Below are 57,671 nucleotides of genomic sequence, written 5' to 3'. Positions count from 1 at the left end.
ACTGTCCATTCAAATTAGTTTGAGTGGACTTTCTTTTTGTATATTAAATAAGTCCACCAATACCATTGGACATCTGCAGCATGTTCCTTTCAACAAAAAGCTGACACCTTTTGATATTTTGGAACGGATCATGGCAACCTTAGATGACGGTGCGGTTTATGACCAAACCTTTAGCGAGGTACTTCTTATATATCAAAATGAACTGTCTTGCTTAGTGCCAAAGCCATTGTTTGATGAAGCCCACCTTGCCGATTACCTAAAATTCAATGCTAAAATTTTAACCACCGATTATATTTCATTTGATGAAATACAGTTTAACGATTCGGTGAACGTTTACGTGCCCTTGGTAAATGTCAACAATTTTATGTTTGACAGGTTTGGGTCTTTTGAATACAAACATGCCTCTACTGTTTTAATAGAGCACATTTTAAAGCACCAACCGCTTTCCAATGTTCCCAATATTTATGTAAATGTAAATGAACATCATTTTGAACTAGTAGTAGTGAAAGATTATAACTTGGTACTCTACAACACTTTTGAATACACCACCAAGGAAGATTTTATTTACTACATTCTATTCAGCATAGAACAATTAAAAATGGATCCCGAAACCTTAAAGTTAAAGCTGATGGGAGCCATTGCCGAAGGAGATGACCTGTATCAAATTGTATATACCTTTATACGAAATGTAGAGTTTGTCACGCCGCATCATAAATTTAATTTTATTGAAGAACCTAGCGTTGTCCACAACGATTATGTTCTTTTAAACAGTTTCAAGTAATGCGAATTATTTCCGGACAATTTAAAGGAAGACGAATCACGCCTCCTAAAAAATTACCTGTACGCCCTACCACCGATATGGCCAAGGAGGCACTGTTCAACATTCTCAACAACCTGTATTACTTTGATGAAATTTCAGTAATCGATCTGTTTTCAGGAACTGGGAGTATTAGTTATGAATTTGCGTCACGCGGAACCGAACAAATTACGGCTGTGGATGAAAATTTTGGCTGCATTAAGTTTATCAATGAAACTTCGGAAACTTTCAACATGCCCATTTCTACTATAAAAAGTGACGTTTTCAAGTTTTTGGAAAGCACCAAATCCAAGGCTACCGTTATTTTTGCAGATCCGCCTTATGGGTTTTCCCAAGACCAGTTTGAAACCATTCCCAATTTGGTGTTCCAAAATAATATGCTGGAGGAAGATGGTGTTTTAATTGTAGAGCATTCCAAAGAAACTGACTTATCCAATATGGAACACTATGCCTATTCCAAAAATTACGGAGGATGCGTTTTCAGTTTTTTTGAAATAGAAGCGGAAGATCATTCCGTAGCGGAATAAACTTAAACACATCTCAATTATTGAGAAAAACAAAGCCCATTAAAAATGGGCCTGTTTTAAGCAAGTAAATCTATAAGCCGAATTCTGTACTCCGAATGGAGCCCTTATCATTTATCTGAGTGTACTGTTACCAGCACACTTTAGCTGCCTACCCTCCAACATCGAACGTGCCGCCCTCAAGCGTTGGTATACATGACATTGCACCGTATAGAGTTTACATGATTTCACTACAGCATTACCTGTACATCCTTTCTGTTGCACTATTCCTAGCCTCTCGACTGGTGGCCATTAACCACTATACTGCACTACGGTGTTCGGACTTTCCTAACCAATAGATTGGTTCGATAAGGCGATTTACTTGGGTGCAAAGTTAGACAAAAAACACGGCTTTTTTAATTGGTCAACCCAACAAAATTTGTATATATTAGCTTACAATTAACCTTCAAACCAACTAAAATGAACAAAAAAATTTTCCTATTTTTATTTACTATTTGTACTTTACTGCAAGCCAACGCACAATTTGGTTTTGGCAAACTAGAAGATATCAAAGAGGTTCAAAATAAAACTCTTCTGGTTGTCTTAGATGAAGTAGATGATAACCTAAAAAAGAAAGCACAAAAGAAACCTGAAAAGTACAATGAAATTATTGAAATTATAGAAGTCTACAACAAAGCACTTAAGGCAGCTTTTACTGCCAATTGGTCCTATTCTCAAAATATACGATTTGTTACGGAAAAGGAATTTCAACAAATCCTAAATGACAAAAACCAAAAGAACCAATATGCTTATTTTAGAAATAAGTTGGAAGGTCACTTTAAGGGGCAAGTAAGAATGCAGGCAGGTAACTACTCTTTTGAATTACGTCTACCAAATAAAAATAAATCTGTTTATGAAATGATCTACACTTCACAACATCCCAATGAAGCAGATTTAACTTTAATCATCCAACAATTTCAAAACTATCTAAATTCAAGAGTAAAAAGAAAGGAACAAAACTACTCAAGAAAAAATTTTCAAAATGAAATAGCTGAAAATTCTAAACTATTAAAAGAAAAAACACTGTTATTGGATGAGGCTAGTGTTAGTAGTAAATTAAAAAAAGAGATTAGCAAAGTTTACAAATACAATTATAAATTCACCTCGAAAGAAGAAATTGATGAAGCCATAATTTCAAAAAATCCAAACTTTGCATACGTACGCGCTATGCCATTGTATCAACAAATGAATGACAACCAACAATGGGACCAAAATAAGTTCATTTTTATTCAATATGCCATCAATGCAGAGGATGGGAAAATACTAGGGTATTCTACTCCTTCTAGTGTATCTTTTGGGAGTATAACTCCAAGTAACCATGACACGACTCCAAAAGACCTTAAAGAAATAAGTGAAAATATATAAATTTAAAAGAATTTAAACATAAACAAAGACAAGGGCCATGGCCCTTGTCTTTGTTTATGTTAATAACTAAATAGATTTTTGACAGACATAATTCCCTATTTACAATTGAATTTTTAATTTTGTTGTTCTAAGTTTTTTCAATGGAACATTTCATCGTATCAGCTCGAAAATACAGACCTCAAATCTTCAAAGATGTTGTAGGTCAGCAAGCTATTACCAATACTTTGCTCAATGCCATTGAAAATAACCATTTAGCTCAAGCATTACTTTTTACGGGACCTAGAGGGGTTGGAAAGACCACTTGCGCCCGTATTTTGGCAAAAATGATCAATAGTGACGGCAACGAAAGTGACGATGAAGATTTTGCTTTCAACATTTTTGAGCTGGATGCCGCTTCCAACAACTCGGTAGACGACATTAGGAACCTTACCGATCAGGTTAGAATACCCCCTCAGGTTGGAAAATACAAAGTCTATATCATTGACGAGGTGCACATGCTCTCTCAGGCTGCCTTCAATGCGTTTTTGAAAACCTTGGAAGAGCCGCCTAAGCATTGTATTTTTATTTTGGCAACTACCGAAAAACATAAAATCATCCCAACGATTTTATCCCGTTGTCAAATTTTCGACTTTAAACGAATTACGGTAAAAGATGCCAAAGAGCACTTAAAATATATTGCCGAAGAACAAGGCGTAACTGCAGAGGACGATGCCCTGCACATCATTGCCCAAAAGGCAGATGGCGCCATGCGTGATGCACTTTCCATTTTTGACAGAGTAGTTAGTTTTTCAGGAAAAAACTTAACGCGTCAAGCCGTAACTGAGAACTTGAATGTTCTGGATTACGAAACCTACTTAACCAGTACCGATTTGATTCTGGAAAACAAAATTCCAGATTTACTAATCCAGTTCAATATCATTTTAGGTAAAGGTTTTGACGGGCATCATTACATTGCTGGATTGGCATCGCATTTTAGAAACTTACTGGTTTGTAAAAATCCAAAAACAGTTGAACTTTTAGAAGTTGGTGAAGATGCTTCACAAAAATATTTGGAACAGGCCCAAAAGGCTCCACAGGATTTCCTTTTAAAGGGCATTGAACTTGCCAACGACTGTGATCTGAAATACAAGAGCAGTAAAAATCAACGCTTACTCGTTGAATTATGCCTTATGCAGCTTGCCTCTATCACTTTTGATGGAGAAAAAAAAAATAGTAGACGTTACATAATTCCGCCTTCCTATTTTAAAAATAAAGGCATTACCCCCATTCCTGTTTCAGTCCCAAAACCTGCGGCTGTTCAAAAATCTACTTCACCTCAGGCTAAAACAACTAGTGCAGAGGTCAAACAACCAGCAACCAAAGAGGCACTTACTACAGAAGCGATCATTGCCAAAAGGGAAGCCAAACAAGGTAGAACCTCTGGTCTGTCCCTAAAAAGCATCCGAGCCAAACGCGAGCATTCCATAAAACAGCAAGATGTTGTACTCGATACTACCGATTTGCCTACAGAAGCATTTACACCTGAAGAATTCACACAAGCCTGGAATGCCTATATTGAAAAGCTTCAATTAAAGGGTGAAAAAATTATGGCTTCCATCCTCGAGATGAATACGCCTAAATTGAACGGTACTAATATTGGACTCGAATTTCCAAATTCAACCTTAAAAGTTGAATTGGAACGCGCTCAAAACCCATTGATGGAATTTCTTAAAAATAGGCTCAAAAACTTCGACCTTAGATTAGATATCACCGTTAATGAAGAAATTGTGAAGCAATATGCCTTTACTCCTGAAGATCAATACGAAAAGCTAAAGGAAAAGAATCCTAATATTGAAAAATTAAGGAGTATCTTTGGATTAGATTTATAAGCACCGTTATGAAACATATTTTGATATTATTCACCATATTAGGATTAATCCTGACAAGTTGTGACGGACGCCAAAGCTCTAGGGAATCCCTGCAACAATCTATTTCAGAATTCAACCAAAAACAAACGCCATTAGAGCTTATTAGTTTTTATCCAGAAACCTATACCGAAGTTGAAACAGACACCATCTTGTCTAATAACCTAAGGGTAAACATCAAAAATTACAGTTTGATGAATCAAGAGGTCCTGCAACACAAAAAGACATTGGGCAACAACAAGGACATCCAATTTCACAGAGCATTTGAATCCGAAATTGTAGTCTATAATGCCAATCAAAAAATATTCGCCACCACCATTAATGCTGATGTGTTTTTAAAGAAAGACAACTCTTTATTTTGGAACAATGCCACCTTGGAGCATGTTTGGGTGAATCAAGAAAGTTCGGGAGCAGATTGGGTCAATTTGGAAATTACCTTTATCGATCCCCAAACACTATCTTATAGAATTTATGAAATGACCATTGACAACAATGGTCAGCAGAATACGGCTTTAAAAGAACAAAATAGTTAAAACAAATGTTAGGCTTAAAACTCCCTACAGACCCGCGCTGGGTAAATATCGTTGAAAAGAATATTGAAGACATCCTTACAGACCATGCCTTCTGTGAGCAAAAAGCAACTAGTACCGCCATTTCACTTATAGTTGGATTTCCGGAATACACTGAATTGGTTAAAGAAATGGTAGCCTTGGTTAAGGAAGAAATCAGCCATTTTAAAATGGTACATGATAAAATTTTGGAACGAGGTTGGACCTTAGGCCGTGATCGAAAGGACGACTACGTGATTGAATTGATGAAGTTCTTTCCAAAAGGCGGTAGTAGGACCACCCAATTGGTTCACCGCTTATTATATGCAGCCTTAATTGAAGCTAGAAGTTGTGAGCGTTTTAGATTACTTTCCGAAGAACTGGAAGATAAGGAACTAGCGGAGTTCTACAGAAAACTTATGGTAAGCGAAGCCAACCACTACACCATGTTTTTAGGCTTTGCAAGACAATATGGCGATCGCCAGGAAGTAGACAAAAAATGGCAAGACCTATTGGATTTTGAAGCTCAAATTATGAAGGATCTTGGCAAAAAGGAAACCATACACGGTTAACAAGTAAACATAAAAAAATCCCAATTACAAAAGTAACTTTTGCTAATTGGGATTTATCATTTTATAAAAAAAACGATTAATAGCCCTACCTAAAACACTCTAAAGTTTACTCCAATCTGGATGACATTGTTTGTTGCTTCGGGGCCTAAATCGTCATCAAAAACATTTGAAAATCCGTAATTATATCTGGCATCTACATACCAGTCTTCGCACACTTTAAATTCAATAATTCCAACACCAGCAAACACAAAGTTTTTAAAACCATCATTTTCTTTGTGAATTTTCAATCCTACCTGTGGCCCTACACCAAGCGCCACTCTACCGTCAAGCATAGCGTACTTAAAAAGTACTGGTAAATTAAGGTAATCGTTGGCAAAATCTTCCACATTAGCACCTTCAGGTGAAAATTGTAGTTCTGGCATTATAGAAAACTGCTCGGTTACACCGATATCAGCATGAACTCCAAATAAAAATCCGTTTCTATGCGGGTTTCTTACAATTGGGGCGTCTTTATAATCTAAATTTGAAATGGTTAAACCAGCTCTTACACCGTATTTAACTTCTTGAGAATATCCAAGTGTCACGAACAACACTACCAATAAACTAGTAAAAATTGTCTTCATAGTTTGAATGATTTGAGTGCTCGAATATAAATGGAATTAACAAATAACAGTTAAATTTTAGATATGTAACAAAAAAAATAAGATAAAGTGTTCATTCTTATTCCAAAAGAGAACTTGAAACCGTTTTATAGTACATACTTTTAATAATTCCATCAGAAAGTCCGATTTTTGGTACATATATATCCTTAGCGCCACTCCATTTCATGGCCGATAGATAAATTCGGGTTGCCGGAATAATTACGTCTGCCCTATCCTGATTCAAGTCCAATTCGGTTATTCTCTCTTCATAGGAATAGGTCTGAAGTTTTTCATAATACGAAGACAAATAGAAATAAGTTAAAGGTTTCCCCATGGCCTTTCCTGAGATTTTGAAGATTTTATTAATATTTCCCCCTGACCCTATCAAATCCAACTTGTCATAGCCCCTTGTATGCTCTTTGATCCATGACTCCAACTCTTCCCAAGTCTCTTTATTGACAATATCGTTGAGTAATCTTACGGTTCCTATTTTGAAGGACTTTGATTCTACTTTTTCACCAAGATGAATCACCGAAAATTCGGTACTCCCCCCTCCTACATCCACATACAAATAGGTTTTGCTTTCATCGATATAACTATGCAAATCGGTGGCGGCAATAATCGCGGCTTCTTCCTCCCCACCAATAATATCAATATCTATCTGCGCCTGTTCTGAAATTAACTTAGCAACCTTGGGTCCGTTTTCTGCCTCACGCATGGCCGATGTAGCACAAGCTTTATAGGCCACTACTTTGTGAGACTTCATCAACAATCTAAACGCCGTCATGGTATCCAACATACGCCGTTCGTTTTCCTTGGATATTTTCTGCTTAAGGAACACATCGGCACCTAAACGAATGGGGACCCTTACCAGTGAATTCTTTTTAAAACGTGTAGGTTTTCCTTTTTGCTCTATAATGTTAGAAATTAGCAACCTCACTGCATTGGAACCAATATCAATGGCCGCATATTTTTTAATTGAAAGCATTTATTCTTGTAATTTTTTTAAATAATAGTCGTAGGTCGCAAACTGTGCCCTTACCTTAGGATTGTCGTTACGCTTGTATTTATTATCCTGAAATTCATCCAAAATCCTTGCCTTTACATTGTCATTCCAACAAATATCGAAGACATCCAAAAGCTCTTCTTTGATGGCCTCATCATAGATAGGACAAGTTACTTCCACTCTATTCTCAATATTTCGAGTCATCCAATCAGCAGACGAAATGAACACTTTTGTATCACCTTCATTACAAAACACATATAAACGGGTATGCTCCAAAAATTTATCAACAATACTGATTACCTCAATATTTTCACTCATACCCGGTATTCCAGGTACCAAGCAGCAAAGTCCACGAACAATCATTTGAATTTTCACGCCGGCCCTGCTCGCTTCATAAAGCTTATCGACCATGGCATAACTTGAAATGCTATTCATTTTCAGTTTGATGTAGGCCGGTTTACCTTCCTTGACATTATCAATTTCCTTGTCTATAAGCTTGAAGAATTTTGACTTGGTATAATGCGGGGATGTAATGATGTGTTTATACCTGAAAATTTTGTAGTTGATTTCGAAGAAGTTGAACACTTTGTTAAGGTCCTTCAATATCTTTTGGTCGGCCGTAAACAAAGTGAAATCTGTATATATTTTTGCGGTGGACTCATTGAAATTTCCGGTGCTTATAAAACCATAGCGTTTAAGCTTATGATCCTCTTCTCGCTCAATCACACACATTTTACTATGCACTTTCAAACCTGCCACACCAAATAGCAAATTAACACCTTCGTCCTGCATTTGTTCGGCATAAGCAATATTGGCTGCTTCATCAAAACGCGCCTGAATTTCGATGGAAACCGTTACCTTTTTCCCATTCTTAGCTGCATTTATCAAGGAACTGGCCACATGTGAAATTTGCGCCAATCTATAAATGGTAATGTTAATGGTTCTTACCGTAGGATCTAAAGCGGCTTCCCTTAAAAACTTAACTACATACGAAAATGTATGATAAGGTGTATATAGTAAATAATCTCTTTTGGAGATATTCTCAAAAATGCTACTTTCCAGGCTCAAACCTTTAATTGGCAAGGCTTTGATTTTGTCGTAAAGTAAATCGGTTCTGCCCAAACTAGGGAAACTCATATAATCCCTTCTGTTGTGATATCGGCCACCAGGTATGACACTATCCTTGGCATCTATACCCATTTTGTTTAACAGATAATTTAAAGTTTCCTTATCAATCGTTTTGTCATAAACGAATCTAACAGGGTCACCAATTTGGCGATGTTTGACACTTTCAGAAATTTTGTCGATAAAACTTTTACTCAAGTCACTGTCAAAATCAAGTTCACCATCTCTGGTAATCTTAATCATGTGAGTTGAAATACTCTTATAATCAAAAATATTAAAAATGTCATCCAGGCAATAACGCAATAAATCATCCAAAATGATGATATAATCCTTATCATCTTGTTTAGGCAAAACCACAAATCGTTTTATGGATTTTGGAATTTCAATAAGCGCATACTGTTTTTCATCGTTGGCCAAAATCATCTTAACGGCCAAATAGGCTGCACTGTCCTTTAACATCGGTAAATCAACCAAATCGTTTAAAATGATGGTTACCAAAGCTGGACTAACATGCTGAAAGTAATAGTTTTTTATAAAATCATGCTGCTTGGCATTAATTTTGTTCTCGTCAATAATAAATATGTCGTAATCCTCAAGCTTCTTATGGATATTGTGTAAAATGTCCAAACTTTCACTCTGCTGCCTGATGACCACCTGGGTGATTTTCTCCAATAATTCACTGGCCTTTATACCTCCTAGCTCACTCTTCCCAGCCTTTCCTGCTTCATCAATGCGTTTTACCGTAGCATATCGTACTTTAAAAAATTCATCTAGGTTATTTGAAAAAATTCCCAAAAACCGCAATCGTTCTATCATTGGAACAGATTCATCGGCAGCTTCCTGCAATACTCTCGCATTAAATTGAAGCCAGCTTAACTCCCTATTTACATAAATATTCTTGTCCTTTACAGTAATATCCGTCATTGTTGATTGTTTACACAAATATATTCTATTTAAGTTTGAAAAAGCCTTAGCCTATAGATGATATTTCCGTTATATTTTTTTTTAAAACCGATAACTTAAAATATTTAGAAAGACTATTAAAACATTTTTTATGGAATTAAAATACCAAATACTTAAACACAGAATGCCATTATAGGCAAATCAAGGCTTTAAATCTCGAGGGAAAATCATGACATCTGTATGCCCTTTGGCAATGAATTTCCATTCTTCCGCATAAAAGTCAATTTTTACAAGGCCACAGGTAGGCAAATTACCTATGAATTGATCTCCCAAATCGTTCACAATAGAGGTCAGTGCGTGGTTGTGCCCAAATATCATAATTTTATCAATGGACTTACCGTTTATCGAACGGATGAAGCTCATCACTTTTTCACCCCCAAAATCGTACAAATCATCAACAATTTTAAGCTTATTTTCTGGTAAATTTAAATACGCCATCACCCCTTTACAAGTGGTAAATGCCCTATTTGCTGGACTAGAAAACACCATGTCCGGCATATAATTATATGGTTTATAATGATTTGACACCAATTTTATATCATTAATTCCCCTGGTGCTCAAGGGGCGGTCTAAATCGCTAAAACCCCCATCCCATGAGGATTTCGCGTGTCTTACAAATACTATTTCTTTCATTTTATACTCGATTAAATGCATTTTTTACCGATAAAGTGTTGTTTATCTTCGTTTTAACGATTATTTTAGTGCCTTTAACATTTATTTTTGTTCAAGATTTGATTAATGAGTTGCTTTGTTCTGTAAAATTAATGTAAATGGCCCCAAATCAACAACATATTAATTTATCCATCTATAATGCATTGAGTTCCAATGCGCTTCCCTCAACAAATTTTAACAGTATTACTTTTAGGCGTTTAACACTAAAAAATGCCGTGTTCATTTTGTAAAACAATTGCCCTTTGGGCCTTAACTATATTAATTAACATATCAACTTAAATGGGATTAAAAATTTCATCAATCGACCAAAACATGGCCTTACATAAAAGTGATAGGCAAACAAAATCTGAACAATTAAATAAACGAAATATAATTAGTTCTTACTAATTAATCCTATAACTAAAAATTAGGGCTTATGAAAACAAATACACATAGACTTATGTATAGAAATTCCCTAGTTCTATTGATACTACTTTTTCAAACCTTTGCAATTGCACAGATGAGACCACAAAGAAGGACTATTAATAGAATTAGTTTGGATACTCCCCTAACAACATTCAGCACTTCCAGCACTACTTTGGACGATACCAATAGAGCCTTGGATGGATGTAATGCCAATGACTTTACCCTAACCAATTTCTACCTAGCCGATGCCAGTGGAAACCCATTAGACAACGACTGTATTCCAGGGACGCCTCAAACAGCATATATCTACGCCTATTTTGATGCAAACACAAATGCTGATAGATACAGCTTATTTATGAACTTTGATGTTGTTATTAATGGCGTAACTTCATCTACAGTAACACAATGTTTATATGACTCTACCCCTATTCCTGTTGAACAAAACCTTCCCGTATATCAATTGAACTGGAATTGTGGAGATCAAGTGGAATTGGTAAATTTTTATATGGCTTGGCAATCCAATGCCAATCAAGAGTGTGGTGAAAACCCTTCCAAATGTTACTCAAACCCTCCAGGGTTTATCGTAAATGCGCCATTGATCACCAACTTTACTTATACTCAAAATTGTGACGCTTATACAGTTGCATTTACAAGTATTACCACCGGTGGAAATCTTCAAGGTGGATATACTTATTCTTGGAACTTTGGAGATGGAGGTACTTCTACAGAAGCCAATCCATCACACACCTATACAAATGGACCTGGTAACTACAACGTTACATTAACTGTATTTGATGTTGATGGAGATTCTGACGTTCATACAGATACTGTAACTGTATCACCACTATTAACAGGATTGACCCTAAGTACTACTAACATTGAATGTACTGGTGGAAACACAGGAACCATCACTCCTTCTGGAGTTTCAGGTGGAACTGCTCCTTACACCTATAGTATTAGCCCTCAAGAAGGAAGTTTCCAATCTGGAATATTTGTTAATCTACCTTCAGGAACCTATACGGTTACTGTGACGGATGCAAATTCATGTTCCATTAGTGAGGATATTACAATTTCAGTTGATGATAATACACCTCCCGTAACCAATGCCCCTTCAGATTTACAAGTTGAAGGTTGTGTTGCTGCAGATGTTACCAATGACAGCTTAACATCATTAGCTTATAGTGAAACACCTCAAACTATTTCTCAGTTAATTTTCTTAGCAGAAGGAGGAACTTTCACGGAAAATAATGTAAATGAAATCACTTATCAAGACAGTGCTTCTGGTACTTGTCCTGTGGTGGTTACTAGAACTTTTACTATCACAGATGATTGTGGGCTTTCTAGTTCTGATACACAAACAATAACGATTGAAGATACTACAGATCCTACAATTTCAGTGGCAGCTGTCGATGCGTCTGCTGAATGTGGTAGTGATACTACAACTGCCTTAAATGCTTGGTTAGATGCCAACGGTGGTGCTGTAGCTTCAGATAATTGTTCTGCTATCACCTGGACCAATGATTACGGAACTTTAAGTGATGACTGTGGAAACACAGGGTCTGTAACAGTTACTTTTACGGCCACTGATGCTTGTGGAAATTTTGCTACAACTGATGCTACGTTCACTATTGAAGACACCACGGCTCCTAGCATTGACACTGTGGCTACAAACCTTACCGTGGAATGTGATGGAGGCGGAAACGCAACAGATTTATCAACTTGGTTAAGCTCTTTTGGTGGTGCTGCAGCCTCTGATACTTGTGGTGGCGTTACTTGGACTAACGATTATTCCTCCTTAAGTGATGATTGTGGTGCTACAGGTTCTGCTACAGTGACTTTTACAGCAACTGATGATTGTGGTAACACAGCAACAACATCCGCTACATTTACTATTGAAGACACTACAGATCCAACTATTGATACAGCTGCCGCAGACCTTACTGTTGAATGTGATGGTTCTGGAAATACTGCTGAATTGAACAACTGGTTGATTACTGTTGGTGGCGCTGCAGCCTCTGATACTTGTGGTGGCGTTACTTGGACTAACGATTATTCCTCCTTAAGTGATGATTGTGGTGCTACAGGTTCTGCATTAGTAACTTTTACTGCTACCGATGATTGTGGCAATATTTCAACTACATCTGCAACCTTTACTATCGAAGACACAACCATTCCAACAATGAACATTGTAGCTGCCGATCAAACCGTACAATGTAATGGTGCAGGAAATACAGACGAACTTGAAGCTTGGTTGGATACACATGCCGGAGCTATGGCTTCAGACAATTGCTCTGATATTACTTGGACTGACAACTTCACAGGACTAACTGATGGTTGTGGAGAAACAGGATTGGCTCTAGTTACATTCACGGCAACTGACGAATGTGGAAATTCAACTAGCACTACAGCCCTGTTTACAATATTGGACTTGATAGCACCTACTATTGATACTCCTGCTTCTGATTTTACAGTTGAATGCGATGGAACTGGAAACCTTGCCGAATACACAGCTTGGTTAGATTCCAATGGAGGTGCATCTGCTTCCGATTCTTGTGGAACTGTGTCTTGGTCTTATGAAGAAGGTGCTTTCAATGATGACTGTGGTTTAACAGGAACACGAACAGTTAGCTTTACCGCAGAAGACGGTTGTGGTAACTCTGTAACTACCAGTGCTTCCTTTATTATTCAAGATACAACGGATCCAACATTTACTGTACCTGCTTCAGTGACTTTGGAATGTGATCAAGATCCTACTGACCTTGCTTTGACAGGAGACGTAACCGATGAAACTGATGGATGTTCTTCAACTCTTGAAGCTACTTTTACTGATACAACTGCTCAAGGAGCATGTGCCAGTGAGTCTATCATTACACGTACTTGGACATTGACCGATGACTGTGGAAACACAACTACACAAACTCAAACCATCTCTATTGAAGATACTACAGCGCCTACATTTACTGTGCCTGCTGCCGTAACCATTGAATGTGATCAAGATGAAAACGACTTGGCATTGACTGGAGATGTAACCGATGAAGCTGACAACTGTTCAACTGGTTTGGAAGCTACTTTCGCCGATGCCACTGCTCAAGGAGCATGTGCCAATGAGATAATCATCACAAGAACTTGGACTTTAACTGACGAGTGTGGGAACACTGCTACGGAAGTTCAAACCATCACCATTCAAGATACAACTGCTCCTACATTTACTGTACCTGCCAGTGTAACCCTTGAATGTGACCAAGATGCTACAGATTTGGCATTGACTGGCGATGTAACCGATGAGGCTGACAACTGTTCTACTAGTTTAGAAGCAACTTTTACGGATGCTACTGCTCAAGGAGCTTGTGCAAACGAGTCCACAATCACCCGTACCTGGACTTTGGTTGATGCTTGTGGAAACACTACAACTCAAACTCAAACAATCTCTATCCAAGATACGACTGCTCCAGTTATTCAAACCACTCCTTCCGATATCGTTGCCGAATGTGACGGTTCTGGAAATAGTGGAGCTATCGAAAACTGGTTGGCTAACAATGGTGGAGCAACTGCTTCAGACAATTGTGGCGAAGTTACTTGGACCAACGATTATAGTGGAGCGAATTCTGATTGTTCTGCACCAGTAACCGTAACATTTACGGCTACTGACGAATGTGGAAACTCGGTTTCTACGTCTGCTTCCTATGCAATTCAAGATACCAATGCACCTGTAATCACTCAAGCTTCAGATATGACCTTGGAATGTGACGGTAGCGATATTGATGCCGCAATCCAAGATTGGTTGGATACTTTTGGTGGCGCCACTGCTACAGATGACTGTTCTGCAATAGCCTGGTCTAACAATTATAATGGATTAAGTGACGGATGTGGAACTACCGGTTCTGCCGAAGTGACCTTTACAGCTACTGACGGATGTGGAAACTCTAGCTCGACTACGGCCACTTTCACAGTTCAAGATACAACTGCTCCAACATTTACAGTACCTGCTTCAGTGACTTTGGAATGTGATCAAGATCCAACAGACCTTGCTTTAACAGGAGACGTAACAGATGAAACCGACGGATGTTCTACTGATATTGAAGCTACCTATACAGATGCAACTGCTCAAGGAGCATGTGCCAATGAGTCTATCATTACACGTACTTGGACATTGACCGATGACTGTGGAAATACAACTACGCAAGTTCAAACCATCTCAATTCAGGATACGACTGCGCCTACATTTACTGTACCTGCTGCTGTAACCATTGAATGTGATCAAAATGAAAACGACTTGGTATTGACTGGTGATGTTACCGATGAAGCTGACAACTGTTCTACTGATTTGGAAGCTACTTTTGCCGATGCCACTGCTCAAGGAGCTTGTGCCAATGAGACTATCATCACGCGCACTTGGACTTTGACCGATGACTGTGGAAACACTACAACTCAAGACCAAACCATCACCATCCAGGATACTACGGCACCTACATTTACTGTGCCAGCTAGTGTAACCCTTGAATGTGACCAAGATGCTACAGATTTGGCATTGACTGGTGATGTAACTGATGAAGCGGATAACTGTTCTGCTGATTTGGAAGCTACTTATACGGATGCCACAACTGAAGGTGAATGTGCCAATGAGTCTACAATCACTCGTACCTGGACATTGGTTGATGCTTGTGGCAACACAACAACACAAACACAAACAATCTCTATCCAAGATACTACTGCGCCAGTTATTGAAACGACTCCTTCTAATATCGTTGCCGAGTGTGACGGTTCTGGAAACAACGGAGCCATCGAAAACTGGTTAGCCAACAATGGTGGAGCAACTGCTTCAGACAATTGTGGTGAAGTAACTTGGACCAACGATTACGATGGAGCCAACTCTGATTGTTCTGCACCGGTGACTGTAACCTTTACGGCAACTGACGAATGTGGAAATGCTGTGTCTACCTCCGCTTCTTATGCAATTCAAGATACTACTGCTCCTACCATCACTACTGAAGCTGGTGATGTTACTTTGGAATGTGACGGTAGCGATATTGCTACAGCCATCCAGGACTGGTTGGATACTTTTGGAGGTGCAGCGGCTACCGACGATTGTTCTGCAATTGCATGGTCTAACAATTATAATGGCTTAAGCGACGAATGTGGAACTACTGGTTCTGCCGAAGTAACCTTTACAGCTACCGACGGATGTGGTAACTCTAGCTCGACTACGGCCACTTTCACAGTTCAAGATACAACAGCACCAACATTTACGGTTCCTGCTTCAGTTTCTTTGGAATGTGATCAAGATCCAACAGACCTTGCTTTAACAGGAGACGTTACCGATGAAACTGACGGATGTTCTTCTGATCTTGAAGCTACTTATACAGATGCTACCGCCCAAGGAGCATGTGCCAATGAGTCTATCATTACACGTACTTGGACCTTGACAGATGACTGTGGAAACACAACTACACAAGCTCAAACCATCACTATTCAGGATACTACAGCACCTACATTTACTGTACCTGCTGCTGTAACCATTGAATGTGATCAAAATGAAAACGACTTGGCATTGACCGGTGATGTAACCGATGAAGCTGACAACTGTTCTACTGGTTTACAAGCTTCCTTCGCCGATGCTACTGCTGAAGGCGAATGTGCTAATGAGTCTATCATCACACGTACCTGGACCTTGACTGACGAGTGTGGAAACACTACTACTCAAGTGCAAACTATCACCATTCAAGATACTACGGCGCCTACCTTTACAGTACCTGCCAGTATAACTCTTGAATGTGACCAAGATGCTACAGATTTGGCATTGACCGGTGATGTAACCGATGAAGCGGACAACTGTTCTGCTGATTTGGAAGCTACTTATACGGATGCCACAACTGAAGGTGAATGTGCCAATGAGTCCACAATCACCCGTACTTGGACCTTGACTGATGCTTGTGGCAACACAACAACACAAACTCAAACAATCTCTATCCAAGATACGACTGCGCCAACCATAGAAACAGAAGCTATTGACTTATCTGTAGAATGTGATGGTACAGGAAACCAATTAGATTTAACCGATTGGTTAGCCTCCAACGGAGGTGCTTCCGCAACTGATAATTGTAGCGAAGTAACTTGGACTAATGACTTTACTGAATTAAGTGATGCCTGTGGAAATACAGGAGCTGCTACGGTTATATTTACAGCTACAGATGCTTGTGGAAACACGACTACTACCACTGCTACATTCAGTATAGAAGACACTATTGCTCCTAACATTACAACTGAAGCTTCAGATATTGTTGCTGAGTGTGATGGAAATGGTAACAACGATGCCATCCAAAACTGGTTAGACAGTAATGGTGGTGCTGTTGCTGAAGAACTATGTGGAGAAGTTACTTGGACTAACAATTATAATGGAGCAACCTCAGATTGTTCTGCTCCTGTAAGTGTTGTTTTCACTGCCACTGACAGCTGTGGAAACACAAGTACTACATCAGCCTCCTACGCTATTCAAGATTCTACACCTCCAGTGATTTCTGGTGGAGAAAGTTTAACAGTAGAATGTGACGGAACAGGAAATGACGCTGAACTTCAAGCTTGGTTATCTTCCAATGGAGGCGCCACTGCTACCGATGACTGTTCTTCTATCACATGGTCTAATAACTTTGAAGGCTTAACTGAAGCTTGCGGTGCTACAGGTACTGCGGAGGTAACATTTACCGCAATAGACGGATGTGGAAATGAAAGTACAACAACGGTATCCTTTACTATTGTTGACACTACTGCTCCAACATTCACAGTGCCTGCTTCAATTGCTTTGGAATGTGATCAGGAAGTTTCAGATCTTACGCTTACAGGAGATGTAACCGACGAAGCTGACAACTGTTCTTCTGAATTGGAAGCAACATTTACAGACGCAACAGCTGAAGGTGAATGTGCCAACGCTTCTATCATCACACGTACTTGGACTTTAACAGATGATTGTGGAAACACCACAGTGCAAATACAAACTATCACAATCCAGGATACTACAGCTCCTACTTTCACAGTACCTGCTTCGGTATCTATTGAATGTGATCAAGATGTAAATGACTTGACTTTAACAGGTGATGTAACTGATGAAGCTGACAATTGCGCTTCTGAATTGGAAGCTACCTTTACCGATGCCACTGCCGAAGGTGAATGTGCCAACGCCTCTATTGTTACTAGAACTTGGACTTTGACTGATGACTGTGGAAACACCACTACTCAAGTTCAAACCATCACAATCCAGGATACAACAGCGCCTACCTTTACAGTACCTGCTTCGGTATCTATTGAATGTGATCAAGATGCTACAGATATGGCATTGACTGGTGATGTAACCGATGAAGCAGATAACTGTTCTTCTGAATTGGAAGCAACCTTTACCGACGCTACTGCTGAAGGTGAATGTGCAAACGCTTCTATCATCACTCGTACTTGGACTTTAACAGATGATTGTGGAAACACAACAACGCAAGTGCAAACTATCACAATCCAAGATACTACAGCACCAACATTCACTGTACCAGCTGCGGTAACTATTGAATGTGATCAAGATGAAAATGACTTGGCGTTGACTGGTGATGTAACTGATGAAGCCGATAACTGTTCTTCTGAACTGGAAGCTACCTTTACCGACGCTACTGCTGAAGGTGAATGTGCAAACGCATCCATTATAACAAGAACTTGGACTTTGACTGACGATTGTGGAAACACAACGACTCAAGTACAAACTATCACAATTCAAGATACTACAGCTCCTACATTTACTGTGCCAGCAGCTGTAACCATTGAATGTGATCAAGATGAAAATGACCTGGTATTAGTTGGAGATGTTTCTGATGAAGCGGATAACTGCTCTACTGAATTGGAAGCTACCTATTCAGATGAAACAGCTGAAGGAGAATGTGCTAATGCCTCTATCATAACAAGAACTTGGACTTTGACTGACGATTGTGGGAACACTACTTCGCAAGTGCAAACTATCACCATTCAAGATACAACAGCACCTACATTTACTGTACCTGCTGCAGTAACTATCGAGTGTGATCAAGATGCTTCAAACTTGGCATTAACAGGGGATGTAACTGACGAAGCGGATAACTGTTCTACAGAATTGGAAGCAACCTATACTGATGAAACAACTGAAGGAGAATGTGCCAATTCTTATATAATCACCCGTACTTGGACATTAACTGACGACTGTGGGAATGCTACAACAGAAGTTCAAACCATCAATGTTGAAGATTCTACAGCACCAACCTTTACGGTTCCAGAAAACCTAACTGTTGAGTGTGATATGGATACTACAGATTTAACTTTGACTGGTGATGTAACTGACGAAGCTGACAACTGCTCTACTGAATTGGAAGCAACCTTTACCGATGATGTTACAGAAGGGTCTTGTGTTGGAGAAAGTACCATAGAAAGAACTTGGACCTTAATCGATGAGTGTGGAAACACAACAACGCAAGTACAAACTATCAGTGTTGTGGATACTACAGCTCCTGAATTGATTGTTGAATTAGATCCATCCATCGATGTGAATTGTTCCGAAGTTCCTGATGCTCCTGAACTGAGCTTTGAGGATGCTTGTTCTACTGATATTTCTGTTGTATTTAACGAGACAATCAATCCAGAAGAAGGCTCGGAAAATTACAGCATCACCCGTAATTGGACGGTAAGTGATGATTGTGGAAACGAAGCTACTTACTCTCAAATAGTAAATGTAAATGTGGAAAATATTATAGCCGGATCCAACACCACTATCTGTACAGAGGAAGGACCTTTAGATCTATTCGGCCTACTGAGTGGTGATGTGGACGAAAGTGGTACTTGGGAAGTGGTTTCTGGAAATACAACTTTAGATGGAAGTTGGTTTGATACTACAATTGTTACTGAAGAAGACTTAGGAGATTTCATCTTCACCTATACTATCACAGAAGGCGACTGCCCAAGTGTAACCGAAGTGACCGTAACTGTTCATGACGATTGTGTGGTTTTACCATGTGGAGAAGAAGATGTGGTGATATCTAAAGCGGTAACGCCTAATGGAGATAGCTATAACGAATTCTTTACAGTAACAGGTGTTGAAGAATGTGGATTCACCATTGAATTACAAGTATTCAACCGTTGGGGTGCTAAAATTTATGAAAACTTCAACTATCAAAACGATTGGAATGGCGCTTCATCAGGATCCTCTGTAGGAGGCGCAAGCAAAGTCCCATCAGGAACATATTACTATATCATTAATTTAAAGAATAGTGGATTAAAACCTTTCTCAGGTCCAATCTACGTAGGAACTAAATAAATTTTGACCTATGAAGTTATTAAAGTTTAACATAATCGCTTTTATACTGTTCAATTGCTGGACCGGTGTTGCACAACAATTGCCTCAGTTTACGCAGTATATGTACAATACGATCTCTATCAACCCTGCCTATGCAGGGAGTAGAGAGACGTTAAGCATCGTAGGATTGCACAGAAGCCAATGGGTAGGTTTGGAAGGTGCTCCAACCACACAAACTCTATCCATCCACTCCCCTCTTAGAAATGACAAGATTGGATTGGGACTTTCCTATATAAATGACGAATTGGGCTATGAAAATTTCTCTTATCTATATGGGGACTTCTCATACAGCATCCATACAGGAGAAAACACCAAATTGTCCTTTGGGGTAAAGGCTGGTTTCACCCACTATAATATTGATATGGCCTTGCTGAATGATCCTAGCATTTCTGAAGATCCATTCTTCAACGATGTATCCAATAGATGGAGCCCAAACTTTGGTGCCGGAGTCCTTTGGCATTCCAACAGATGGTATATTGGACTTTCTGCTCCAAGGCTTTTAAACACCGATTATAACAAAGGAACAGTTGGTGGAACTGATTATGTAGCTGTAGAGCGCAACAACTATTACCTTACGGGAGGTTATGTATTCGATCTTGGTGACAACACCAAATTCAAACCAGCAATATTGTTAAAAGCTACCAACGGTGCCCCAATGTCATTCGATTTTACGGCCAATTTCCTTTTCTATGAAAAGCTTTGGTTGGGAGCTGGTTACCGAATTGACGAAAGGGCTGGAGAAATTAGTGGTATTGCCGATTTCCAAATCTCCAAGCAAATACGGATTGGATATGCCTATGGGTATCCCATCTCAGACCTAAGACCTTACACAAGTGGAACTCACGAAGTTCTACTGATGTTTGAATTGTTTAAAACGCAACGTGTTAAATCCCCTAGATACTTCTAAAATAGCCTGTTATGAAATCAAGATTACTTATAATATTAATAGCATTCAGTAGTACTTTTATGGTTGCCCAAAAGCAACAGGTAAGAGTTGCCGATAAGTTCTATAAAAATTACGCTTATACCAAGGCTGAAGAATTTTACAAAGAAGCTGTAAAAAAAGGAGATAGTAGCGCCCATGTATTGACCAGGCTTGGTGATTGTTACTACAACAATTCCAAATCTGCCGAATCTGCCGAATGGTATGGAGAAGCTTTAAGACTTCATGAAAGTGAATTAGACTCCAAATACATGTACAGATATTCACAGGCATTAAGAGGACAAGGAAACTATGAAGAAGCCATTGTATGGTTGGAAAAATATAAAGCTGCCAACCCTGACGATGATCGTATTGCCAACTTAAATTTTGATGATCTTGCCATTTATGAGCAATTGTCATCAACAGATGGTATTTATGTAAGAGTGGAACCACTTCCTATCAATACCAAGTATGCCGAATTTGGTGCCTATAAAAGAGATAGCATTTTATACTTTTCATCTGCTAGAGACGGTAAGGACAAAATTTATGACTGGAATGGTGAACCATTTTTGGATCTTTATGAAGTAGTTGCTACCGAACAAGATGGTGTTGAGAATTTCAAAAAAGTAAACAGCATCAACGGCAAAGGCATCAATTCAGAATTCCACGAAGCTAATATTGCTATTACCAAAGATGGAAAAACGATGTACTTTACCAGAGATAATGTTAATAAAAACAACCGTCTAAAGACGGACAAGGAAGGTACTTCTCACCTAAAAATTTACAAAGCGTCTTACAAAGACAGTATTTGGCAGGACATTAAGGAGCTGCCTTTTAATGACAAAGTGTATTCTTCAGGACATCCTGCATTGAGTCCTGACGACAGAGCCTTATTCTTCGTGTCCGATCGTGAAGGTGGCTATGGAGAAACAGATATCTATAAAGTAGCCATTCTTGGGGATGATAGTTATGGAGACGCGGTTAACCTTGGACCATCCATAAACAGTGATGGTAAGGAAATGTTTCCTTACGTAGCAGAGGACAATACACTTTACTTTTCTTCTGACAGTAATATCAACTTAGGATTCTTGGATATTTTCAAATCGGATATTCTAAATGATTCCGGTGCTGAACTTGAAAATTTAGGAGCGCCATTCAATACAGGATATGATGATTTTGCTTTCACCATCGATTCTGAAACTGAAAACGGATATTTTTCATCTAACCGTCCAGGTGTTGGTAGTGACGACATCTATGCCTTTACAGCCTGTTCGCAAATGGTAAGAGGCGTTGTTAAGGACAGCCTTACAAAATTGCCTTTACCTTTGGCTACCGTTAAACTTATTGACTCTGAAGGAAAAATTCTAGAGGAAAAAACAACTGATTCTACAGGAGTATATGAGTTTAAATTGAAGTGTAAAACCGCCTATACTATCATGGGAACCAAATTGGATTATAAGGACGAACTTAAACAAATCCTATCCGAAACTAACAATGACGGAGATTTAATTGTTGATTTGGAATTGGTACCATTGATTATCGAAGACCAAATTGTCATCAACCCTATTTTCTTTGACTTCGACAAGTGGAACATCAGAACCGATGCCCAAGTGGAATTAGAGCATATTGTAGACGTTATGCGCACACATCCTAACATGGTTATTAAAATTGAATCGCATACGGATAGTAGAGGAAGTGACAAATACAACATGAAGCTATCAGACCGTAGGGCAAAATCTACCCAAGAGTATCTGTTATCTCGTGGCATTGCTCCAGAACGTATAGAAAGTGCTATCGGTTATGGAGAAACACAATTGTTGAACCAATGTTCCAACGGTGTAAAATGTACAGAGGAAGAACATCAGCTTAATAGAAGATCTTACTTCTATATCCTTTCGGAATAAGTTTAAAATATTTCTCAACGAAAAAAGGCAGACTGTTTAGTCTGCCTTTTTTGTTTTCAATACTAGTTTCGCTTATACCTATATCTATTAATACCTTATCATTAATCAGTTCAAAATAGATATATTCAATCTCCTGAAATTAAATACTACCTCTATTAAAACAAAAAAGATCGTCATTTGCACATAACGATCTTTTAAGGAATTTAAAGTTAACAGCGGATTTTATCTCTTTATAAATATATTGGTGTAATACCATTTACCTTCACTATTTTGTTCAGCAGAAATATCGAAATCTGTAAAGTCGCCTTCTATATTGGCTTTATGTCCTTCACTATTCAACCATGCGTTTACAACACCTTGAGCTGTGCTATAGGCATAAGCCACGTTTTCAGTTACCTTTGTTGCAGATGCATTCTGGATCAAACTTTCTTTTCTTTGGAAGAAATTGTTATGGTTAACTACATTCTCAGTCACCATATAATCGGTGTGAGTATAGGCTACAGATTTTATGACATCCAAATTATTTAAAGGGTTCAGTCCCTTTTCGATTCTATGGGCATTGATCAGTTCCAGGATTTCTATTTCAATGGTTTTGGCTACTGGAGCATTTTCTAAAGTAATGGTATTAATATCTCCATCAGAAAAACTGTCGGTGGTGCACGAAAACGACAGCAAAGCCAGTAAAGCCAGTAACGGCCATAGAGTTTTGGTAGTCATAAGTAGGTTAAATTTGATTTGGTTTAGTAAAATTAGGAGACTATCAGAAACTCACTGTTAAAGAAATGTTAAAATCGATAAAAAACATGTATTTCATCGATTTTTTGTGTCAATAATCGATAAACAGTACTTTTTGAAGTAAAAAATAAGCCTTACAGCGGTAATAATTGCATTTCACCGACACAAGACTTAGTGCGTATTTATACCTGTAAGAAGAAGTGAACTATGGCGCCAATCGCTGTTTGATCCAATTATAATCGGAATCCAAAACACAACGGATTCTATCATGCAATCTGTTGGGTCTTCCCTGCCAAAATTCCATTTCAACCGGTTTTACAATATAACCTCCCCAATAATTGGGCCTCGGAATTTCCTTCCCTTCATATTCTGCTTCAAGAGCTTTCAACTTTGCCTCTAACTCTTCCCGATCCTTAATAACCTCACTCTGGTTAGATACCATAGCACCCAATTGGCTACCTCTGGGGCGAGATTCAAAATAGCCGTCACTTAAGTTTTCTGCTATCTTTTCTGCTTTCCCCTTTATGATAATTTGACGCTCTGCCCCGTGCCAAAAAAAAGAGAGACATACATTAGGATTGGCGGCAATAGCCCTCCCCTTTTCGCTTAAATAATTGGTATAAAAAATAAAACCTTCGTAGGTAAATTTCTTAAGCAATACCACCCTACTCTTAGGGAAACCATCCAAACCAACGGTAGATAAAGTCATGGCATTTGCCTCTGCATCCGGAAAAAAACGATCTACTTCATGAAACCATTTTTGGAACAATTCCAACGGATTATCGGACACATCTTTTAGAAGCAGCTCTCCCTTTTCATACGATTTTCTGTAATCACCTAAGTCTGTATTCATTAGAATTTATTCTGAAAGTTTTGACAAATTTTAGTTTTTCAGGTGAAAAAATTCCTATAATTTTACCTCATATTTTACCTAAATGAGATTTGAAGACAGTAAATATTTCCACGAATTTGAACATGTAAAAGTAGAGTTTTCCTTTGGAAATGTATACTTTTTCGACAAAATTATCCTTTCTGAAATTAACGAAGGGGTTCATTTTGATTGGGAAAAAATTGAAGAGGTTATTGCTTATGCCCAAGACCATTACGGTCCTGATTTTAAAATCGCTTATATCTCAAACAGGGTAAACTCCTACTCTCTAGACCCACATTCATGGAGTAGATTTCAAGATGATTTGGATCATATTTTTGCCAGTGCCATTGTATACTACTCCTATATCAATTTTATGAATGCCTCCATTGAAAAGTTATTCTCTCCTTCAAGCATGAAACGCTGTGAAACTTTGGAAGAAGCAATGGAATGGGTTCAAAATCTAAGGGAATTTCAGCGTATCAATCAAAATTAAAACGCTTTCCATCCTCGGCCAAAAGCACCTTTTTAAACGCCGTTTGTGCTTCTTCTTTAAATTCGTTTAAGTTGTCATAACGGGTGGAGTAATGCCCTAAAATTAAGGTTCCTGCATTACATTTTTTTGCAATTGTCGCCGCTTCAATAGCCGTAGAGTGCTTTGTTTTTGGTGCCAAATGACCATGTTTTTCCAAAAATGTGCTTTCGTGATACAAAACAGTAACATCTTCAATAATGGGAATTATTTTTTCATTATAGGCCGTATCACTGCAAAAGGCATAACTTTTTGAAGGAGCAGGCGGTTTGGTAACACTACTGTTTTTAACCAAATTCCCTTTGTTGTCCAATATATCATGGCCTTGTTTTAACTTTCTGTAATACGCCACATCTATATCTTCGTTTAGCACAGCATTCATATCCAATTTCCTCTCTCCTTCCTTTTCCTTAAACAAAAAGCCATTGGTGTAAACCCTATGTTCTAAAGGAATCGTGTACACCTCTACCACATCATCTTCATAAATCAATTCAGACCCAGTGGAAGTCAATTCATGAAAAATAAGTCGGTAATTGGTCCAAGAATCTGCCAATTTCATCTGTAAAGTAATCACTTCTTTAATTCCTTTTGGCCCATAAATATGAAGGTCCGTCTCCCTTGTTAACAATCTAAAGGTTGAAATCAAGCCTACCAGACCAAAAAAATGATCTCCATGCAAATGCGAAATAAAAATATGCTTTATTCGGGCAAACTTCACTCTGTTTTTACGTAATTGCACTTGTGTACCTTCTCCGCAATCGATTAAAAACATGTGATTTCTAATTTCCAAAACCTGAGCTGTAGGATTGGTATTGGCCCTTGGAGTTGCACTGAAACAACCGAGTATTGTGAGTTTCAAAATATTGATAGATTTTATATGTTCTGTAAATGGTCAGTACTTCTGATAAAGAAAAAATGACATCTGAAATTTCCGAAATTTTTCTGTAACCATCAATTTTCAACCTAGTTAATCTCCTTCACACAAAAACAAAACCAAACAACTGCTGAAACCAAAAAGCCAGCAGTATGTATTGCTGGCTTTTTGGTTTATCACTGTGAGATTCTTATCGATTAAATTCCCAAATCACGCTCCATCTCTTCCATTTCAATAATATCATAGGCCTCCTTCATAGTTGGAACTACCATTATTTCATCCGGCATTTCATTAAAGTCAACTTTATCTGTAACTATTACAAATGAATGTTTGGATCCCCTGTGTCTGTTGGAAATTTCCAAAAATTCAACTACTTGTTCTAATGGAATTTTATTTAAACTAGTTAAGTTTACTATGACATTGTCATTTTTAAAACGTTCGTATAAAACGCCCAATTTCTTAACTAATTCTTGAGGAGTTGCTTTTTCCTGCGTAATGATAGTAATGTTTTCGTCTTTGTCAAAAATCATGATTGTTAGTGTTTAATTTTAGAAGCTAATAAATAAATTACAGCCATTCTTACAGCCACTCCATTTTGAACTTGGTCCAAGATAATGGCTTGCTTAGAATCTGCAACATCACTCGTGATTTCTACACCACGGTTAATAGGTCCTGGGTGCATTATGGTAATCTCTTTGTCCAAAGAGTCCAATAATGCCTTGTTAACACCATACTGTTGAGTATATTCTCTAGTAGACGGGAAATAGCTAATGTCCATGCGCTCATTTTGAACCCTTAGCATATTGGCAACATCACACCAATTCAATGCTTTGCGCAAATTGGTTTCAACCTTAACACCTAATTTATCAATGTATTTTGGAATCAATGTTTTTGGGCCACAAACCATAACATTGGCACCTTGCAACTGCAATGCAAATATGTTGGAAAGTGCTACACGACTGTGCAGAATATCCCCAACAATAACTACATTTTTTCCTTCTACACTACCTAATCTTTCTCTAATGGAATAAGAATCCAACAAGGCTTGTGTAGGGTGTTCATGAGCACCATCACCGGCATTTACAATACTGGCATTTACATGCTTCGACAAAAATACGCCTGCGCCAGGATTGGGGTGTCTCATAACAACCATATCCACTTTCATGGACAGAATGTTATTGACGGTGTCAATTAAGGTTTCTCCCTTTTTTACAGAAGACTGTGCCGCAGAGAAGTTAATGACATCTGCAGAAAGCCTTTTTTCGGCCAATTCAAACGACAACTTGGTTCTGGTTGAATTCTCAAAAAACAAGTTGGCTATGGTAATGTCCCTGAGCGAAGGCACCTTTTTTATAGGCCTATTGATCACTTCTTTGAAATGATCGGCAGTTTCAAAAATCAATTGAATATCTTGAGAGTTTAGATATTTAATTCCCAATAAGTGGTTGACACTTAACTCGCTCATAGATTTTATGGTTTTCCCCATTACACTGGGGCTAATAAATTAATTCAGTTATTCTTTACAGTCCGCTACTCAGCAACTTCTTTCTCAATCAAATACACAGAGTCTTCCCCATCGTTTTCCTTCCAGTTCACCTTGACCTTCTCTTTGTTGATGGCATCTACCTGACGGCCACTATAGGTTGGCTGAATGGGCAAGTGTCTGCTAAAACGACGATCTATCAGGGTCAATAATTCAATTTCCTTGGGTCTTCCAAAGGACTGTATTGCTGTTAAGGCAGCTCTTATGCTTCTTCCGGTGTACAGTACATCATCAATAAACACAATATTTTTACCCTCTACCAAAAAATTGATTTCGGTAGTGTTGGCTTCCAAAGTTTTGTCACCTCTTCTAAAGTCGTCCCTAAAAAAGGTAATGTCCAAAAAGCCTACTTGCAAGTGCTCTACATTGTACTCTTCTTGCAGCATCTTGGCCAAGCGTTGGGCCATGAATTTTCCTCTAGGTTGAATCCCTATAAGTACGGTATCGGTAAAATTATTATGGTTTTCAATGAGTTGACAGGCCAATCGATGCAGAATGATATTAACCTCTTTAGCATTAAGTAATACTTTTTGACTCATATTGTTTCCAAAGGTATTTGGATTACAAATTTAAGCTAAAAAATCCTTGTACACAATGCAGATTTTGGATTTAGGGCATAAAAAAAGCCTTCAGAAATCTGAAGGCTTTTTAGGCTTAATGCGGCTTGAATTATTTCTTACCGTCCATTTTATCTTTAAGTGCCTGTAATGCGTCATTAGCATCTCCTAAAGTAGGTTTTGCTTCTGCAGCTTGTGCTTCTGCTTTTTCAGCAGCAGCTCTTACGTTGGCAGCTTCTTCAGCTCTAAAGATAGCAGTGTGAGAGGCTACAACACGCTTGAATTCTTTATTGAACTCAATAATTTTGAACTCAGCTTCTTCACCTTTCTTAAGTTTCTTACCATCTTCTTTTTCTAAGTGACGAGCAGGGATGAATGCTACGATATCCTCATTGAACTCTACAGTAGCACCTTTATCTACGATTTCAGATACTTCTGCTTTGTGAGTTGTGTTGATAGCGAACTCAGTTTCATACTTATCCCAAGGATTGTCAGTTGTTTGTTTGTGACCTAAACTTAGTTTACGTCCTTCAACATCCAATTCCAATACTACAACATCTAACTTGTCTCCTACGTTACAGAACTCACTTGGGTGCTTGATTTTCTTAGTCCAAGATAAATCAGAGATGTAGATCAATCCGTCAATACCTTCTTCCAATTCTACGAATACACCAAAGTTTGTAAAGTTACGTACGATACCTGTGTGGTGAGAACCTACAGGGTACTTAGAAGTAATGTCTGTCCATGGATCTGGAGTCAATTGCTTGATACCAAGAGACATCTTACGATCTTCTCTATCCAAAGTCAAGATAATTGCTTCGATTTCATCTCCTACAGATACGAAATCTTGAGCAGAACGCAAATGCGTTGACCAAGACATTTCAGAAACGTGAACCAATCCTTCAACACCGTCAGCTACTTCGATAAATGCACCGTAATCTGCAATTACAACTACTTTACCTTTTACTTTGTCTCCTACTTTAACGTCTTCTCCAAGCGCTTCCCAAGGGTGCTTGCTCAACTGCTTCAATCCTAATTGGATTCTTGATTTGTTTTCATCAAAATCAAGGATTACAACGTTAAGTTTTTGGTCTAGTTCCACAATTTCGTTCGGGTGGTTAATTCTTGACCAAGAAAGGTCTGTAATGTGAATTAATCCATCTACACCACCAAGATCAATAAACACACCGTAAGATGTAATGTTTTTAACAACACCTTCCAATACTTGACCTTTTTCTAACTGACCGATGATTTCTTTTTTCTGTTCTTCGATGTCAGCTTCGATAAGTGCTTTGTGAGATACTACTATGTTCTTAAATTCGTGGTTGATCTTAACAACTTTGAATTCCATAGTTTTATTTACATATTGATCGTAATCTCTAATTGGCTTCACGTCGATTTGAGAACCTGGCAAGAATGCTTCGATTCCGAATACGTCAACGATCATACCACCTTTAGTTCTACATTTAACGAAACCGTTAACGATTTCTCCACTTTCGTGAGCAGCGTTAACACGATCCCAAGCCTTGATTACACGAGCTTTACGGTGAGACAATACCAATTGTCCAGTAGCATCTTCACGAACATCGATCAATACTTCTACTTTGTCACCAACTTTAAGGTTAGGGTTGTAACGAAACTCGTTTAAAGAGATTACACCTTCAGACTTAGCGTTGATGTCGATAATAGCGTCACGATCTGTAATGTGAACTACTACACCTTCTACAACCTCGTCATCTAAAGTGTCAACGAAATTTTCAGAAACTAATTTTTCAAATTCTTGTAATTGTTGATCGTCAACTTGGTCAATTCCTTCTTCGTAATTGTGCCAGTTGAAATCTTTTAAGAATTTTTCTGGGTTTGCTTGAGCTTCAGATACTGGAGCCTTAACAGTTTTAGCTTCAGTTGCTTCAACTTCTGCTTGTTTTGCTTTTTCAGCCATGTGCTGATAATAATTTGTATTCTGTATATTTGAAAAGTGTCATGCGGAAACACACAGAAGAATTATTGTTTATTTTTTATCAAAGTCCTTTTTTACTTTTCCAATCCGCTAAAAAGGAGTGCAAAAATACAACTATAAAACAAAATAAACAAACAATCCACACAAAGTATAAACGGCTGATTTTAAAGAAATAAAAGTAGGTGGCTTTACTGACTGTTTTTTACCGAAATAGCCTTTTGTGCCAGTTCAAAAATTTTATCGAACTGCTCCTGCAGACTTAAGTGAGAATTATCGATCAAGATAGCGTCTTCAGCCTGCACAAGAGGAGAATCTTTTCTAGTAGAGTCCAAATGGTCGCGTGTCTGCACATTTTCCAACACCGATTCATAATCTACTGCGTCCCCTCGTTGCACCAATTCGTCATAGCGACGTTTGGCCCTTGTTTCGGGAGAAGCTGTCATGAAAATTTTCAATTCGGCATTTGGGAATACCACAGTACCAATATCTCTTCCATCCATTACTACGCCTTTGTCCTCTCCTATTTTTCGCTGTAAGGCCACTTGCTTTTCGCGAACTTCTGGCACCGCAGCAATTTGGCTTACCAAATTGGAAACCTCCAACGTCCTGATATCTTTTTCAACGTTTTCCCCGTTTAGGTACACTTCGGCATACCCTAAATCTGGATTGAATTGAAATGAAATAGCAATAGCATCCAATTGATTTAACAGTCCTTCCTTATTGAAATGTGTTCCATCAATAAAATCATTCCTCATAGCATACAGCGTCACCGCTCTATACATGGCACCAGAATCCACATAAACGTAACCTAAAGCTTTTGCCAAGGATTTTGCTACCGTACTTTTACCTGTTGAAGAAAAGCCGTCTATGGCTATGGTAATATTCTGCATTATCTCAAATCTATTTGCAATCCTAAAAAGTTAGTGTTTGAAGCACTGGTATATCGGGCATGGGTATAACTGAACCTTAATTTATTAAGTTTCAAGCCAACTCCAAAAGATAATCCCGAAAAATTACGCTGATCTTCAATTCGCAATTCCTCCGATCTTCTAAAGTTATAGCCCAATCTTAAGTTAAATCCACGATCTGGAAACAATTCTGCCGCCACAATAGTATGACGCAATACTTGATTGAAGAAGCCAACTTTTTCCTGGGTTTGATTCCCTTCCAAATCGGTTGTGGCCCTTGCAGGATTGGAAACCCCAATGGGCCATTCCTGCAAATTCTCGAAAGTTAAATGCCAACGCAATGGTACATTTTCCAATTGTTGCGACAATCCTAAATTCACTTCTAAAGGAAGGTTTTCATTTTGTCCTGCATAGGTTTTCAACTGAGCTCCAGCATTCCTTACCGTTAAAGCCGCATGAAACCCTAAATCCTCATCAATATAAATCACCCCTAAATCTACCGCAGCCCCAATAGAATTGTACTGCTCCAGCTTGGAAGTTATAAACTTTACGTTCGCTCCAAAATAAAAATCGGAGTACCCTATTTGTCTGGCATACCCAAAAGATATCGCTGCTTCATTTCCTGAGAAGGAACCTGTAGACACTCCATTCTCATCGTAGCCATCAAAATCACCATAATTAATATAGGTAACACCCATATGAAAGGTTTGTACCCTACGGTCCCAAGTATAGGCGTAGGCACCCGTACCATAACTGATACCACCCAAATAACTGGTGTAGTTTAAGGCCAACTGATTGTCCATTTCATCGTTGATGGTTGCGGGGTTGTAGATAGCCCCTGTTACATCGTAATCGTAGTTGGTAATCACCTTTCCTCCCAATGCTGCTTGCCTCGGGGAGGACACAAGATTTAGAAATTGATAGGTAGATTCACCGCCTAATTGCGAGTAAATGGTTGATACAGTGAAAAGACAAAAAAAAGTGGTAAACCTCTTTAGCATAGGTGTGCAAAGTAAACAAATCTTACTTAAAACGAGTACATGTTTGATTTATTTTTCTTGCATAAAAAAACCTCAATTTTCATTGAGGTTTTTGTTGTTTCTGATCTATCAAAACTTATAAAGTCTTTGCATTATCTACTTTTTGATTGGTGAGTGCTATTTTCAACACTTCACTCATATCAGTAACATAATGGAACTTAAGTCCTTTTAAGTATTCCGCTTTTATTTCTTCAATATCACGTCTGTTTTCTTCACAAAGTAAAATCTCCTTAATTCTAGCACGTTTAGCAGCCAAGATTTTTTCTTTGATTCCTCCAACAGGCAACACTTTTCCTCTTAAAGTAATCTCCCCTGTCATGGCCAAGCTATTCTTTACCTTTCGCTGCGTGAACAAAGACACCAATGAGGTCAACATAGTTACCCCTGCACTAGGCCCATCTTTAGGCGTTGCTCCTTCCGGCACGTGGATATGCACATTGTATTTATCAAAAACATCTGGATCGATATCAAATTCCTCGGCATGGGATTTAATGTACTCCATTGCAATGGTAGCCGACTCCTTCATGACTTTACCTAAATTACCAGTAATGTTTAAAGCTCCCTTTCCTTTGGATAAAATAGACTCAATAAAAAGGATGTCCCCTCCTACACTTGTCCAAGCCAAGCCTGTTACCACACCAGCAACATTGTTGTTTTCATATTTATCACGTTCCAATCTTGGAGCTCCCAACACCTTAATGATATCTTCATTGGTCACCTTAATATTATAGGTTTCCTCCATGGCAATATTTTTGGCTGCATGCCTTACCATTTTGGCAATCTGCTTTTCCAATCCTCTTACCCCAGATTCACGTGTATACCCCTCAACGATTTTCTCCAATTGCGGTTTGGCAATTTTCAAATCCTTTACAGAAAGTCCATGCTCTTCCAATTGCTTGGGCAACAAGTGACGCTTTGCAATTTCCACTTTCTCTTCAATGGTATATCCGCTTACGTTAATGATTTCCATTCTATCCCTCAACGCAGGCTGAATGGTATTAAGACTATTGGACGTAGCAATAAACATAACTTTGGAAAGGTCATAACCCATTTCCAAAAAGTTATCATAGAACTCACTGTTTTGCTCTGGATCCAATACTTCCAACATAGCCGAAGATGGATCTCCTTGGTGACTATTAGATAATTTATCAATCTCGTCCAAAACAAACACCGGGTTAGAAGTCCCCGCCTTTTTCAGACTTTGCAGAATTCTTCCTGGCATAGCCCCGATATAGGTTTTACGATGCCCTCTAATTTCGGCTTCATCACGTAAACCACCCAATGACATTCTTACATATTCTCTACCCAATGCCTCTGCAATAGATTTCCCCAAAGACGTTTTACCAACTCCCGGAGGTCCATACAAACACAAAATAGGAGATTTCATATCGTTACGTAGTTTTAAAACCGCCAAATACTCAATGATTCTATCCTTAACATCGTCCAAACCATAATGGTCTCGGTCCAATATTTTTCTTGCGCGTTTTAAATCGAAAATATCCGTACTGTATTCATTCCAAGGCAAATCCAAGAACAAGTCCAAATAATTACGTTGGATGGAATATTCAGCAACCTGAGGGTTCATTCTTTGCAATTTGGAAACTTCCTTGTTGAAATGCTCCTCTACATCTTCACTCCAAACCTTATCCTTAGCACGCAACTTCATTTCCTCGATTTCCTCTTCATATGAAGTACCTCCAAGCTCTTCTTGAATGGTTTTCATTTGCTGATGAAGGAAATACTCACGTTGCTGTTGGTTCATGTCACTTTGAACCTTGGACTGGATATCGTTTTTAAGCTCCAATTTCTGGAACTCCAAATTCATATATTTCAAGGTTGCCAAAGCACGTTCCTTCAAATCGTTTATTTCCAAAAGCCTTTGCTTTTCTTCCACCGAAAGGTTCATATTGGAAGACACAAAATTCACTAAGAACGAATTACTTTCAATATTCTTGATAGCAAAACTTGCTTCGGTTGGAATATTTGGGCTCTCCTTGATTATTTGAAGCGCCAAGTCTTTAATAGACTCTATAATTGCGGAAAACTCATCATTATTAGGTGCCGGTTTCGCCTCCATTAAATCCTTTATGGTGGCTGTCATGTAAGGATCCTCACTCACCACTTGATCAATTTCAAAGCGCTTTTTCCCTTGAATGATAATAGTTGTGTTGCCATCAGGCATCTTTAAAACCTTAAGAATTTTAGCCACCGTACCGGTTTTGAATATATCTTTTCCGGTAGGGTCTTCTACATTCTCGTCCTTTTGGGACACAACGCCAATTCCCTCCCCGCCACTGTTAGCATCGTTGATCAACTTAATGGATTTATCACGACCAGCAGTAATAGGGATTACTACACCAGGAAACAACACCGTATTGCGCAAAGGCAATATAGGAAGCGATTCCGGTAAGACTTCATTATTGATTTCTGCCTCATCTTCAGGGGTCATTAAAGGAATCAATTCTGAATTTTCATCAAATTCCTGAAATGACAAACTGTCAAGACTTAAAAAATTAGATTTTGCCATAGATATATTTTCGTCATTCTGTCACCTCTTTAGTAACAGAATTTGCATTTTACTTACGTTAAACAAAACTTAATGCGTACTGCAAACCAATGTTTTACAGTGTTTTTTACATTATTTACCCTTATATTTATTCAATAGTTATGCCATTGCCAAAAAAAATCCACAGATTTTTTCAGCAAACTGTAACAAATTCCTTTCAACAACATCTTTATACTAAACAATTGTTTTTTTGACCTTGACCAATCAAAATATAGAGCACCTATTGCAACTCTGTAATAAAGGCAACCAAAAAGCTCAAATGGAAGTCTATAATAGGTATTACAGGGCTATGTACAATACCGCCTATAGGATTGTTCAAGACAAATATGAAGCTGAAGATATTATGCAAGAGTCCTTTTTAATGGCTTTTACAAAATTGGACAGCTTGAAGGTTTACAGCACTTTTGGAGCCTGGTTAAAACGAATAACAATTAACAACAGTATCCAGAGGTACAACAAGAACAGTAAACACAACGATGTTCATTTGGACGATGTCCTTTATAAAGTCGAAGACCAAAATGGCATCCCCGAAGATCATGAGTTTACCAATCTAAAGGCCAAACAGGTAATGGACACGATGAAAACCTTGAAGGAAAACTACAAAATATGCTTAACCCTTCATTTAGTTGAAGGCTACGACTATGACGAGATTTCCGAAATCATGAATATTTCATATGCCAATTGCCGCACCATGATATCAAGAGCCAAAGATAGCCTCAGACAAAAACTTCAGCTAATTGCTGAACATTAAACGAAACGATGAAACGAGATAATCTAGACAAACTGTTTGACTCCATTAAGGAAGATTTGGATTACGAGATGCCAAACCTTGGCCATCAAGGGCGTTTCTTGGAAAAACTGCAAATGCAGAACCAAAACCAATCTGCTCCCCTTGCCCAAACAAGGATGAAGCGAAGTTATTGGCGAAGTGCATTGGCCATTGCAGCCTCCATTATTGTTGGACTTGGACTTTTTACAGTGTTCATGCAAAATCCACAGCCTAAGGATTTGGCCAGCGTGTCGCCAGAACTGTCAGAAACACAAATGTTCTTTACCGCGGCCATTGAACAGGAATTGGCAACACTTAAAAGCGAACGATCTCCCGAGACGGAAAAACTTATTGACGACGCCCTCAAGCAGATGGAAATTCTAGAAAAAAAATATGAAGCCCTCAAAATAGATTTAACAAAAAGTGGCGATGATAAACGCGTAATCTATGCCATGATTTCCAACTTCCAAAGCAGAATAGATTTACTCAACGACGTTTTGGAGAATATAGAACAAGTAAAACAGTTAAAGCAAGAATACAATGAAAACAAACTTACCATATAAACTCGCCATTGCCTTTCTATTGATCTCGGCAGTGAGCATGGCTAGCAATTCCATGAACTGGAAGGGCAAGCACACCAAGGAAAAAACCATAAAAAAGGAATTTTCAGTGAGTCCAAATGCCTTGTTGAAAATCAACAACAGCTACGGTAACATCAATGTGGTTACCTACAATGGCAGCACCACTACCATTGAAGTAAATATTAAAACCAATGGTAACGACCTTGAAAAAGTAGAAGCCAAACTTCAAGATATTACGGTTGAGTTCAGTGCCAATTCCAATCTTGTGGAAGCCAAAACCATTTTTAACAAGAATAAATCCAAATCATGGTGGAACTGGGGGAACAATAACAATGTCAATATGGAAATTAATTATCTGGTAAAATTGCCAATTTCCAACAGTGTAGACCTCAATAACGATTATGGGTTTATAAATCTGGACAAACTTGAAGGAAGAGCTATGCTTAAATGTGATTACGGAAAAATAACCACTAAGGAATTGATGGCCGACGGCAACGAAATACGTTTTGATTACACCAAAAACAGTTATTTTGAATACATCAAAAGTGGTAAAATAAATGCAGATTATAGTGCCTTTACGGTAGCCAAAGCAAAGGATCTTGATATTGTTGCTGATTATACCAAATCGGTGGTTGAAATTGCGGAAAATATAACATACAACTGCGACTACGGCTCTATGACTATTGAAAACATCAACAATGTAGAGGGCAATGGAGATTATCTAACGACCAGAATTGGCAAAGTCTACAAAAACGTATCCATAACTGCCGATTACGGCTCCCTAAAAATTGACGAGATGGCCTCTAATGCAGGTAATATCAATATCAAAACGGATTACGTAGGTATTACCATTGGCTACCAAGCAGGCTACAGCTTCAACTTTGAAATTGATTTGGAATATGCTTCATTAAGAGACGCCAATGAATTCCATTTCACCAAGGAAAAAGAAGAGTCTTCCAGAAACTACTACTTAGGGTATCACGGGAATGCTTCCTCCTCTAACAATATCAAAATTTCATCCGACTACGGAAGTGTAACATTCAAGAAAATATAACACCATGAAAAGATTAGTAATATGCCTGTTTGCAGTTCTTGCCATAGGCACCACTCAGGCACAAAAGAAAGTTAAGGGCAATGGCAATGTAACCACCATTACCAGAACAACCTCAGATTACAATACCATTAGCTGTGCAGGATCGTTTGACTATGTTCTTGTAAAAGGAACCGAAGGACAAATAACCTTGGAAGGCGAGGCCAATTTATTGGAATACATCATCACGGAAGTAAAAAACGAACGATTGATCATCAAAGTTGAAAACTCTGTTAACCTTAGAAGTGGTAAACCAATAAAAATCACCATTCCGTTTACGGATATTGAAAAAGTATCCTTTGCCGGGTCTGGCGAGCTTTGGAGCGAAGACACCATTGTATCCAACAATTTTGATGTAGAAATGGCCGGCTCTGGAGATTTAAAACTTTCTGTTGAAGCTAATACCGTTGAAGCCAGTTTGGCTGGGTCCGGGGATTTGGACCTTTCAGGAAGTACTACTTCATTTGAAGCGAGTGTAGCGGGTTCTGGAGATTTAGATGCCTACAAACTTATCTCCAATAACACCGATGTTTCCGTAGCTGGATCCGGTGGCGCAAAAGTATATTCAAAAGACGTATTAAAAGCTCGTGTAGCAGGTTCTGGATCTGTAAGCTATAAAGGCAACCCTACAAAAGAAGACACCAAAGTTTCAGGTTCAGGAAGAATACGAAACAACTAATTCACACTATCATAACAAGCAAAAAACCACTCAGATGAGTGGTTTTTGTTTTGCATATTTCTTTAACAGCTCCATGGTGTTTTTTCTCCTGATTTTCCCGGATATGGTTTCCTCAAAATGATCGACCACATATACTGCTTTTGGTTTTTCATATTTGTCGAGTACTTTAAAGGTAGATGGTGTAATGGTACTATCGTCCTTCTCCACTACTAAAATCACCTTCTCTCCCAACACTTCATCTTCTTCCGAAGAAATAAAAAATCGCTGGTCTATATTGGAATCCAATTTGGCCTCAATCTGTTCTGGAAACAATTTCACACCTCCAGAATTGATGACATTGTCAATTCTTCCCAAAACGTCAAACTCCCTGTCCGAATGTAGTTTAACAATATCATTGGTCACCAATTTTTCAACCATCAAATCAGGGGCATCAATCACCAAACAACCTCTTCCATCTTGAGAAATCTCAATACCGTCCAAAACCTGAAAATGACCTTCATCCTTCAAATGATTCAATGGCTTTACGGCAATATGGCTTAAGGTTTCTGTCATACCGTATGTAGCATACACTTTTCCGGGTAAATCTTGAATCAAAGGCATTAAAGTGGCAGGAAATGCAGCACCCCCAACTATCAAGGTTTTGATATTTTTTAAGCGCTCAAAATTTTCTTTTACCTGCATAGGTATCATGGCACAAAAATCATAAACTACATGATCGTCATAGGCCGGAAGTCTTGAAGGCGCAACGATATCAAGCTCCAGTCCTAAAATCATAGCCCTTACCAGCATCATTTTACCAGCAATAAAGCTTGTTGGCAAACAATGTAACGCTCTATCGCCGGGAGACAACTTAAAGTAATTACCCGTAGCCAAGGCAGAATGCACCATAGCCTGCTTACTAACAAAAACTACTTTAGGAGCTCCAGTTGACCCCGAGGTTTTCACCTCGACAGTATCTTTTTCATCCAGCCAATCAAGCAGAAAATTACCAATAACTTGCTCGTAAGTTTCACCTTCCTTTATCAAACTATAGCTCACCTCTTTAAGTTCTTCTTTATCATAACCAGAACCGTTGAGCTTAAACTTTAAATGTATCTTATCGTAAGTTGGAATCATTTTGGTATGGTATTAGATAAGCTAAAATTATGCTATTTTTAACTGATTTTAAGTTAAAATTTAAAATTAAAAAAAATATATTTGAAAATTAAGAACGAATCTATGAACAAGACCATTTTAATCCTACTGTTAAGCCCCTTTTTCATATTTGCTCAAGATTTTTCTGACGAAGACTTCATTTACCTTAAGCGTCACGAGCATATTAAGATCAACTTGAACGAGCACCAATTTGATATTTCCAACAACATTTCGGAACAAGCAGAATACCTTACTTCCAACAAGCTGTATTTTGCCAACGAATCCATGAGCTTTGACAGTTTTAGAACGATTGAAGATATTGAAGCTTATACATACATCCCCAGTACAGACAAAAAAATAAAGGTCGATTATATTGAAACCAAGAGAGATTTTGACAATGGTGTTTTTTATAGCGACCAAGAATCTAAAAGCTTTATTTTTCCTGCGGTGACCAAAGGAGCTATCACAAATTTAAGCTATAAGGAAATTATTAAAGATCCTCATTTTTTGGGGTTGTTTAGATTTGGAACCTACGTCCCTACCAAAAGTGCACAACTGTCCATTGAATTCCCTAAAAACGTAACCATTGGCCATATTGAATTCAATACAAAAAATATCGATGTAGACTTTCAGAAGAAAGACTCTTCAAATGGATATACCTACACTTGGACGGTGAACAATATTGAAGGATTTCAAGGTGAAGACGATAGCGAATCCATGCTGTATTACGTGCCTCATATTATTGTTTATATCAAAAATTATACAGAGGAAGGAAAAACATACGATGTCTTAAATGATGTGTCTGACCTTTACAATTGGTACAATTCTTTGGTAGAACAAATAGATGACAAAGACCTGAAAAAAGTATATGACATTGCGGACAATATCACGAAGGGACTCAGTACCAAAAGTGAAAAAGCCGAAGCCATTTTCAATTGGGTTCAGGACAACATCACTTATGTTGCCTTCGAAGATGGTCTGGGAGGGTTTATCCCAAGAGGAGCCGCCAGTGTTTGCGACAAGCGTTATGGCGACTGTAAAGACATGGCCAATTTGCTTTATGAAATGCTCAACCATGTGGGTATTGAATCCTACCGCACTTGGATTGGCACAAGAGACCGCCAGTATTCTTACCACGACGTCCCTACCCCTATGGTAGACAACCACATGATCAATACAGCAATTGTTGAGAACGATACTATTTTCTTGGATGCTACAGACAGTTATGTCCCTTATGGAATGCCGAGTGGTTTTACACAAACCAAGGAAGCCCTTTTAGGGATTGACGAGGACACCTACAAAATTATAAAAGTGCCTGTTCAGAACGCGAGCAAAAGCATTTCAAAGGTAACCAGTGAATTTACCTTGGACAACACTTCGGTAAAAGTGACCGAAAAAAGAGAAATGACAGGTTATGAAAAAGTAGATTTCATCTCCGATTATACCTTCAAAAAGAATGACCAAACCGATGAGCAATTTTTAAACACCAGCTTGGCGTTGGGCAACAATAAAACCAAGTACACCAATATTACCAAGGCTAATTTCAACAACAAACAAACCCCATTGGTACTTGAATATGATTTGAATATTGAAAACTACGCCAAAAATATTGGCAACAAAACCTATATCAATTTAAACATCGATAGAAGCCTTTCCAAAAGCGGTTTGGATCTGGAAGGCAGAAAATACAGCAAAAAAATCGACTACCACTTTGAAAAGCAATTTACAAGCCACTTAACCATTCCCGAGGGATACAAAGTAAGCTATATCCCAGAGGAGTTGAGTTTTGAAAACCCTCACTACGGCTACAAAATAACCTATTCAGTAGAAGGTAAAGTTCTAACGCAACACAAAACTATCTTTGTGAAAACCCTTAGCATCCAAAATGAGGAATTTGAAAGCTGGAACAGCTTTATAAAAAGCTTAATCAAAGCCTACAAGAAAAGTATAATACTAGAAAAAATATAATGATCAAAAGAGCTCTTATTGTACTGCTTCTTGCTACAAGCAGTAGTTTTGCACAGCATTTCAGAACCTATGATTGGGAAAAGAAACCCAAACTGCACAAACTTACCAAGGAAGAAACTCAGGAATCTTCCATAGGAATTCTAAAAAAGCACATTGTTGAATATTCAGCAAATATCATGTCGCCCGAACCTAAGCGCTATGAAACCGAGCACACCATTACCCGCGTCAACGATGATAAAGGGATTGCCAGACACAATACCGTGTACATCCCGATGTATGAGGTTAAAAAAGTGGTAGACATCAAGGCCAGAACCATCAGTCCAAAAGGAAAGGTGACCGTGCTCAACCAAGACAACATTAAAGAAGTCAAGAATGTTGATGAGTATGGTGACTTTAAAATTTTTGCCATTGAAGGTGTGGAAAAAGGGTCTGAAATCGAGGTTTTATATACCGTTGAAAAGGAATTTGACATGTACGGTTCTGAAACCATTCAAAGCAACTACAAAATCAAGGAAGCTGAATTTACCTTCATCAGTGGTAGTCTCAACTCAAACATTAAAGCCTATCGCACGGATGCCAAATTTGAGGACATTACCATAGACGGGAACAATGCCAAGTCTCTTGTTTTAAAGGATGTTCCTGCCATGATTGATGAAGAATATGCTTCTCCAGACGCCAATAGAATAGCAGTTGTTTACCAGTGCTTCCCTAATGGGCAGGATATTTCACAAGAAATGTTTTGGACCAATGTTTCTTATAATGTTGGCTCCAAATTCTTCCCTTCCGAAGTATCTCCAAAAGTAAACAATGACCTTCCCACAATCACTGAAGGGAAAACAGAGATGTCGACGTTTGAAAAGGCGTCGCGTGTGGACAATTTTATAAAGAGCAACTTCAACATTGTAAAAAACAACAACGAAGAGCTTTCCAATCTAGACTACATTTTGGAAAATCGTTCCGCTAGTAGCTTTGGAATTTTAAAAGCCTACGCCCATTATCTAAAAGCTTTGGAGGTTGAATACGAAGTGGTGATTACCGCCAGTAGATTTGAATATAAATTCGACCCTACATTTTTCATCCCTAGTATGCTTAGAGAATTTCTAATCTATTTACCTACGGAGAAAAAATATATCGCTCCAGACCGAGTGGAATACAGAGTTGGGGAAGCGCCAGCAAATATGCTTGGCAACTATGGTTTGTACATCAAACGTGATTTAGGTCATTACTTCCAAAAGATTGAACAAAACGATCCTAACTATAGCCAAGTAAAACGTACAACCGATATTACTTTTAGCGAAGGTATTGAAAGTGCTATTATTGAAATGCATCAAGAATATACGGGGCATTGGTCCGCCACCAACAGAGCCATTTTAAGTCTTTCTACGGAGCAAGGTATCAAGGAATTTAAAGAGTATTTAACGAGTTCTGGTGTTGAGGACAAGGAGGAAATTAGCTTTTCTACTGAAAACAATGATCTCAATCAAATCAAGTACAACGTTCCTTTTATAGTAAACTCTAAAGTCTCTTCGGAATCTTTGATTGAAGATGCTGGTGACAGCTACATTTTCCAGGTCGGGCTTATTATCGGGACCCAAAGTGAACTGTACCAAGAAACTGAACGCGTGAATCCTATTGAAATGAGCTATCCAAACCAATACGATTACACCATTACGGTTCATATCCCAGAAGGCTATGCTGCCGAAGGATTAAGCAGCTTAAACCTTAACAAAAGCTACAAAAACGATAAAGGTGAAAAATTAGCCAAGTTTGAATCCAGCTATAAATTGGAAGGCAACAAAATCATTATCACTATTCAAGAGTTCTATAAAACTTTGGAATACGACTTAGATCGCTACGAAGAGTTTAGAGAGGTGATCAATGCCGCTTCAGATTTTAACAAAGCAGCAATATTATTGAAACCAGTGGAATAATTCCTTTCAGAATACACAAACAAAAAGCGACCAATTTGGTCGCTTTTTTTATTCTATGATTTTATAGTCCTCTGCGGGTGGTTCTTCAACCCTTCCAAACAATTTGCCTTTCCAATCGGTCCAATTATACTTTTTGGCAAACACAAACAATAAGATTGGGAACAGTACAAATACTGGCACAAACACATCCATAAAACCCGCCTCTGTTGGACTGGACATATCTTTTAAAATGGAATGGGTTTGGAAAGCGGTCCAATCAGCTGTTACCAATAAGGCCGTAAACAAATTATTGGCGGCATGAAAGCCCAAAGCCAGCTCCACACCTTCATCCATTAATGTCAAGATTCCCAAAAACAAGCCTGTCCCGATATAATAAACCATAATGATATAGCCCAATTGCGTGACTTCTGGATTAGCAATATGCAAGCCTCCAAACACTACAGATGTCAAAAGCAATGGCATCCATTTGTTTTTGGTAATCACACCTATCCCCTGCATTAAATACCCCCGGAACAAATACTCCTCAAAACTGGTTTGTAGTGGCACCATGACAATAGCTACAGCACAAAGAATCAAAAACGGCACTAGACTGAAGTTCAGCACATAACCTTCTGGATTCATAAAATAATCCAACAAGGACAGCCCTGTAGACACCACTCCCCAAAAGATAAAGGCAAACCAAAAGCGCTTCCAATCAATTTTTGGTCTACTCGTAGTTAAAGATCGAATACTTTGATGATGAATGGTCTTAGCCACAAACAAAACCCCTGCTAAACCAAAAGCAAAAGACAGCAACATTAAAAACAAATTCAAATTTGGTTCTAATATCGTCAACATGGTCTGTTCATTCATATTAAACATGTCCTCCCCTTGATTGTAGGCTTTCAAAAAAACGGCTCCTGTAAAGGGGATTTGCCCAATAATGACCGCTATAATTATGAGTAAAACCCCAATGGCATAACGCCACCAATCATGTAAAACTTTATATGCTTGTGCTATATACATATGTTATAAATTAAAATTCCAATGTAAAGTATTATTGTAATGCAATGCCCCTTTTTTAACTTCTAAAGGGCTTTCAATATTGTTGGTAAACAAACTTCCCGTTCCCAGACCTTGTGGTAGATCTTGATTGAGTGTGTAGGTCCATTGCGCAATCGCATTTAACCCAACATTGCTTTCCAAGGCACTAGTTACCCACCAGCCCATTTGCCGCTCTTCGGCCATTTTAATCCATTCTTCACTTCCATGATAGCCTCCTATAAAACTTGGCTTTAAAATGATGAATTGAGGTTTAATCTCATCTAAAAGCTTTGCTCTTTCCTTTGAATCGTAAACTCCTATTAACTCTTCATCCAAAGCAATAGGCAAAGGCGTCTTTTCACACAAGGCTGCCATCTCTTCAAATTGCCCTGGTTTGATAGGTTGCTCTATGGAATGTAAATCCAAATCGGAAAGGCGTTTGAGCTTTTCTAAAGCTTCTTCAGGAGTAAAGGCTCCGTTGGCATCTACCCTAAGTTCTATATCCTTTGAACTGAATTCCTTTCTGATAGACTGCAACAAGCTGATTTCAGTATCGAAATCTATCGCGCCAATTTTCATCTTGATGCAACCAAAACCCGCTTCAATTTTAGCAACTATCTGTTGCTTCATAAAAGCTTCATTTCCCATCCAAATTAAACCGTTAATTGAAATAGCATCTGTCCCCTTTGTAAAATTAGTTTCAAACAGCAAAAAGGGAGATGTGCTTGCCAAAGACCTAAAAGCCATTTCCAACCCAAACTGAATACTAGGAAACTCTCCATTCTTTTCAAGCAAGACCTCCAAACCTAATTCAATATTATTGCAAGTCCATTGCAACTGCTGTTGGTAATCTGGACAGTCATCGGCACTCAATCCTCGTAAGATTCCGCACTCCCCTATTCCTCGTTTCCCCTCGGATTCCAAAACAATAAACCAAGTCTCTTTAGTTCGTAATATCCCTCTCGAGGTCCCGCTAGGTTGCTTAAAATTTAAAATGTATTGATGATACGTTGCTTTCATATACCCACAAAAATACACCTTAATTAAAACTTATGATGCATGCTTAGCTGAAATTGAGCCTTACCTCTGTTGGCCGTTTTTTGGTTCATCCAGCCCAATTGAAAACGAATGGACTCATTCAACGCATAACCAATTCCTAAATAAGTTCGGTTTCTGTCAAATAGTTCTACTTCTCTCCCGTCTCCAATATCGGTTTGGCCATTTATAAAGAGTTCGTTATAAAGCGCGGCATAAAACACCTTAGGACTTATTGTTTTTGCTGTGAAAGGAATATTAAGAAACAAATTGTAGCGATAGCGTGTTCTAAAATCCTGATCCTCCACAAAGTGCTGCTCATACCTAAATCGGTGGGTTAAATAGAAACGTCCACCCACTTTTTGCGGCAACAACGCTTCTTGATATATTCTACTTTCTGCACTAGTATCATTAGAGTCTCCTAATGCTCCCGAAGTAACATGAGCATAACCCAAAGTAAACAATACATCTGCTGCCTTTGGTTGATAGGTGACGCCTGAACGCAACAACAACTGCTCCAAATCTCCTATGATATTCCAATTGCGATATTGTACATCCCCTTGAACCCCAAATTGACTATTTTGAAATTGATGTTTGTAAAAATACATGTACCAACTCCCTGTTTGATTCGGATTTTGACTAAACAAAAACTAACTTGTAGTAATAAAGCACAACAAGGCTAAGGCACGCAAGGAAAAGGTCATAACAATAAAACTTTTAAGGAATATAAAATGAAAAAGACAATTAAAAATCTGTAATTTTAGAATTCAAATATCGCATTAAATGCCAGATTTTCCAAACATCATTCACTTTGCCATTCCTGTATTTATATTGGCCATGGCTCTAGAGCTGTACGTTACAACCAAGCAAAACCTAAAGAGCTACCAAGCCAAAGATGCCCTGTCTTCCATTGCCATGGGGATTGGGAATGTGCTTCTAGGTTTTTTGAGTAAGGGGATTGTGTTAATGGCATTGTTCTACATTTACAACCATTTTAGGATTATGACCATCCCAATAACATGGTGGAGTTTTGTACTGCTATTTTTTGCGGATGACTTTTCATATTATTGGTTCCACAGAATTAGCCATGAATGTCGATTATTTTGGGCTTCGCATGTGGTTCACCATTCCTCTGAACATTACAACCTAAGCACAGCACTTAGACAAACTTGGTCTGGTGGATTTTATTCCTTTGTGTTTTGGTTGTGGTTGCCCCTTTTAGGGTTTCATCCTGCCATGATTTTACTGCAAATGTCCATAAGCCTACTCTACCAATTTTGGATTCATACGGAAGCGATCAACAAAATGCCCAATTGGTTTGAAGCCATTATGAACACGCCTTCCCATCACCGAGTACACCACGGCAGTAACCCTTTGTATTTAGACCGAAATCATGCCGGAATACTGATAATTTGGGATAAATTGTTTGGAACGTTTCAACCAGAATTGGAAGATGAAAAAGTGACTTATGGATTGGTAAAGAACATCCATACCTATAACCCTTTTAAAATAGCATTTTTGGAATGGTTTCAGATGTTTAAAGACTTCTTTCAAACAAAAATTTCTTTGAGAAGTAGAATCCTTTACCTGTTAAAGCCTCCAGGGTGGAGACATGACGGTAGTGGAAAATTAAGTGATGATTTAAGAACGGAATGGCTAAATTCCAAGACCTTAGTTCAAGATCCTGAAAAATAGCCATTCTAAATATATCAATCTACTTTTACTAAAGAGACCTCACCTATTTTAAGACCATTATCTAAAATAGGATCCCCTTTATAGGTAATTACAGGCTCTCCGTATGCAACTACTTTTAAACGTCCCGATACATTGCATTGAAATGTTCCGTCTCCGTATGCTGTAATTTTAGTAGAATTATTGTTAACGTCTATGGTATTAACCGTAGCTTCCCCGTAAGCCGTAAACTTCTGATTCTCGATACTTCCTTTATCAATCCTTAAAAAGCTTTCTCCGTAAATGGTCACTTTCAGATCTTTTAAAATAACCTCATTCATGTATACTTGCGATTCTCCATAAATATTCATGGTTAATTTCGACATTTGCACAAGGTCTTCAAATAGAAAACGCTCTTCGCCTCTTAAAGAGAATTTATCGGCATCTTTATAAGTAACAATAGCCTTTACAACGGTGCCTTCATACAATGGCACCGAACCATATCCTGTTACTGTATTTTTATCATGTGTAGTCACAAATTGCGCACCATCCAAATACAACTGAAGTGTTTTATTTTTGACTTCTACATTAAGCTTTTCAATAGGTTCGCCCAACATCTCAACAACCACACTTTCTTTTTCTCCGCTTCTAAAAATAACCTCTATATGTGGACTCACAATAACTTTATCAAATGAAGATACTTCAAACGTATTAGCCTGTCCAAAACCTAATTGAACAACATTTAAAACAATAATGCATAAAAACGTAAATGGCAATTTGATCCTTTTCATAACCTTAAAATTTAATCTTTCTAGTATACAGATTAAGGTTTAGCCATACTGTTACAGTTTAGCAGTAAAAAAATAAGTATTTATAATTTTATATTTAAAGCTCAATGCTCTCTCCTATTTCAAGAAGCATTAAATCTTTATTGGCATCGAAAAACTTACGCTTGGCCTCTTCATGGTCAATTTCAATATAGCCAAAGGTATCGTAATGGTAGCCCAATACCTTATCGCATTCAACAAAATCACTGGCCAAAATAGCATCGTCAACATCCATGGTGAAATTATCCCCAATTGGTAGCACCGCCAAATCCAATTTGGTTCGCATCGGGATTAATTTCATGTCCATGGTCAATGCCGTATCTCCTGCGATGTAAATATTTTTATGTTCTCCTTCAATCACAAAGCCTCCTGGTTGGCCTCCATAACTGCCATCAGGAAATGAGGACGTATGGATGGCGTTAACATACTTCACAACACCAAATTCAAAATCCCATTTACCACCATGGTTCATCGGGTGCACCTCAATGCCTTTCGCCTCGTAATGATTGGTCACTTCAAAATTTGATACAATAATGGCATTGTTCTGCTTAGCAATGACCTCGGAATCCAAAATGTGGTCTTGGTGTGCATGAGTCAACAAAATATAATCGGCTTTAATGGTCTCAATGTCTATCTGGTCAGCCTTAGGGTTACCAGTTATAAAAGGGTCTACTAAAATATGAACATCGTTAACTTCTATCTTAAGGCAGGCATGCCCGTAAAATGTAATTTTCATGGAATAATTGGTTATGGAATTAGTGAAACAAAAAAACTCAGATAAATTTAAGAATTTATCTGAGTTTCAAAGCCCCAAATTTTATTGCCAACATATAGCATAAATTGTTGACCTACAAAATTATTACTGTAAAGATACAACTAAAACACTGATTTACAATCTTTTAAAGTTAAATTTTCTATAAAATATGCCCTATTCCAAGCAATAAAGAAAATAGAAAGGTTGTTAATGCAAGGGGTTTCAGCTGCTTGTCTAAATCTTCTGATGTTTTTGCCTTTTTGACGCTAATCAAGTGCTTAACCAAAGGAATAAAAGCCAAGACAAAAATTAGGTTGTAAGGCGAATTATAATACAAAATTCCAAACAATGCTCCACATAAAATAGCCCCTCCCACTAAAACATAGTGGTATATTTTCGCTTTTTGCTTTCCCAATCTTACTGCTATGGTAATTTTATTGGATAAAGTATCGGAATCTATGTCTCTCATATTATTCAAATTCAAAACACCAATACTCAATAGGCCCAAAGCAATTGCAGGTAACACTAATACGTGATCCAACTGTTTGGCATAAAGGAAATAACTTCCCATAACACTCACCAAACCAAAAAATATGAACACAAAAACATCTCCCAAACCTCTATAGCCATATGCAGAATCTCCCATAGTATAATTGATGGCTGCATACACACAGGCCGCAGCCAACACAATAAAAATTATGGAAAATACTAAATACTCATGGCCCATTGCCACATAGATTAGGGACAATGACAGCACAATCACTATTAAAATGTTAATCTTGATCGCCTCCATCATTTGTGTTGGCGTAATGCTTCCACTTTGAATGGCTCGTTGTGGGCCCAATCTGTTTTCGTTGTCGGTTCCCTTTACACCATCACCATAATCATTGGCCAAATTGGATAGAATTTGAAAGCCAACGGTAGTCAACATGGCCAACACAAAAATAGCCATATCAAAAAGGCCATTATAGGCAGCCAAACAGCTTCCAATTATAATCCCAGATAAAGACAAAGGCAAGGTACGCAAACGAAATGCTGAAATCCAGCTGCTAAGTTTACTCATAAAATAGTACTAGCTAATTAAGGAATCCACTTTTTGTCGAAGTTAGGCTTACGCTTTTCCAAAAAGGCATTTCTACCTTCTTTGGCCTCTTCTGTCATATAGGCCAAACGCGTCGCTTCTCCCGCAAATACTTGTTGCCCCACCATTCCGTCGTCGGTAAGGTTCATTGCGAATTTTAGCATTTTAATGGACGTTGGGGATTTTGCCAATATTTCCTGAGCCCATTCAAAAGCGGTGTCTTCCAATTCGGCATGAGGAATCACGGCATTTACCATTCCCATTTCAAAAGCTTCCTGAGCAGAATAATTTCTTCCTAAGAAAAATATTTCTCTTGCCTTTTTCTGACCAACCATTTTAGCTAAATAGGCAGATCCATAACCACCGTCAAAACTGGTGACATCGGCATCGGTTTGTTTAAAAATGGCATGTTCCTTACTGGCTAGTGTTAAATCGCAAACCACATGTAAACTATGACCGCCACCAACAGCCCATCCTGGCACCACAGCAATCACAGCTTTAGGCATAAAACGAATCAAGCGTTGTACTTCCAAAATATTTAAACGATGGTAACCATCCTCTCCAACATAACCTTGATGGCCTCTCGCCTTTTGATCTCCTCCACTGCAAAAAGAATACACGCCATCCTTAGTCGACGGTCCTTCGGCAGATAACAATACCACCCCGATATTTACATCTTCATTGGCATCGTAAAAGGCATCATATAATTCACTTGTGGTTTTAGGCCTAAAGGCATTCCTAACATTTGGCCTGTTGAACGCAATACGTGCCACACCATCGCATTTTTTATACGTGATATCTTCGTATTCCTTGGCCGTTTTCCAATTTATATTACTCATGATAATTAATTTCAGCGTAAAAATACATATTTACAACTAATATGAATTCATTTTTTTGGTAGGGAAAATCTTGCTCCCTAATTTTGTTTTGGTTGTTAGATTTTGTTAAGAAATGAAAGTATTGGAATCGCCTTTCGCTAAAAACGTGGAAGCCACTTATTGTATTGAAATAGGTGACTTTCATTTTTTCAGCAATTACGTAGTTGCCGAATTTAGGCAAGGCACCAACGTGGCCTTTAAGGATTTTGAGGAAATATTTGATCTATGCGATGAGATTTTTGGAGACCAACCCTATGGCTTTATTTCCAACCGTGTACACTCCTTTTCTGTAGACCTTGTAGATGCCCTTGAAAACAGCAGCAAAGTAAGCCATATTAAAGCTTATGCCGTTGTTACCTACAACCACAACACCAAACGTATGTTGGCCATTGAGGAACACTATTTCAGCTTTAAAAGAAAGCGTTTCAATACACTCGCAGATGCGACCGAATGGGTTTTAGGCCAATTACAATTCGTGCCTAAGCCAAATAAATTCCATCCTCTTTAATCTCTATCAAGCGTTGCTTGTATAGATTTCCAATCCCCTTTTTAAAGTTCTTCTTACTCATTTGAAGTACCTCTTTAATAAGTTCAGGATCGGATTTATCGGTAAGTTCCAAATAACCACCATTATCCTTTAATTCCTTCAGAATAATATCGGCATTGGGTTCTATGCTTCTATAGCCAATTTGCTCCAATACAATATCCAACTTATTATCCTTACGAATCTTCTTGACGAAACCTTTCAAGCGATCGCCAACACTCAGATCCTTAAAGATATTGTCTTTAAAAATGAGTCCCTGATGTTTTTTGTTCACGATAACATTCATCCCAATTTCTGAAGGATGGGATACAATTAGATCCACTTCATCAAATACTTCTACCGTAAGATTTGTGTTATCCAAAAATCTATTGGTTTTGCTCGAAGCCACCAATCTTTCGGTTTCTTCATCTAGATAACAATGTACCAAATACCAACCGCCTTCTTTCATTTTAAAGACCTGCTCCTTAAACGGACAGAATAGCTCCTTCACCATTCCCCAATCCAAAAAAGCCCCGAATTTGGTCACGGCATTACATCTTAAAAGGGCGAAATCTCCTTTGGTAATGTACGGATGATCTGTAACAGCCACCAAACGCTCTTCGTTATCCAAATAAACAAAGACTTCCAATTCATCTCCAATCTCAAAAGATTCCGGAACATAACGGTTGGGCAACAAGACCTCGTTTTCTTCTTTATCCGACAAAAACAAACCAGGCTCGGTTTCTCTTACAATTTCTAAAGTATTGTATTCTCCAATGTGTATCATGCGGCAAAGTTAAGCATAATAGTGAACCCAAAAACAAAAAGCGCTACATCTTTGTAGCGCTTTTCTATTCTTATATCGAAGGATTAATAAACCGTTTCCTTACTGAAATGTTTGGTCAACAAATAATAGACTACCACTCTATATTTAGTCCTATTGGAGCGCCCATAATTATCTATCACGGAATTAATAGCTACATCCAATTCTGGAGTATCCTCAAGCCCCAATTTTTTAATCAAGAAATTCGTTTTTACTCGTTCCAATTCCGAATCATCTGAACTGGAGACTGTCGCAGAATCTGCATTATAAATAGACGGTCCGCAGCCAATGGTAATTTTGGTAAGCAAATCCATATCAGGTTCCAATCCAAACTTATCTTTTAGCTCTGCGGCGTACTTAATGATTAATTCTTCGCGCTTGTTCATAGATTTTATCGTGTTTTTAATTATTAGAAATGGACTTTAAAGATATGCATTTTTTTATGCAGAAATCAGTTTAAGCCTTTTCTCTATTAAAGTATGAACTTAAAATAGTTCAGCAATACTTCATCATTTACCTTACTAGGAGTAAAGATTTCCAATAATTTTGGTTGCTCAGATTCATTATAAAAATCCGCTAAAGCGGCTGATAAACTTTCTTCATTATCTGCCGTTTGATAATCCAAACCATACATGGCACATAAATGCTTTGCTGTTAAATGATGTTTGGTTTCAAAGAAGGTATCAAAATTTTCTGTGTTTTTATGTCCTGGAAGAATTCTAAAAATACCACCTCCATAATTATTGATGACAATGATTCTAAATGACTTCGGAATATGATTGTTCCACAACGCATTGCTGTCGTACAAGAAGCTCAAATCTCCTGTAATAAATGTAGTTTGGGCTTCATTGGAGTGAGCAAAGCCAATCGCGGTACTTGTGCTGCCGTCGATACCACTAGTTCCCCTATTGCAATACACTGCCACCGTTGGATTCCCTTTAAACAGTTGGGCATATCTAATAGCTGAACTATTCCCCATTTGCAAATTTGTATGATCCGGAACGCTCTTCAACAACTTTGAAAACACCTTGAAATCACAATACGGAATCTCCTCCATGTATTCACTGTGTTTTTCTCTTCTATGTGTTTTTACCGCTTTCCAAACTTGCTTGTAATTGCTTTTCTTTATATGGGTTAACTTGGGCAACAAGCTTTCAAAAAATTGGTTTGGAGACACCTTTAGGTGTTTTTCCAAACAGAAAAACGTATCATTGGCTTTCTTCTCATCTACATGCCAATGCTGTTTCGGTTTATATTTTCTTAAAAATGCCTTGATTTTTTTGGAAACAATCAAACCTCCAAACGTAATCAAAATGTCTGGTTGCAACTCCTTAAACTCTTCCTCTGTTAAAGGCGCAATGAGTTTATCGATACTAGGAAAGAACTCTTTATGGTGCAAATTGGACGTCGTTTCGGTAAATACCAACACACTATTGTCATTTGCCAACTCTTCAATCCACTTTGCTTCCAAAGCATTTGGACCATTCACCCCTACCAAAATCATTTTTTTGGAAGCATTGCTCCAATCTTCCAAGCAGAGCTTCAGCTCTAAAGCATCCATTTTTTTAGGCTTAACTTCTGGCTTAATGACCTTTGGATTCACACTTAATTCATCGGCTATCCCATATAAAGGTTCATCAAAAGGAATATTGATATGAACGGGCCCTTTTCTTGTAATTGCAATATTGATCGCGTCATTGACTTCGTGTTCATTCTCTTCCTGAAGCTCCTGTTTCAATCCTAAAAACCGCTCTAACTTATGTTCTATGCTTTTAATAATGGCGGGTTCATCGTCGTCTGAAGGTTTTGCTTTCACATCCAAATCCTGCTTTAAGTTAGCCGAATACAAAATGTGATTTTTGAACACATTCTCTTGGTTTATGGTCTGTCCATCACCAATTCCTACCAAATATTTAGGACGGTCTGCAGACAACACCACCAAAGGGATATCACTATAATAAGCTTCGCCCACCGCTGGATAATAGTTCAACAAGGCACTTCCCGAAGTACAAACCACGGCAACAGGTTCTTGAATACTTTGCGCAATACCTAAGGCAAAAAACGCTGCACATCGCTCATCTACAATGCTGTAACAGGTAAAAAATTCGTCGTTGGTAAACCCTATAGTTAAGGGAGCGCTACGGCTACCTGGAGAAATAACAATATGTTTTATATTCTTGGCTTTACAAAGCTGTACTACAGTTTGTGCGAGTGGAATCGCGGAATATTTCATGAATCGAGTATCTACAAATGAGCTGTAAAATTAAGCATTCTATGAATTATACTAAATGAAAAGGACGATTATTCAATACAGCTTTTTAAATTCACCGAAGTTTCTCCCAGCCTACTTTCTGTATTTATTTCTGAATAGAATTCAGCACTTTTTTCATGGTTTTGGATTTGTTTACGGTTTCCTCCCATTCCAATTCCGGATTGGAATCTTTGGTAATGCCTCCACCAACATAAATCAAAGCCGCATCCTCCTCAAGCTGCATACAGCGTAAGTTCACATATAAATCAGTAACCGTTTTTACCGTATCGTAAGCATTGTTTTCGATGTTTCTTCGTTTAGTATTGCGAGCGTTCTTCTCCTTAAGATTAAGTTCCCCAAGAAAACCTGTGTAGTAAGTACGATTGTAATGCTCCTTTTCAATAATAAATGCTTTTGAAGCCAATTTTGGCAATCCACATACAGCAGGTGTTGGATGCAATCTTTTAATGACTTCTTCCAGATTGCCATTCAAAGTCCCACTAATCTTGGTTTGAATATGAAGCAGTCCTCCCGCCCTTACAGTAGCTGGTTCAGTAACTCGTAAATTGTCTACGACCCCATGAAGACTTTCAACAATAAAATCGGTAACGAATTGTTGCTCCTGCTGCTCTTTAACTCCCCAAACTACATCTTCTATATCTTTATAAGCCTGTGTTCCTGCCAAAGCCATGGTAGACATCCTGCTATTTTCAACTTTTAGCAAGGTTTCAGGCGTGGCCCCAAGCCACAATCCTATTTTAGGGTGATACCAACAATACACAAAGGCCGTTGGATATGTAGCCAATAATTTTTGAAACAACTCGATCGGATTCGGAGCATCCAAAACAACCTTTTCCTTCCTTGAAAGCACAACTTTTTCAAAGGCTCCATTTCGAATGGCATTCACCCCCTCTTTCACCAAGTCCACATGTTGCTTTTTGTCTGCTTCAAGATTGGATGAAGACCATGAATTCTCTCTTTTTTCCAAGTCTTTTACATGGAAGGCTTCCAATTCAAGGATCTCTGAATTCTCCAAAGGAATTAAAACCATGTTTTGCTTATCGTCAAACGGAGCCATGACAAACCCTTGTTCGGAAAAATCCTTTACAAAATGTAAGCTATCATCCCCTTGGACCAAGGCCTTTATTGCCTTTTTATTTGGTTTTCTATAAAGAACAAAGGGACGTTGGGATTTGTAGAAATCCTGAAATTGTGTCAAAAATGCATCTAGATCCATTACTTATTTTTAGGCAAGGAAATGGTGGACAACTTACACACGGAAATCAGATTGTTATCGTCGTCGGTCACGCGAATATCCAAAAGTTGGGTGGTTCTTCCTTTATGGATAAAGGTGGCTTTGGCATAAACATTACCTTCTCGAATTCCTTTTAGGTGATTGGCCGTAATTTCTATACCTCTCACAAAAAACTTTTCAGTATCCACAAAAATATGAGAAGCAAAGCTCCCTACACTCTCAGCTAGTGCGGCAGTAGCCCCTCCATGCAATACCCCGTCTGGTTGATGAACTCTAGAATCCACAGGCATTTTGGCTACCAAAAAGTCCTCCCCAAAGTCCACAATTTCAATATTCAAGGTTTCCATCAAGGTATTTTTACATTGTTCATTGGCACGTTGCAGAACCTCTTCTTTCGATAATTGCATAGAAATAGTGTAATTTTAAAGTCGATTGTAAAAATACAAAACCAAGACTAATAATGAATTTATCCGAAAAGGAAATCAGCTATACTACAACAAATTCCTATGCCACCCTAAACCAACTTACCGAGCGCACCAAAAATATTTGGTTTGTTTGCCATGGCATGGGCTATTTAAGTCGTTACTTTTTAAGGCATTTTGAACATTTAAATGCTGAAGAAAACTACATAGTCGCTCCACAGGCCCAAAGTAAATACTACATTCCACCAAAACTAAGACATGTGGGAGCCAGTTGGCTTACCAAGGAAAATACGCTTAAGGAAACTGAAAATGTGATGCGTTATTTTGATGCCGTTTGGGAAACAGAACAATTCCCAACCAACAAAAAACTGATTGTATTGGGCTATTCCCAGGGCGTGAGTGTTGCTATGCGTTATTTGGCTAAACGGAAACTGCAATGCCAAGAATTAATCATTCATTCCGGTGGCATTCCAAAAGAATTGACTCCTGAAGATTTCAACTATATGGATCCCTCTACGCAAGTATCTCTTCTATATGGCACAGAAGATGAATACTTAACAAAAGAACGTATGGAAACGGAAATTGACAAAGCGAACCTACTTTTCCAAAACAATTTAAACATCATCCCTTTTGAAGGTAAGCACATAGTGAACACCAAGCTTATTTCAAAATTTGCATAACAAAAAAGTGGTCACTACAATGACCACTTTTTTCAACTAAGAATTACGCTATCACTCAATTTTTAACGTTTAGCATTTGAGGAAATGATTTTCTTAATTTCACTGCCATTATTAGATGTGATTCTTACATAGAGCATTCTATCCAAGGCATGGGACAAATCGAAATTAACTTCTCTCGTCATATTGGCTCTATAAAGATCATCTTTATATGATGCAACTACAATACCTCTAATGTCCGTAATTTCAATAGTTACATCTGTATCAAAAGCATATTGGTATTTAATATTAATCGCCGTTTTAAATGGTACAGGATAGACATCAAAAGTACTGGCCGTACGTTTATTTTTACCTTTTGGCCCCTTCGGCCCTTTTGGTCCTTTTGGACCTTTAGGATTCTCCACAACCAGCTCCTCTTCGGTACAATCCATCATTTCATTGTTTGGCTCATAAATACCTCCTTCCACTACAGGAGAACATTTACAAACTACTTCACAAACAACAGCATGGGCAATCACATAAATTGGGCCTTCCACATTTACTGGACCAACGGTATAATTGGAAGCATAGCCTAAATTTCCACTTGGATTGAAATTATACTGCCCAGGCGCTACCGTATACTTTTTGCCTTTTCCTTTCTTAGGATATTGTTCGCAACCAATATATACATGCGCTTCACTCATTACAAAACCATCCATCAAATCATAAGTTACCGTTGCTTGTCCATCAACATAATTTACAGTTACAGTACCCACAGGAGAATGGTTTGTAATATCGCACTGTGCTGCCCCTGCGTATAATTCCATTATGTATGGTGCTCCTGGCTCATTTTCCTCTTCAAAATAATTGGTCCACCCCCAATTGCCAAAATCTGGAATGAAACACGAGTTAGTTTCTGGATCCCTTCCATAGGCCGTTTCACAATTGTCATACAAATCGAATTCTCGTTGCACTTTTAAGGTCACCTCTGTGGTATTACATTGATCTGATGCCACAAATACATAATCGGCATACTCTACACAATCCACAACGGTTATATTGGTTGGACCTGCATAAACATAGCCGGAATCCACGCAATTATCAGAAAAATAAGCCTCTAACTCTTCTGGAAAGGCTTCATTACACTTCAGTTCCACCACAGGAAGTTCAATTTTAGGATCTTCTGTATCTTCTATCCAAGTGAAGGTCACACTTAGAGATTGAATATTTCCAGCACAGTCTAAATAACTAGCTGTCCAAGTCTGTTCAAAATTACATCCTTCATTATTTATAGGACCTTCTGTGTTAGAAGGAATATTAGTTTCATTTTCATCTTCAACCAGAGTGAATACGGGTGGAATAATCTCTGAAGGATTACATCCAAGATCCATATAAGGGATATCTGCCTTTATTTCTGGAGCTTTGTAGTCTTCAATAACCACTTCCACTGAATCACTTGCTGAGCAACCATCCGTTGTTGTCACCGTTAACGCATATATACCAGAACCTTCAATTATAGGAGTAAGAGTATCTCCCCCGCTAATAATTGTTCCACCGGCATTACTCCATTCTACGGTATCGATTTCTCCTCCTTCCACAGAAGCACTTCCTTCCAAAGCCTCCTGACCATCTACAGAACAAGTAATAAAGATGTTCATACCTGCATCTACTAGTGGAACTGGGTAAACACTAAGTACCAATCTCTGGTCGGCCGCACAATCCACTCCCTCTATCGTGATGTCCTGGGCCGTTGTATAGGACTCCCCATTAACGGACCACAAATATTCCTCATCCGAACAGATATTGACCTCCGTTACTACAGGCGCTGGCTTCGGTGTCACCGTTAGCACTAGGCGCTGGTCAGCAGCACAGTCCTCGCCCTCTATCGTGATGTCCTGGGCCGTTGTATAGGTCTCCCCATTGACGGACCACAAATATTCCTCGTCCGAACAGATGTTCACCTCCGTTACTACAGGCG

At 38.3% G+C, this 57,671-nt stretch carries 47 protein-coding genes and 1 other RNA gene (1 of these 48 running past the window's edge); 19 read left to right on the top strand and 29 right to left on the bottom strand.

Translation table 11 applies throughout. The annotated features are described in order from the left end of the window. Both ZA05_RS17720 and ZA05_RS17715 read left to right on the top strand, forming a co-directional pair. On the top strand, nucleotides 1-781 hold the 3' portion of the coding sequence (locus ZA05_RS17720) for a DUF3822 family protein (protein WP_157514744.1). It extends 62 nt beyond the left edge of the window; 781 of the gene's 843 nt are visible here — the last part of the coding sequence; its start codon lies off the left edge, out of view; it ends in the stop codon at nucleotides 779-781. Continuing rightward, nucleotides 781-1,344: an RsmD family RNA methyltransferase gene (locus ZA05_RS17715; protein ID WP_053993018.1), complete on the top strand. Its 564-nt coding sequence runs from the start codon at nucleotides 781-783 to the stop codon at nucleotides 1,342-1,344. The genes ZA05_RS17720 and ZA05_RS17715 overlap by 1 nt, the downstream gene beginning before the upstream one ends. A gap of 57 nt (nucleotides 1,345-1,401) precedes the next feature. Here the strand turns inward: ZA05_RS17715 and rnpB are convergent. After that, nucleotides 1,402-1,705: RNase P RNA component class A (rnpB, locus tag ZA05_RS17830), an RNA gene on the bottom strand. 95 nt (nucleotides 1,706-1,800) lie between these two features. Here rnpB and ZA05_RS17710 point away from each other — a divergent pair. From ZA05_RS17710 to ZA05_RS17695, 4 genes are all read left to right on the top strand, one after another. Beyond that, nucleotides 1,801-2,745 (top strand): hypothetical protein, encoded by a 945-nt coding sequence (locus ZA05_RS17710; protein ID WP_157514743.1) that lies wholly within the window; start codon nucleotides 1,801-1,803, stop codon nucleotides 2,743-2,745. Nucleotides 2,746-2,885: 140 nt separating this feature from the next. Then, nucleotides 2,886-4,613 (top strand): DNA polymerase III subunit gamma/tau, encoded by a 1,728-nt coding sequence (locus ZA05_RS17705; protein WP_053993016.1) that lies wholly within the window; start codon nucleotides 2,886-2,888, stop codon nucleotides 4,611-4,613. A gap of 8 nt (nucleotides 4,614-4,621) precedes the next feature. Further along, nucleotides 4,622-5,182 (top strand): hypothetical protein, encoded by a 561-nt coding sequence (locus ZA05_RS17700; RefSeq protein ID WP_053993015.1) that lies wholly within the window; start codon nucleotides 4,622-4,624, stop codon nucleotides 5,180-5,182. 5 nt (nucleotides 5,183-5,187) lie between these two features. Continuing rightward, complete coding sequence (locus tag ZA05_RS17695) at nucleotides 5,188-5,769, top strand: tRNA-(ms[2]io[6]A)-hydroxylase (RefSeq protein ID WP_053993014.1); 582 nt, start codon at nucleotides 5,188-5,190, stop codon at nucleotides 5,767-5,769. 89 nt (nucleotides 5,770-5,858) lie between these two features. Here ZA05_RS17695 and ZA05_RS17690 read toward each other — a convergent pair whose 3' ends face one another. The 4 genes from ZA05_RS17690 to ZA05_RS17675 all read right to left on the bottom strand — a co-directional run bounded on the left by ZA05_RS17690 (nucleotide 5,859) and on the right by ZA05_RS17675 (nucleotide 10,137). Beyond that, complete coding sequence (locus tag ZA05_RS17690; protein ID WP_053993013.1) at nucleotides 5,859-6,392, bottom strand: porin family protein; 534 nt, start codon at nucleotides 6,390-6,392, stop codon at nucleotides 5,859-5,861. Nucleotides 6,393-6,489: 97 nt separating this feature from the next. Further along, nucleotides 6,490-7,398 carry a Ppx/GppA phosphatase family protein gene (locus ZA05_RS17685; RefSeq protein ID WP_053993012.1) on the bottom strand — a complete coding sequence of 303 codons (909 nt, stop codon included), beginning with the start codon at nucleotides 7,396-7,398 and terminating at the stop codon, nucleotides 6,490-6,492. Beyond that, on the bottom strand, nucleotides 7,399-9,465 hold the full coding sequence (ppk1, locus tag ZA05_RS17680) for a polyphosphate kinase 1 (protein WP_053993011.1): 2,067 nt from the start codon (nucleotides 9,463-9,465) through the stop codon (nucleotides 7,399-7,401). A gap of 180 nt (nucleotides 9,466-9,645) precedes the next feature. Further along, nucleotides 9,646-10,137: a histidine phosphatase family protein gene (locus ZA05_RS17675; protein WP_053993010.1), complete on the bottom strand. Its 492-nt coding sequence runs from the start codon at nucleotides 10,135-10,137 to the stop codon at nucleotides 9,646-9,648. Nucleotides 10,138-10,591: 454 nt separating this feature from the next. Between ZA05_RS17675 and ZA05_RS17670 the strand changes: the two genes are divergently transcribed. From ZA05_RS17670 to ZA05_RS17660, 3 genes are read left to right on the top strand one after another with little or no spacing between them, the layout of a single operon-like run. Beyond that, entirely contained in the window at nucleotides 10,592-19,894 is a 9,303-nt protein-coding gene (locus ZA05_RS17670) for a gliding motility-associated C-terminal domain-containing protein (RefSeq protein WP_082333836.1), read from the top strand. 10 nt (nucleotides 19,895-19,904) lie between these two features. Continuing rightward, nucleotides 19,905-20,840, top strand: a complete 936-nt coding sequence (locus ZA05_RS17665; protein WP_053993008.1) for a type IX secretion system membrane protein PorP/SprF — start codon at nucleotides 19,905-19,907, stop codon at nucleotides 20,838-20,840. An 11-nt stretch (nucleotides 20,841-20,851) separates the two neighbouring features. Continuing rightward, the gene (locus ZA05_RS17660; RefSeq protein ID WP_053993007.1) at nucleotides 20,852-22,759 is read left to right on the top strand and encodes an OmpA family protein; all 1,908 of its coding nucleotides are present in this window, start codon (nucleotides 20,852-20,854) and stop codon (nucleotides 22,757-22,759) included. Nucleotides 22,760-22,981: 222 nt separating this feature from the next. Here ZA05_RS17660 and ZA05_RS17655 read toward each other — a convergent pair whose 3' ends face one another. Both ZA05_RS17655 and pdxH read right to left on the bottom strand, forming a co-directional pair. Further along, on the bottom strand, nucleotides 22,982-23,476 hold the full coding sequence (locus ZA05_RS17655; protein ID WP_053993006.1) for a CAP domain-containing protein: 495 nt from the start codon (nucleotides 23,474-23,476) through the stop codon (nucleotides 22,982-22,984). A gap of 223 nt (nucleotides 23,477-23,699) precedes the next feature. Then, a complete protein-coding gene (gene pdxH / locus ZA05_RS17650; RefSeq protein WP_053993005.1) occupies nucleotides 23,700-24,347 on the bottom strand; it encodes a pyridoxamine 5'-phosphate oxidase in 648 nt (215 codons plus the stop codon). 82 nt (nucleotides 24,348-24,429) lie between these two features. Here pdxH and ZA05_RS17645 point away from each other — a divergent pair, with 82 nt between their 5' ends. Continuing rightward, nucleotides 24,430-24,858: a hypothetical protein gene (locus ZA05_RS17645; protein WP_053993004.1), complete on the top strand. Its 429-nt coding sequence runs from the start codon at nucleotides 24,430-24,432 to the stop codon at nucleotides 24,856-24,858. On the opposite strand, the gene ZA05_RS17640 is transcribed toward ZA05_RS17645, so the two are convergent. The 8 genes from ZA05_RS17640 to lon form a co-directional block, all read right to left on the bottom strand. Further along, the gene (locus tag ZA05_RS17640; protein ID WP_053993003.1) at nucleotides 24,845-25,753 is read right to left on the bottom strand and encodes a ribonuclease Z; all 909 of its coding nucleotides are present in this window, start codon (nucleotides 25,751-25,753) and stop codon (nucleotides 24,845-24,847) included. The two genes, ZA05_RS17645 and ZA05_RS17640, sit on opposite strands and share 14 nt — an antisense overlap. Nucleotides 25,754-25,965: 212 nt before the next feature. After that, nucleotides 25,966-26,298: a hypothetical protein gene (locus ZA05_RS17635; protein ID WP_053993002.1), complete on the bottom strand. Its 333-nt coding sequence runs from the start codon at nucleotides 26,296-26,298 to the stop codon at nucleotides 25,966-25,968. Between the two features lie 5 nt (nucleotides 26,299-26,303). Continuing rightward, on the bottom strand, nucleotides 26,304-27,233 hold the full coding sequence (locus ZA05_RS17630; protein WP_053993038.1) for an aspartate carbamoyltransferase catalytic subunit: 930 nt from the start codon (nucleotides 27,231-27,233) through the stop codon (nucleotides 26,304-26,306). 65 nt (nucleotides 27,234-27,298) lie between these two features. Further along, on the bottom strand, nucleotides 27,299-27,850 hold the full coding sequence (gene pyrR, locus ZA05_RS17625) for a bifunctional pyr operon transcriptional regulator/uracil phosphoribosyltransferase PyrR (protein ID WP_053993001.1): 552 nt from the start codon (nucleotides 27,848-27,850) through the stop codon (nucleotides 27,299-27,301). Nucleotides 27,851-27,980: 130 nt separating this feature from the next. Then, entirely contained in the window at nucleotides 27,981-29,810 is a 1,830-nt protein-coding gene (gene rpsA / locus ZA05_RS17620) for a 30S ribosomal protein S1 (RefSeq protein WP_053993000.1), read from the bottom strand. Between the two features lie 206 nt (nucleotides 29,811-30,016). After that, nucleotides 30,017-30,718 carry a (d)CMP kinase gene (cmk, locus tag ZA05_RS17615; protein WP_053992999.1) on the bottom strand — a complete coding sequence of 234 codons (702 nt, stop codon included), beginning with the start codon at nucleotides 30,716-30,718 and terminating at the stop codon, nucleotides 30,017-30,019. Next, nucleotides 30,718-31,737 (bottom strand): type IX secretion system protein PorQ, encoded by a 1,020-nt coding sequence (gene porQ / locus ZA05_RS17610; RefSeq protein WP_053992998.1) that lies wholly within the window; start codon nucleotides 31,735-31,737, stop codon nucleotides 30,718-30,720. Before porQ ends, cmk begins: the two co-directional genes overlap by 1 nt. 115 nt (nucleotides 31,738-31,852) lie before the next feature. Beyond that, nucleotides 31,853-34,303, bottom strand: a complete 2,451-nt coding sequence (gene lon / locus ZA05_RS17605) for an endopeptidase La (RefSeq protein WP_053992997.1) — start codon at nucleotides 34,301-34,303, stop codon at nucleotides 31,853-31,855. A gap of 229 nt (nucleotides 34,304-34,532) precedes the next feature. Between lon and ZA05_RS17600 the strand changes: the two genes are divergently transcribed. Genes ZA05_RS17600 through ZA05_RS17585 form a run of 4 tightly spaced genes read left to right on the top strand, consistent with a single transcriptional unit; the run spans nucleotide 34,533 to nucleotide 37,461 of the window. Continuing rightward, the gene (locus tag ZA05_RS17600) at nucleotides 34,533-35,093 is read left to right on the top strand and encodes an RNA polymerase sigma factor (protein ID WP_053992996.1); all 561 of its coding nucleotides are present in this window, start codon (nucleotides 34,533-34,535) and stop codon (nucleotides 35,091-35,093) included. An 8-nt stretch (nucleotides 35,094-35,101) separates the two neighbouring features. Continuing rightward, complete coding sequence (locus ZA05_RS17595) at nucleotides 35,102-35,674, top strand: hypothetical protein (RefSeq protein ID WP_053992995.1); 573 nt, start codon at nucleotides 35,102-35,104, stop codon at nucleotides 35,672-35,674. Then, the gene (locus ZA05_RS17590; protein ID WP_053992994.1) at nucleotides 35,652-36,746 is read left to right on the top strand and encodes a hypothetical protein; all 1,095 of its coding nucleotides are present in this window, start codon (nucleotides 35,652-35,654) and stop codon (nucleotides 36,744-36,746) included. Before ZA05_RS17595 ends, ZA05_RS17590 begins: the two co-directional genes overlap by 23 nt. A 4-nt stretch (nucleotides 36,747-36,750) precedes the next feature. Continuing rightward, nucleotides 36,751-37,461: a head GIN domain-containing protein gene (locus tag ZA05_RS17585; protein ID WP_053992993.1), complete on the top strand. Its 711-nt coding sequence runs from the start codon at nucleotides 36,751-36,753 to the stop codon at nucleotides 37,459-37,461. A gap of 30 nt (nucleotides 37,462-37,491) precedes the next feature. Here the strand turns inward: ZA05_RS17585 and ZA05_RS17580 are convergent, their stop codons facing one another. Then, a complete protein-coding gene (locus tag ZA05_RS17580; RefSeq protein ID WP_053992992.1) occupies nucleotides 37,492-38,577 on the bottom strand; it encodes an AMP-binding protein in 1,086 nt (361 codons plus the stop codon). A 102-nt stretch (nucleotides 38,578-38,679) separates the two neighbouring features. On the opposite strand from ZA05_RS17580, the gene ZA05_RS17575 reads away from it, so the two are divergent. Together ZA05_RS17575 and ZA05_RS17570 are read left to right on the top strand one after the other, a co-directional pair. Continuing rightward, a complete protein-coding gene (locus ZA05_RS17575; protein ID WP_053992991.1) occupies nucleotides 38,680-40,563 on the top strand; it encodes a DUF3857 domain-containing protein in 1,884 nt (627 codons plus the stop codon). Then, nucleotides 40,563-42,494 (top strand): DUF3857 domain-containing protein, encoded by a 1,932-nt coding sequence (locus tag ZA05_RS17570; protein ID WP_053992990.1) that lies wholly within the window; start codon nucleotides 40,563-40,565, stop codon nucleotides 42,492-42,494. The genes ZA05_RS17575 and ZA05_RS17570 overlap by 1 nt, the downstream gene beginning before the upstream one ends. 48 nt (nucleotides 42,495-42,542) lie before the next feature. On the opposite strand, the gene ZA05_RS17565 is transcribed toward ZA05_RS17570, so the two are convergent. From ZA05_RS17565 to ZA05_RS17555, 3 genes are read right to left on the bottom strand one after another with little or no spacing between them, the layout of a single operon-like run. Then, nucleotides 42,543-43,499 (bottom strand): CPBP family intramembrane glutamic endopeptidase, encoded by a 957-nt coding sequence (locus ZA05_RS17565; protein ID WP_053992989.1) that lies wholly within the window; start codon nucleotides 43,497-43,499, stop codon nucleotides 42,543-42,545. A 3-nt stretch (nucleotides 43,500-43,502) separates the two neighbouring features. Further along, nucleotides 43,503-44,537 carry an o-succinylbenzoate synthase gene (locus tag ZA05_RS17560; RefSeq protein WP_053992988.1) on the bottom strand — a complete coding sequence of 345 codons (1,035 nt, stop codon included), beginning with the start codon at nucleotides 44,535-44,537 and terminating at the stop codon, nucleotides 43,503-43,505. A 23-nt stretch (nucleotides 44,538-44,560) separates the two neighbouring features. Further along, nucleotides 44,561-45,160: a DUF2490 domain-containing protein gene (locus ZA05_RS17555; protein WP_082333835.1), complete on the bottom strand. Its 600-nt coding sequence runs from the start codon at nucleotides 45,158-45,160 to the stop codon at nucleotides 44,561-44,563. Between the two features lie 175 nt (nucleotides 45,161-45,335). Between ZA05_RS17555 and ZA05_RS17550 the strand changes: the two genes are divergently transcribed. Then, the gene (locus ZA05_RS17550) at nucleotides 45,336-46,247 is read left to right on the top strand and encodes a sterol desaturase family protein (protein WP_053992987.1); all 912 of its coding nucleotides are present in this window, start codon (nucleotides 45,336-45,338) and stop codon (nucleotides 46,245-46,247) included. A 14-nt stretch (nucleotides 46,248-46,261) separates the two neighbouring features. Here ZA05_RS17550 and ZA05_RS17545 read toward each other — a convergent pair whose 3' ends face one another. From ZA05_RS17545 to ZA05_RS17530, 4 genes are all read right to left on the bottom strand, one after another. Next, nucleotides 46,262-47,014, bottom strand: coding sequence for a head GIN domain-containing protein (locus ZA05_RS17545; RefSeq protein WP_053992986.1), 753 nt, complete (start codon nucleotides 47,012-47,014; stop codon nucleotides 46,262-46,264). 94 nt (nucleotides 47,015-47,108) lie between these two features. Beyond that, nucleotides 47,109-47,786, bottom strand: a complete 678-nt coding sequence (locus ZA05_RS17540; RefSeq protein ID WP_053992985.1) for a metal-dependent hydrolase — start codon at nucleotides 47,784-47,786, stop codon at nucleotides 47,109-47,111. Nucleotides 47,787-47,964: 178 nt separating this feature from the next. Continuing rightward, on the bottom strand, nucleotides 47,965-48,867 hold the full coding sequence (gene menA, locus ZA05_RS17535) for a 1,4-dihydroxy-2-naphthoate octaprenyltransferase (protein WP_053992984.1): 903 nt from the start codon (nucleotides 48,865-48,867) through the stop codon (nucleotides 47,965-47,967). A 17-nt stretch (nucleotides 48,868-48,884) separates the two neighbouring features. Then, entirely contained in the window at nucleotides 48,885-49,724 is an 840-nt protein-coding gene (locus ZA05_RS17530; RefSeq protein ID WP_053992983.1) for a 1,4-dihydroxy-2-naphthoyl-CoA synthase, read from the bottom strand. A gap of 112 nt (nucleotides 49,725-49,836) precedes the next feature. Here ZA05_RS17530 and ZA05_RS17525 point away from each other — a divergent pair, with 112 nt between their 5' ends. Beyond that, entirely contained in the window at nucleotides 49,837-50,271 is a 435-nt protein-coding gene (locus ZA05_RS17525) for a hypothetical protein (protein WP_053992982.1), read from the top strand. Here the strand turns inward: ZA05_RS17525 and ZA05_RS17520 are convergent. The 5 genes from ZA05_RS17520 to ZA05_RS17500 form a co-directional block, all read right to left on the bottom strand. Continuing rightward, nucleotides 50,243-51,073, bottom strand: coding sequence for a S1 RNA-binding domain-containing protein (locus ZA05_RS17520; protein ID WP_053992981.1), 831 nt, complete (start codon nucleotides 51,071-51,073; stop codon nucleotides 50,243-50,245). The genes ZA05_RS17525 and ZA05_RS17520 overlap by 29 nt on opposite strands. Nucleotides 51,074-51,156: 83 nt before the next feature. Next, entirely contained in the window at nucleotides 51,157-51,495 is a 339-nt protein-coding gene (locus ZA05_RS17515; RefSeq protein ID WP_053992980.1) for a DUF2853 family protein, read from the bottom strand. Between the two features lie 86 nt (nucleotides 51,496-51,581). Further along, nucleotides 51,582-53,342, bottom strand: a complete 1,761-nt coding sequence (gene menD / locus ZA05_RS17510; protein WP_053992979.1) for a 2-succinyl-5-enolpyruvyl-6-hydroxy-3-cyclohexene-1-carboxylic-acid synthase — start codon at nucleotides 53,340-53,342, stop codon at nucleotides 51,582-51,584. A 124-nt stretch (nucleotides 53,343-53,466) separates the two neighbouring features. Beyond that, complete coding sequence (locus ZA05_RS17505; RefSeq protein WP_053992978.1) at nucleotides 53,467-54,597, bottom strand: chorismate-binding protein; 1,131 nt, start codon at nucleotides 54,595-54,597, stop codon at nucleotides 53,467-53,469. Next, nucleotides 54,597-55,022 carry a PaaI family thioesterase gene (locus ZA05_RS17500; protein WP_053992977.1) on the bottom strand — a complete coding sequence of 142 codons (426 nt, stop codon included), beginning with the start codon at nucleotides 55,020-55,022 and terminating at the stop codon, nucleotides 54,597-54,599. The genes ZA05_RS17505 and ZA05_RS17500 overlap by 1 nt, the downstream gene beginning before the upstream one ends. Nucleotides 55,023-55,075: 53 nt before the next feature. On the opposite strand from ZA05_RS17500, the gene ZA05_RS17495 reads away from it, so the two are divergent. Beyond that, nucleotides 55,076-55,717 carry an alpha/beta hydrolase gene (locus ZA05_RS17495; RefSeq protein ID WP_053992976.1) on the top strand — a complete coding sequence of 214 codons (642 nt, stop codon included), beginning with the start codon at nucleotides 55,076-55,078 and terminating at the stop codon, nucleotides 55,715-55,717. A gap of 62 nt (nucleotides 55,718-55,779) precedes the next feature. Here the strand turns inward: ZA05_RS17495 and ZA05_RS18390 are convergent. Continuing rightward, nucleotides 55,780-57,671, bottom strand: a 1,892-nt coding sequence (locus tag ZA05_RS18390; protein WP_197276118.1) for a T9SS type A sorting domain-containing protein, incomplete at its 5' end; no start/stop codon positions are given.

Source organism: Mangrovimonas sp. TPBH4 (assembly GCF_001280505.1).
Taxonomy (GTDB): Bacteria; Bacteroidota; Bacteroidia; order Flavobacteriales; family Flavobacteriaceae; genus Mangrovimonas_A.
The sequence above is the reverse complement of the archived record's forward strand: the minus strand, read 5'-3'. Positions and strand labels throughout refer to the sequence as shown.

Coding starts and splice junctions, on each gene's coding strand:
- ZA05_RS17645 (WP_053993004.1), top strand. CDS start 24,430: ATGAGATTTGAAGACAGTAAATATTTCCACGAATTTGAACATGTAAAA.
- ZA05_RS17655 (WP_053993006.1), bottom strand. CDS start 23,476: ATGACTACCAAAACTCTATGGCCGTTACTGGCTTTACTGGCTTTGCTG.
- ZA05_RS17635 (WP_053993002.1), bottom strand. CDS start 26,298: ATGATTTTTGACAAAGACGAAAACATTACTATCATTACGCAGGAAAAA.
- menD (WP_053992979.1), bottom strand. CDS start 53,342: ATGAAATATTCCGCGATTCCACTCGCACAAACTGTAGTACAGCTTTGT.
- ZA05_RS17695 (WP_053993014.1), top strand. CDS start 5,188: ATGTTAGGCTTAAAACTCCCTACAGACCCGCGCTGGGTAAATATCGTT.
- lon (WP_053992997.1), bottom strand. CDS start 34,303: ATGGCAAAATCTAATTTTTTAAGTCTTGACAGTTTGTCATTTCAGGAA.
- ZA05_RS17685 (WP_053993012.1), bottom strand. CDS start 7,398: ATGCTTTCAATTAAAAAATATGCGGCCATTGATATTGGTTCCAATGCA.
- ZA05_RS17595 (WP_053992995.1), top strand. CDS start 35,102: ATGAAACGAGATAATCTAGACAAACTGTTTGACTCCATTAAGGAAGAT.
- menA (WP_053992984.1), bottom strand. CDS start 48,867: ATGAGTAAACTTAGCAGCTGGATTTCAGCATTTCGTTTGCGTACCTTG.
- ZA05_RS17560 (WP_053992988.1), bottom strand. CDS start 44,537: ATGAAAGCAACGTATCATCAATACATTTTAAATTTTAAGCAACCTAGC.
- ZA05_RS17565 (WP_053992989.1), bottom strand. CDS start 43,499: ATGTATATAGCACAAGCATATAAAGTTTTACATGATTGGTGGCGTTAT.
- ZA05_RS17660 (WP_053993007.1), top strand. CDS start 20,852: ATGAAATCAAGATTACTTATAATATTAATAGCATTCAGTAGTACTTTT.
- cmk (WP_053992999.1), bottom strand. CDS start 30,718: ATGCAGAATATTACCATAGCCATAGACGGCTTTTCTTCAACAGGTAAA.
- ZA05_RS17710 (WP_157514743.1), top strand. CDS start 1,801: ATGAACAAAAAAATTTTCCTATTTTTATTTACTATTTGTACTTTACTG.
- pyrR (WP_053993001.1), bottom strand. CDS start 27,850: ATGAGTCAAAAAGTATTACTTAATGCTAAAGAGGTTAATATCATTCTG.
- ZA05_RS17575 (WP_053992991.1), top strand. CDS start 38,680: ATGAACAAGACCATTTTAATCCTACTGTTAAGCCCCTTTTTCATATTT.
- porQ (WP_053992998.1), bottom strand. CDS start 31,737: ATGCTAAAGAGGTTTACCACTTTTTTTTGTCTTTTCACTGTATCAACC.
- ZA05_RS17495 (WP_053992976.1), top strand. CDS start 55,076: ATGAATTTATCCGAAAAGGAAATCAGCTATACTACAACAAATTCCTAT.
- ZA05_RS17555 (WP_082333835.1), bottom strand. CDS start 45,160: ATGTATTTTTACAAACATCAATTTCAAAATAGTCAATTTGGGGTTCAA.
- ZA05_RS17525 (WP_053992982.1), top strand. CDS start 49,837: ATGAAAGTATTGGAATCGCCTTTCGCTAAAAACGTGGAAGCCACTTAT.
- ZA05_RS17590 (WP_053992994.1), top strand. CDS start 35,652: ATGAAAACAAACTTACCATATAAACTCGCCATTGCCTTTCTATTGATC.
- ZA05_RS17690 (WP_053993013.1), bottom strand. CDS start 6,392: ATGAAGACAATTTTTACTAGTTTATTGGTAGTGTTGTTCGTGACACTT.
- ZA05_RS17665 (WP_053993008.1), top strand. CDS start 19,905: ATGAAGTTATTAAAGTTTAACATAATCGCTTTTATACTGTTCAATTGC.
- ZA05_RS17540 (WP_053992985.1), bottom strand. CDS start 47,786: ATGAAAATTACATTTTACGGGCATGCCTGCCTTAAGATAGAAGTTAAC.
- ZA05_RS17675 (WP_053993010.1), bottom strand. CDS start 10,137: ATGAAAGAAATAGTATTTGTAAGACACGCGAAATCCTCATGGGATGGG.
- rpsA (WP_053993000.1), bottom strand. CDS start 29,810: ATGGCTGAAAAAGCAAAACAAGCAGAAGTTGAAGCAACTGAAGCTAAA.
- ZA05_RS17700 (WP_053993015.1), top strand. CDS start 4,622: ATGAAACATATTTTGATATTATTCACCATATTAGGATTAATCCTGACA.
- ZA05_RS17570 (WP_053992990.1), top strand. CDS start 40,563: ATGATCAAAAGAGCTCTTATTGTACTGCTTCTTGCTACAAGCAGTAGT.
- ZA05_RS17585 (WP_053992993.1), top strand. CDS start 36,751: ATGAAAAGATTAGTAATATGCCTGTTTGCAGTTCTTGCCATAGGCACC.
- ZA05_RS17580 (WP_053992992.1), bottom strand. CDS start 38,577: ATGATTCCAACTTACGATAAGATACATTTAAAGTTTAAGCTCAACGGT.
- pdxH (WP_053993005.1), bottom strand. CDS start 24,347: ATGAATACAGACTTAGGTGATTACAGAAAATCGTATGAAAAGGGAGAG.
- ZA05_RS17530 (WP_053992983.1), bottom strand. CDS start 49,724: ATGAGTAATATAAATTGGAAAACGGCCAAGGAATACGAAGATATCACG.
- ZA05_RS17500 (WP_053992977.1), bottom strand. CDS start 55,022: ATGCAATTATCGAAAGAAGAGGTTCTGCAACGTGCCAATGAACAATGT.
- ZA05_RS17715 (WP_053993018.1), top strand. CDS start 781: ATGCGAATTATTTCCGGACAATTTAAAGGAAGACGAATCACGCCTCCT.
- ZA05_RS17550 (WP_053992987.1), top strand. CDS start 45,336: ATGCCAGATTTTCCAAACATCATTCACTTTGCCATTCCTGTATTTATA.
- ppk1 (WP_053993011.1), bottom strand. CDS start 9,465: ATGACGGATATTACTGTAAAGGACAAGAATATTTATGTAAATAGGGAG.
- ZA05_RS17705 (WP_053993016.1), top strand. CDS start 2,886: ATGGAACATTTCATCGTATCAGCTCGAAAATACAGACCTCAAATCTTC.
- ZA05_RS17545 (WP_053992986.1), bottom strand. CDS start 47,014: ATGAAAAGGATCAAATTGCCATTTACGTTTTTATGCATTATTGTTTTA.
- ZA05_RS17505 (WP_053992978.1), bottom strand. CDS start 54,597: ATGGATCTAGATGCATTTTTGACACAATTTCAGGATTTCTACAAATCC.
- ZA05_RS17630 (WP_053993038.1), bottom strand. CDS start 27,233: ATGAGCGAGTTAAGTGTCAACCACTTATTGGGAATTAAATATCTAAAC.
- ZA05_RS17515 (WP_053992980.1), bottom strand. CDS start 51,495: ATGAACAAGCGCGAAGAATTAATCATTAAGTACGCCGCAGAGCTAAAA.
- ZA05_RS17670 (WP_082333836.1), top strand. CDS start 10,592: ATGAAAACAAATACACATAGACTTATGTATAGAAATTCCCTAGTTCTA.
- ZA05_RS17520 (WP_053992981.1), bottom strand. CDS start 51,073: ATGATACACATTGGAGAATACAATACTTTAGAAATTGTAAGAGAAACC.